Raw genomic sequence first — 56567 nt, forward strand, 5'->3', positions numbered from 1 at the left:
CGGCGGCTGTTCGCCGACCGCGGCTACGACTACGACAAGTACCGTCGGCTCCTCCGCGCTCGCGGCATCACGCCGAAGATCGCACGCAAGGGCGCCGCCCACGGATCCGGTCTGGGCAGAACCAGGTGGGTTGTCGAGCGCACCTTCGCCTGGCTCCACCAGTTCAAACGCCTGCGGATCCGCTACGAGATACGAGCCGACCTCCACCTCGGACTGCTCCAACTCGCCTGCAGCCTCATCTGCTTGCGAAGACTCCGAACCTCATTCTGAAATGATCAGTAAGTGCTCTGCGTGTCGGTGGGGCCGCTGGCCTGTGCTGGGCGCCTGCGGGCTCGTGGCACGCGCTTGACGACAGCTTCGGCGGCGCCGCGGCGAGGTCGTCGAGGACGGGCTGGCAGATGTTCTGGGTGATGCGGGTATCGCTGTGACCGAGTGTTGCGGAGACGACGTTGATGCCGACGCCAGCGGCGAGCACAAGGGCGGCCGCCTCGTGCCGCAGGTCGTGGAGGCGGACTGCGCGAGCGCGGAGTCGGCTTCACCTCACTGCATGAGAACCTCGACACCACCCCAGGTGGTCGGCTCGGCTTCCACGTCTTCGCTGTCCTCGCGGAGTTCGTCCGCGAACTCATCGTATGCGGCACCAACGAGGGCCTGGCCGCCGCTCGCGCCCGCGCCCGCGTCGGCGGGCGTCTCAGCGTCGCCACCGAGGAAGTCGTCCTCGCGGCCCGCGATCTCTGCCCGGCTTCGGCCGTTCGATCACCTCGATCGCCAAGCAGCTTCGCGTCGGGGCCATCCCCCACCAGCTCGAAGCGCGCGCGAAGCAGGCGGATCCGAGCAAGATCAATCTCACCGGGTTTCCCGTATCTCAACTACTCAGGCCCGGACCCGGTCGCAGGACCGGCCGCGGCTCTCGACCGGATCGGGAGCCGACGGCGCGCGGTCGACTCCGAGATGCGGAAGCGCGGCGGCGAGGTCCGCCAGGCGCAACCGCTGACCAGCATGGAAGTGATCGCCGCGAACAGCGTCTCATCAGGTGTGCCCGGCGTTCCGCCACCTTGCGGTTGCACCCCCGGCGGCGGGATCGACGGCGGAATCAACGACTTCGCGATCTCCTGCAGCCCGTTTGGGACGATTCAACTCCAGCACTCGGCAATCCGCGGAGTGATCCTTGCGACGTTCAGGCGCCTACGCGGGGTCTTCCGCGGTGCGGCGGAGGCGTTCGAGCCGGGAGTCGAGGGACTGGCCGAGCACCTTCCGCAGGTTCTCCGTGTCGGCATCGACCGGGTCGCCCGACCAGGACTCCTCGTTGTGCACCTGGGTTTCGTCGCCGTGGGCCTCGAAGCGCCACTCGTGGATGGCGGTGATGCCGTGGGCGGTGCCGCCCCACAGGATGCGCCCGGGGGCCTCGACGGCGTAGACGGTGGAGCCGATGGACAGATCGGCGGTGGTCCAGTGGAAGGTGCTGCCGGGGGCCACAGGACCGTCGGCCTGCGCCGATTCGATATCGGTCTGCCAGCGGGGCCAGGCGTCGATGTCGGTGTGCAGCTGCCATACCCGCTCGATGGGGGCGGCGATCCGGATGCTGTGCCGGGAGATCACCGGGGCGGTCTCGTCTATGCCGCTGGGGGTGTGCTCGGAATGGGTCATGACTACTCCTCGGTGGTTGAAGGTGGAACTTTGTATATGGCTTGACACTTTCGTTAGAATGTGTAACAGCATTGAAAGAGGGTGTCAAGAAATGCTTCGAACGAAGGATGTGGAAGGCCAATTGTCGGTCCCCGGCGGCCAAGGATCGGCTCTCCCGCCCTCGGAGTGGATCGCGGTTCGGCCGACGGCTGTTCGCCCAGCTCGTCAGCCGGATCGTCCGCATGGTCACCGACGACGTCGACCGCGCCCGGCAGGCGCTTCTCCGGCGCTTCGACCTGGAGCACACATTCCGGCTGTTCAAGCAGACCTTGGGCTGGATCCGGCCCGCCTGCGCGCACCGGACGCGGCCGGCCGGTGGACCTGGCTGATCATCGAGGTCTGTACCCAGCTCCGGCTCGCGCGTCGGGTCGTTCGCAACCTGCGGCACTCCTGGGAGGAGTCGGCCCCGCCGCACCGGCTCACACCCGCCCGGGTCCGGCGCACGTTCCGGAATCTCCGCCAGTACATGCCACGCCCCGCCAGAGCACCGAAACCCCACCGCCCAGGCCCCGGGCGCCCACCCGGCATCGCCGACAGACGCCGGGCACCCCACTTCGACGTGGGCAAAACCGTCGGACGCGAGACGGCCCTCATCACCATGAAAAGGTTGGAAGGTCGAAGAACATGGGCGTGACCCGGCAGGAGCTGCAACGGTGAGGGCGGCCAGCGACGGCAACGAGACCGCGTCGACCGTTCGTTGCGGGTCGGCCACACATCAATTCCTGTTCCTGATGGTGCGCGCACAGCTCTCCCCTTCCACGTGATCAGAAACCGTGCCCTATCGGAGAGACGCCCGCAGGCTCAAACGGACGGAGGCTGGAGAACAGGCTCAGGGGGCGTCCGGGAGGCCGGTGTACGCCGATCGCGAATGGCACGTTCTCCGAATATTCGGGAGTGGGTGTCATGCGGGGAATCCACGCCAGTTGGTCTGTTATAGCCCTGCAATGGGAACTGCGAGCGGTTGCAGCTCCACCCGTTCGCATGATCAACTGCTTAGTGCCCAAGAGGAGCTCGAAGCGCAACACAACGCTTTGCCACGGTCGGATACGACTCCGGCCGACCGCGGGCCCGGCCCGATCCAGCCGCGTTCCGCGAGCAGCGAGCTCCTGCGCCGCAGAGGCGCGCATGCACCACTGCACGTGAAGGAGAGAAAACATGCGCAAGTTCCAGCGCGCAGCCGTCGCCGCCGCCGGCATCCTGGCCTTTTCCGGCCTCGGCATCGGAGCCGCCCAGGCCGCCGACCTCCCCTCGTTCGAGACGCAGGGCGACGCCGCGACGGACTGCTTCACCAAGGAGACCCAGAAGCTGGCGGACGAGGGAGTAGGCCACCACGTCACGATCGTCCACTGCGAACGCGAGCCCCAGAACCCGGGCAGCATGATGGTCTTCTACCGGCCCTGAGTCCGAGGCGGATCCCCTCCGGCCCTCTCCTCCGAGGCCCCGGTCCTCTTGGCCGCGCGCACACCGGAGAACCGGACACCGCGCCCGCACCAGCCGTTCCGTCGACGTGACGGACGAAGGCGGCTCCTCCACCTCCTGCGCGAGGGCTGGAGGGGCCGCCTTTGTGCTGCTCGGTGACGGCGATGGCCGCACGGCGGGCGACGGCATGTACGTCGGGAACCTGGACACCGCGCTCCTGCACGTCACCGGGGCCGCGCCTCGACGGAGCTCCCGGTCAAACGGCGGTGCCACCGCCGATGCTGCAGCGAGGCTGCGGCCCTTCTCAGCCCGGCCCGAGTCCGCCGCGGGTTTCGGAACCCCCGCCCGCACCTGAGCTGTCCGGCCCGTGCACTGAAATTCTCACGTTTCGGCCCTGGTGGGCCACTTGGGCCGCATTCAACGGCAATTACATCGACACCTCCGACTGCTGTATGAATTCTCCTCGGCTCCGAGTCGGTTTCGCTCGATGATGCTCTCGGGCGTTTCACGGTCTTACCCATGGCGTAGCGGGTGGCGGGCGCCCATTCATCCTTCGACAGCAGCGTCGACTCCGAACTGGCTCGTCATGGGATACCAGTGCTGGGTCGGCTCTCCCAGTCGGGAATTTTCGCCACCCGGCGCACGGTGCTTGGACATGACCCGCAAGAGCAACGGGACTTCGTGATGCGCCAGAGCGCTCAGATCAGGGAGAGCCTCGGCCCAGCAAGAGCAGACGGAGAAGCGATCACGGTCGCGTTGCACCGGATGATGGCTCCACAGGCGCCGTAGCCGGTTCTGTTCGTGCTCATCGACGCTGTACTGGCCACCGCCAGAACCGTATGCAGTCGTTCACACACGTGGGTGCACGGTTCTGGCGTCGGCACCGGGCGACATCGGGTCGGCGGACTACCGCAACCGACATGACCATCGGCAACGAGGCCCGCAAGCCCCGTGGCCGTCCGTCTACGGTGCCGGTGGTTCAAGGCCCCGGCGCCGTAGGGACACGGCTGTCGCGACTGGCGCGCACTTCGCTGCTGCGCCTGCCGAAGTACCTGGGAGCTCGTACACCCCGCAGGATTGTGGCCGCGCGCTCGGGACCGCGCGAGGCCCTCACCTCCCGGGCGCATGCATCGAGGGGCCGAGTAGGACATCACACGCAACAACGCAGGACGAGGCCCAGGACACCTGGCCAGCGAGCCTGAGACCGAGGCCGGGGGAGCCGTACCTGCACCTGGACAGAAGTGGAACAACGGCCTCGACCCGCCCCGTCACGGCGCGCAGCAGTGGCAAGGTACCGATGGCAACGGAGCAGCGCCGGCGCTCCCCACTTCCCTTCGGACTCAATCGGGAGAACCCGTGTCTTTCACTCGCGCCAGCAACGACTGCCGGCCTTCCTCTGCTCCCGCTCGCCGGTTCTGGACCGGAGGCTGGAGGGACGCACGACTCGTCATCCTCGTGATGCTGCTGATCGCGGCCTTGGTGGCCTTGGGGCTCAGCGTCGACGAAGCCCTGCAAGTGCTGGTGTCCGGAGGGCTCCTGAGCGTGCATCTCGGCGACGCACGGCTCAGCGAGGCAGCGCCGTCTGCGGCGGTACGTTGACATGGGTCGCCCCGAACGGCCGCTGGACGGCGCCCGACCTGCTCTCCGTGCCTTGGCAGAACGGCTGCGCGTCCAGCGTGCCCAAGCAGAGCTGACTCTCGACGAGCTGGCTCGCCGTTGCCCGGCCTCGAAGGCGACGCTCTCCCGGGCTACCAACGGTCGGTCGCTCCCGACATTTCGGACGGTCGAATCATGGGGCAGCGCGTGCGCGGTTCACGAGAAGGAGGCGGCGATCGCTCGGCACCTGTGGTTGAAAGCCCGGCGCGTGCTCAAGGGCACCAACCACAGAGTCGATCTCGACCTGGTTCACGACTTCCACGACCTGCGGCAGGCGATGCTGACGCTCCGAGCGCGCGCCGGAACACCATCCCTTCGGGAAATCTCCCACTTGGCGGGAGAGCACGCGCGGCTGAGCAAGACCACCGTTGGAGACATCCTTCGGGGGGCGCGTAAACCCCGCCTGGGGCAGTTGTCCGCCTTCGTCGGCGCTTGCGGTGTCAGCGACGGGCAGGGGATCGCCTGGGAACACGCCTGGAAAAGAGCTGCGAGCACTTACTCAGGGCGATCCCCGCGGTATGGCTACGCGCTCTCGATCCCCGTAATCGCCGTCTCTCAACGACAGGGCCGGAGCATCGGGCAGCGGCGAGGACCTACGTGGGAGGACCTGGAGGAGGTTGCCCGAGAGGACTCGCCGAGGGGGCGGAAGACGAAGGCGACTCTGGAGCGCGCCTCAAGGGGAGCGTCTGTCCGACCTCACCATGGGGCGGGCGAACATCTGGACAGGTGACGGTGTATCTGTGAGCGAGTTGCTGTCCGCAGGCGGGGGAGCGCAAAGGGAGCGCGGATGCATTCGGACAGCCCGACACAGGGTACGAAGCGCGGGACCATGGCAGGTGCTCTGATCTGCAAAATGAGACGTGCTCGTCATGCATAGGCCAAGGGTTCGTTTCCTTCAGGGCGGCTCCTTCGAAGTCCGGGTCGCACACTGCGCGACCCGGACCCCCACGTACAGGGCAGGCGCTCCCCCGTGGGCAGTTGCTGCCAACACACCAGACAACCGGGTGCCGGTCACGTCCCGGACACCCGTCGCACGTGGTACGGCGCGGGTCGGGCTTTGGTAGGTCTTCCGAAGAGCGCGGTGCAGCTCGGATCGAATGACGTCGATCGCTGAAGCCGCACTCCCCCTCGCGACGTAGAGCCGAAAAAGCTCGCTGGTCTACCGGCGGTGATGTGGTCGGGTTCGCCGGGATGACCGTGGGGTGTCCCGGAGCCCGCTCACACGGATCCGGGACACCCCACGCCCCGCGGGAGACCGGCGAGTCGGACCGAGGGTTACTTCTCCGGCTTTCCTTCGCCGACGGCACCACCCTGGGGGAGGGGCTTGGTCGGCTTGGCGCCGTCCGAGTTCTCCAGTTCCTCCTTGGTGAGCTTCCGGACCTTCATCCCGTCCTTGGTGCGCTGCACGGCGATGCCCTCGGGCTTGTCGCCGTGCGTGGCGCCGGCCTTTCCTGCGGGAGCGGTGCTACCGGACTGCTTGGCCGGCTTCGCGTGGCCGGAGCCGTCCCCGCTGCCCGAGAACGCGCCCGCCGTGGTGGCCGCGCCGGCCGTCAGACCGAGAGCCATGATCGCCGCTGCCGCAAAGCCGATGACCCGGTTCTTGCGCATGGAATCCTCCTGAGAGAAATGAGTGGGCGGACGAGCGGTTCGTCGTCCGGTGGAAGAGCCGGCGTGGTCCCCTTGCCGTGCTCGGTGACCTCATTCCATCCCGCTGCGGTGTTCAGCGCGGTAAGCGAGCGCAGGGAATTGCTGGCCGAGTCCTTATCGCTTTGGCACACCCCGGGGTCTGGCCTGCCGGTTTCGTCAGGCGAAGCGGACCGAAATTCTGAGGCCGCCGTCGGGACCCGGTTCGGCGTGCGTATCGGCTCCGTGCGCGCGGGCGATGGACCGGACGAGGGACAGCCCGAGGCCGTGGCCCGAGGTGCCGGTGCGGTCCTGCCCAAGACGCCGGAACGGCTCGAAGAGCTCCTCGACGCACTCCGGGTCGAGCGGTCGTCCGGTGTTGGTGACGGTGAGCGTCCTGCCGTGCAGTGTCACCTCGACCCGGCCGCCGGGTCGGTTGTACCGGAGCGCGTTGCTCACCAGGTTGGCGACGAGATGGCGGAGCAGGACCGCCTCGCCGGTGACCCGCGCCGGAGCGTCGAACTCCGTGCGCAGCGTGAGTCCCTTCTCCTCGGCGAGGTGCCGCAGGTCGGCCGTGGCCGCGTCGGTCACTTCCGTCAGCTCCACCTCCTCCGTGCGATCCAGCCCGCGGTCGCTGCGCGCCAGGAGCAGCAGCGACGAGATGAGCTGCTCGGCCTCACGGTTGGTGGTGAGGAGGTCCTCACGGGTCTCCGCGAGATCGTCCGGAAGCGGACCGGCGAGCCCGACCTCGATACTGGCGCGTTGCACGGCGAGCGGGGTGCGCAGTTCGTGGGAGGCGTTGGCGACGAAGCGGCGCTGACTGTCGAAGGAGCGCTGCAAGCGGTCCATCATGGAGTCGAAGGCGTCGGCGAGTTGGTGCAGTTCGTCGTCCGGGCCGCTCAGGTCGAGCCGCCGGTCGAGGTTTTGCTCGCTCATCCGCAGCGCCGTCTCGGTGACCGCGGAGACGGGGCGGAGTGCCCGGCTCGCCAGCCATTTGCCGGTCAGCGCCGCGACGAGGGTCATGAGGGCCAGGCCGATGACCGACCAGAGGAGCATTTGCTGCAGCGCCGTGGTCTGCACGGTGTGCACGGTCTCCCTGACCATGGCGAATGCCTCGCTCCCCGTGCCGTCCGCCGTACCTGGCCGGGTATGTCCCTGGTAGGGCTCCGTCGGTGACGCCGTTCCCCCCGGATGCGCCGATTCCCACTGCGCGGGCGGCGACGCCGTGTCGTCCGGAGCCACAGGGGCCTTGCGCACAGAGATGTCGGCCGTCTTCTCCGCCGTCCCGTAGCGCGCCAGGAGGACGACGAACGCCAGCAGCGAGGTGCCCGCCAGCAGAAAGAGACCGCCGAAGGCGAGGGCCAGCCGGGAGCGGAAGGGGATACGGGAGAGCGAGATCCGGCGGCGGAGGAGGCGGAGAGCGGAACGGGGGGCGTGTCGGGTGGCGTTCACGGGGTGAGCCGGTAGCCCTGTCCGGTGTCGACGGTGATGGTGCCGGGACCGCCGAGCTTTCTCCGTAGCCTGCTGACGATGGCGCGGACGCGGCTGGTGTGAGGGTCGATGTTCGCGTCCCAGACCGTCCGCAGGAGCTCCGGGTGGGAGACGGCCTCGCCACGGAACGTCAGCAGCACGTCGAGGACGTCGAACTCCTTGGGCGTGAGGTCGACGGGACGACCATGGGCGAACGCCTCGCGGCGCGCACGGTTCAGTTGGATACCGCCGTACCGCAGCACCGCGACCGGCGAATCGGTCGCGCGGCGGTACAGGGTCCTGATCCGGGCGACCAGTTCGGCGAAGTCGAAGGGTTTCGCCAGGTAGTCGTCGGCGCCGAGTTCGGTCAGCCCGTAGACCTTGTCCTCGGTTCCGCCGGCCGCCGTCAGCATGAGTATCCGGGGGCGCTCCGTCAGGCCGGTCAGGCGTCGGCACACCTCGTCTCCTGTCAGCACCGGCAGATCGCGGTCGAGCACGAGCACGTCGTAGTCGGTCAGCAGACACATCCGCTCGGCCTCGGCGCCGCCGCCCGCGACGTCGACAGCAATCGACTCGCGGCGCAGCCCCTTCGCGATCGTGCGGGCCAGTACGCGGTGGTCTTCGGCTACCAGAACCCTCATGGGGCTCATGAAAGCAGCCGCACGATTACAGGCACATAAGAGTCTTAGCGAGGGGAAAGGCAAAGGCGCTGATGCGCGGGACCCGCGGTGAAGCCTTGTCCTGGCCCCTGGCCCCTGGCTGCGCGACTGACCTGTACTTCCGCGTGACATACCTGTCGTTCCCTCAGCGAAGAGCTCGACGTCGAGGCCGGGGCGTGAGAAGAGCGCGCGAGTCCAGGGAGGTCGACTCCCCTGCGACCCCCGTGTGCGTAGCTTCCTGACCGACCCGGGCGGGAACTGCACCCTGGGCCGCCTTCACCCGCTCCTTCCGGCCATATGTCCTTCGCATGCGGCCCGTTGCGGGCAGGATCTCCGGGATCGTGGGCATGTCCGTCTCGGATGCGGGAGCACTTACGTCCAGCGCAGCGCCAGGCGCTCTTCTCCGCCCGTGTGCGGCCCGCCCGCCATCGGTGATCGCTGTGATCGGACACCGAACGCGTCGAGGCGACCTGCGATGCCGACGTGCAGTGGCTGCGCCTCGCGTCTGCCGAACGCGCCGAGCCACCTGGCGAAGTCGCCATCGGCAGCGGGGACTTGCACAAGCAGATCACCGGCTGACCCCCGTGCCGCAACCGCACAAGAAGCCGGGCCCGGCGCCACCGCTGCGCTCTGCGCCCCACGGCCGCGGCTCCGGGAGTTGACGACGCATGCGCTGAAAGGTCCTTCCGCCCGTCCTCCGGGGGCGCGGCGAATGCCCCGCCCGGGTAAGACGGAGCTCGTTCCGCATGGTGCGCTCGCCCTGCCGGGCTCCCACTTCGTCGGCCGGGTACGGGCCGTCCTCCGCGGGGGCGCCGACACCCTCGCTGACGCGCCGGATCCTGCTTCAGCTGACTTCGGGCCACCGGCCTGTTCCCCGGCCGACCACGGCCGGGCCCGGCCGTGCCACCTGTCCTCGCGGGCAGGTACCCCACCGGCCCGGCCGGTGGTCGGCGCTGTGGCGCCGGCCATTGCGACTTGATTTTCTGTAACCGCCCGCCCCGGTAAATCTCTTTGCGCCGCTGCAGAAACGCGAATAATGCCCGAGGAGAAGTGTTGCCTCGGCGCATCCGAAATCAGGAGCCATCGCAATGGCCCGGGTGGCTGTGCTACGGTTTCAACCAGTTGCAGTTGTGGTTCCCCCAAAACTTCGAGCGCTCCTCCAGGCCCCTGGAACGAGTCTTGTGTTGTGCCGTTCGCGCAGGGTGATCATTGCGGCAGCCCCGGATCCCGCGCAGTGTGGGCCCGGGTACCGCCTTGAAGGAGATGTATTTTGGTTACTGGCACCGTGAAGTGGTTCAACTCGGAAAAGGGTTTCGGCTTCATCGAGCAGGAGGACGGCGGCGCCGACGTGTTCGCCCACTTCTCGAACATCAACGCCACCGGATTCCGTGAGCTGCTCGAAGGCCAGAAAGTGAACTTCGACGTCACGCAGGGCCAGAAGGGCCTGCAGGCGGAGAACATCGTTCCCGCCTGACACTGACGCGTACGACGAGCTGGGGCACGCACTTCGTGCGGCCCCGGCTCGTCGCATTGTTCCTACTCGCCCAGGCGGCAACGGAGATCCGTCCCCGCGGTGAGTGAACGAGCGACAGGATCTTCTGTCGCACCTCTGGGCCGTGAGGCAACGTGCCCGGCGACCCGGCACCCATTGATCGGCCGACTTCTCCATCGACGGCCGGGTGCTTTTTCGTGACGAACCCGCAGCCTTTCACGGCTCCGGATTGTTTCGTCTTTTTCTCCGGCTCGATCCGTGAATCATCATGCGGCTGCGCAATGCTGCGGTGAATTCCTCGAATCGTGCCGCTTCGAGGAAGGTTCTGCATGAACCGCACCGCTCGCACCACCGCAGGCCCTGCACACCGCGCCTCTGCCGGCTCCAGCCGGCGCCGGCACCGGACCGACCGACGAGGCGGGCCGTCCCGCTCGTCCCAGGGCGCTCGCGCCGGGAAGGGCCGCACGGCCGGCCCGCCGAAGGAGTTCGCGCTGCCGGTCAGCCATACGGCGCCGCTCCCGGCCGTCGAAACCTTCGCCGACCTGGAGATGCCCGAGCGTCTGAAGACGACGCTCAGCGCACAGGGCATGAGCGTCCCCTTCCCGATCCAGGCGGCGACGCTGCCCAACGCCCTGGCCGGCCGGGACGTGCTCGGCCGCGGCCGGACCGGCTCCGGCAAGACCCTGGCCTTCGGACTCGCGGTGCTGGCCCGCACCGCCGGGCAGCGCGCCGAACCCCGGCAGCCGCTGTCACTGGTCCTCGTGCCCACCCGGGAGCTGGCACAGCAGGTGACGGCCGCACTCACCCCCTACGCCCGCGCGCTGCGCCTGCGGCTTGCCACCGTCGTCGGCGGCATGTCTCTCGGCCGTCAGGCACGGGCTCTGCAATCGGGCAGCGAGGTCGTGGTCGCCACACCGGGCCGGCTGAGGGATCTGGTCGAACGCGGCGACTGCCGGCTGGACCAGGTGGACATCACGGTCCTGGACGAAGCCGACCAGATGGCCGACATGGGCTTCATGCCCCAGGTGACCCACCTGCTCGACCAGGTGCGTCCCGGCGGTCAACGGCTCCTGTTCTCGGCCACCTTGGACCGCAATGTCGACCTGTTGGTCCGCCGCTACCTGACCGACCCGGTGGTGCACTCCGTCGATCCCTCCGCCGGTGCGGTCACCGCCATGGAACACCACCTCCTGCACGTCCACGGGAACGACAAGCACGCGACGACCACCGAGATCGCCGCCCGCGACGGCCGGGTGATCATGTTCCTGGACACCAAGCACGCCGTGGACCGTCTGACCAGGGATCTGCTGGCCGTCGGGGTGCGTGCCTCGGCCCTGCACGGCGGCAAGTCGCAGTCCCAGCGCACGCGGACCCTCGCCGGGTTCAAGTCCGGCCACACGAATGTGCTGGTTGCGACCAACGTCGCCGCCCGCGGCATCCACGTCGACAACCTCGACCTCGTCGTCAACGTCGACCCGCCGAGCGACCACAAGGACTACCTGCACCGTGGCGGACGCACCGCCCGCGCCGGTGAGTCCGGCACCGTCGTCACCCTCGTCCTGCCCGGACAGCGCCACGGCATGAACCGCATGATGTCGGACGCCTCCATCACGGCCGAGCAGACCCGGGTCCGCCCCGGCGACGCCGACTTGGGGCGTATCACTGGTGCACGGACGCCTTCGGGGATCCCGCTCACCGCTGCGGACACCGAGCCGCCCAAGCGCACGGTCCCTGCACAGCGTTCGCGTCGCAGCCGCCCTGCCCGCCGGGGACGCCGCTCCTCCTTCAACACAGCTGCCTAGCGCGACTGCGGCCGTACGGCGGCCAGCAGGTCATCCTTGCAGTCGACAGAAGGGCCCCCGTGACACAGATCGACAACCAGACCCGCCCGAAGTCCGGCACTGCACTCACCGTTGCCGAGGCGATGGGCGTGCCCGGTCTGCAGGCGGACGAGCAGATGATGGCCGACGTGGCCCTCTCCGTCGCCGCCAGCGCCCGCGTCCAGCACCTGGTGCTCCACGACGAGGACGGCCGCTGCTCCGGCCTGGTCACCCGGGCGGAACTTGCCGCCCACCGAGGCGGCACCTGGTACACGGACCACACCCGGCTGCGCGACCTTTCCTGCAACCGGGGACCGTTCCCCTCCACCGCGGAGCACCTCAGCGACGTGGAGGCCGGAATGCGGCATCGCGCCCTGCGCCTGTCCCCTGTGGTCGATGAGGACGGATACGTTCTCGGCGTTCTCGGGCCCATCTCCTGACACCGAAGTTCGGGACCCGGCCTCGGCCGGGTCCCGAACTGGTTCGTGGAGCGGCCTGCGTGCAAAGAGCAGGCCGCTGTGCGTAAGAGTGCGTCGGCATCAGGCCGGGGAGATGTTCTCGGCCGCGGGGCCCTTCTCGCACAGCACGATCTCGAAGGTGACTTTCTGGCCTTCAAGCAGTGCGAAACAGTCCTGGGTGGCGATTTCCGAGAAGTGGGCGAACACGTCGCTGCCGCCGCCCTCCTGCTCGATGAAGCCGAAACCCCTTGCCGCGTTGAACCACTTCACAGTGCCGGACGCCATGTCGTGTCTCCTTCGGGTCAGCGCGCCGGTATCCGCAATCACGGGTACCGGGGTTGCCGGGACGGCATCCCGCCCGGGCGTCGTGACTGGAGACAGAGCTCACCTTCCGGCTGCTGAAACGCAGGCGGTGGCCTGGGAGTTCGGGAACCATTACCGCAACTGGAAGCGACGCTAGCATGCGGTAGCGGCATTCGTGCAATTGATCGTTGCCAGTCGGATTCCCGAGGAAAACCCTCTCCGGGCGGGCTGTTGAAATCTGACCTCGCGGTGATAAATGTCAGCCCCCGAAGCGCGGAAATTGCTTGAACCCGCCGCAGGTACTCGGCTCCGGCGGAGCTGTCCGTCGCCGGTTTCCCGGCTGCGGCCCTTCGGTGTGAGTGGCCCCCGTCGGGACGGGACACGGGAGTCGGCGCTGTGCCTGGGGGAGTGGTGGGCGAGGTGTACAGGGAGGGCCGGTGGGCCGCTGTCCCCCGTGGGAGCTACGTGCAGGTGTCCACCGTGAGGTGACGATTCCGGAGGACGGGATCCGTAACGTTCGGCGCGGCCGGCGGCGCTCGCACCTCATCGCGTCTGCCGCGGCCTTCACCTCGTGCCCGCGTCAACGTTGTTTTCGGAGGACCTTCATGAACCGTCGCCGCAGGGCATCCGCCCTGATCGCACTGTGCTGCGCCGTGGCCGGTGCGGGACTCGCCGGTTGCGAGGACGACACGGGCAGTTCCAAGGCGGACGCCACCTCGTCGGCGGACGCGGGCTCGGACAGCTCCGCGAAGGGCGCCGAGGCGGCGCTGTTCAGCGGGACGAAGAAGCTGAAGCTCGACGGCCACTCGGTGAACGTCTCCTGCTCGGGCAAGGCGGCGAAGGGCGGCCCCGTCGTCCTGCTGCTGCACGGGGGAGGTGACTCGCTGAAGAAGATGGCGCCGTTCCAGAAGACGCTGAGCGCGAAGAACCGGGTCTGTTCCTACGACCGGCTCGGCGCGGGTGCCAGCGACAAGCCCGAGGGGAAGCAGTCCCTGGAGGACGGCGGCAAGGTGATCACCTCGGTGCTCGACCGTGTCGCGGGGGACCGGCCGGTCGTGCTGGCCGGGCACTCGCTGGGCGGGCTGATCGCCGCCCGGTACGCGCCCGACCACCGGGACAGGGTCAAGGGGCTGGTCCTGATGGACGCCACCTCACCGACCCAGAAGGCAAACCTCACCGAGGAGATCCCCGAGTCCGCCACCGGCCCGGCGGCCGACCTGCGGGAACAGACCCTGGCGATGCTTTCGGGGAAGAGCCCGGAGAAGCTCGTCGTCCCGGACGGGGAGGTCCGCTCCGCGGGCAGCATCCCCGTGGAGGTCGTCAAGCACGGGAAGCCGTACCTCGAAGCTGTTCCCCGGTACGGCAAGGGCCTGGAGCGGGCGTGGACCCGGGGCCAGCGCAAGTGGCTCGGCGTCTCCAGCGACAGCAGGCTGCGCGTCGCGAAGAAGAGCGAGCACTACATCTACGCCGACCAGCCCGACATCGCCGTCGCCGCGGTCCAGCGCGTCGCCTCGCGGGCCGGCAGCGGCGCGTAGCGCGCTCACCGTTGCGCAGAGTCGGGGCAGCAGGCGAGTCGGGGGCGCCTGGGCGGTGCGTCAGGTGACCAGTCCGTGGCGGTAGGCGTAGACGACCGCCTGGACGCGGTCGCGGAGTCCCAGCTTCGTGAGGATGCGCGAGACGAAGGTCTTGACGGTCTCCTGGCTGATCAGGAGGGTCGCGGCGATCTCGCCGTTGGAGAGGCCCTCGGCGAGGAGGCGGAGGACCTCCAGCTCGCGCGGGGTCACCGGGATGTCGTCCGGGCTCCCCCCGGTGGGTCTGATGCGGGCGGCGTAGACGCCGACGAGTTGGCGTGTCACCTCGGGGTCGAGCAGGGCGGCGCCCGTCGCCACGGTCCGTATGCCGTCCAGCAGTTGGGCGGGCGGCGCATCCTTGAGCAGGAACCCGCTCGCCCCGGCGCGCAGCGCCTCGTACACGTACTCGTCCAGGTTGAACGTGGTCACCACGAGCACCTTGACGGGTCGCCGGACTCCGGCTCCGGCCAGCAGGCGGGTGGCGTCGATGCCGTCGAGCACGGGCATCCGGACGTCCATCACCACCACGTCCGGGCGCAGTTGCGTGGCGAGCTCGACGGCGGCCTGCCCGTCCCCGCACTCGCCCGCCACCTGAAGGTCGGGCTGCGCGTCGATGATCGTCACCAGCCCGGTGCGGACGAGTACCTGGTCGTCGCAGACGAGGACCCTGGTCGGCGCGCTCACGACGCGCTCCCCGCCGGAACGCGGGCCCGCACACCGAAGCCGCCGTCCGGGCGCGCGCCCGCGTGGAAGTCACCGCCCAGGACGTCGACCAGCTGACGAAGACCGGTGAGGCCGCGTCCGCCGCCTCCGGGGGACGCCGCCCGCGAGCCGGTGCCGTCCGTGGCGACCTCCACCCTGATCTCCCGTTCTGCGTGCTGCACCGTGACCGAGGTGCGGCTTCCGTGGTCGTACTTGAGCGCGTTCGTGAGGGCTTCCTGTACGACGCGGTAGGCCACGAGGTCGGAGCTTCCCGTCGCCTCCGCGGGCGTGCCCTTCTCCTCGAACTCCACCGGCTGCCCGGCCCGCCGGGTCTGCTCCACGAGCGCGCGGAGCCTGCCGACGGGCAGCGTGCGCTCCCCCGTGCCGTGGTCGGGATTGAGCAGATCGAGAAGGTGCCGCAGGTCGGTGAGGGCGCGGCGGCCGGTGTCGGTGACGGCGGTGAGGGACTGGTCCAGGCGTTCGGGCGAGGCGGTCAGGCAGCGTGCGGCCTCGGCCTGGACGACCATTGCCGTCACATGGTGGGTCACCACGTCGTGGAGTTCCCCGGCGATACGGGTGCGTTCGGCGACGAGCGCCGCATCGGCGACGCGGCGGCGGCGTTCGGCCTCCGCGGCCCGGTGGGACCGCAGCCACGCGCCGATGCCCCAGGCGAGCACCAGCGCGAGGTAGAACACCACGAACTCCTCGGGGCCCTCCGTCCCGAGCTGGTGGAGCGCGACGGCCAGTGCGAGGTACGCGACGGAGAAGAGCAGCACAGTCGTGCGCCGGTTCCGCTCCAGCCAGCACCCCAGGGCGACCAGCGCGAGGGGCAGCGCGGTACCGGCGAACGCGTGGTAGCCGCGCAGTTGGTCGACGGCGAAACCGACCGCGACCAGGGAGAGGCCGAGGGCCGGCCGGCGTCGGCACAGGACGAGCGGGAGGCACTGGAGGGCGACGGCCACGAGGGCGAGCGCGTCGTAGGGGCGGGACGGCACACCGCCGAGCTGCGTGCCCTGGCTGTGGAGCGCCGGTACGAGCGATCCGGTGAACAGCACCAGCCCGAACACGAGATACAGGGCTGTGGCATTCAGCCGACGCCACAGCTCCGGAACCCGTCGAGGTGTGATCACCGGGGCAGTGTAGTGGCGGCGGCCTGCCCGGCCCCCCGGGCGACGGTGCCCGCGGGACGGGAGGGGGCAGTCACGGGGCGCACGGCCTGGCGGGTCCGGGCTGAGCGCAACTGCGGGTGTCCGGTTGGCAGTTCGGGCACGCTTTCCCGATGGGTGAGTGCTGCCCGCACGCCCTTGGTGAGTTCGGCGCCCGCGCCCTGGCTGCCCAGTGCGGCCCCGCACCCTGGCTGCCCAGTTCGGCCCCGCACCGTGGCCCGGCAGCTCGACCTCGCGCCCTGCTTGTGCTTTGGGGGCATGCCTCTTCCGTGACGGGGCGTCATACGTCGGGCGACTCTCCGGCGTACGCAGCGAGCACGCGTGGCTGCACGTCTGCGGGCACCGCACGCACGTGACGGTGAGACGGGGCCGGAAGAAGTGCCGGTCAGGCGCCGACTGTGCCGGTCCCTTCCGCGGGCGGAAGAGCTTTCCGGGGTCTCCGTGAACTTTTCCCTCGGCCCGGTCATCGGATTCGTCGGTACCGAAGATCGGTCCCGTCGTGTCGGGAGGCGCTCTCAGGGACGGGGACGCCTCCCGCCGCACCCCCACGCGCCGGGCCGCCACTCGAGCGGGACCGTAGCCGACCGGGAACGGGGTCCGTTGCGGAAACCCGGAACCGGGGCGGCGCCGGGGAGCGGGGGCCGGGGCAGTGGTGCAGGCACTGCGCACGCCCCGGAACGCGGGCTGGCACGCCGTCGGGCGTGCACGCGACGCAAGCGAACAGAAGGAGCATCACATGCGCGGATTGAAGCGCGCCGCCGTTGTCGGCGCCGGGCTCATCGCCTTCACCGGCGTCGCCGCCGGAGCCGCCCAGGCCCTGCCCGACCCGCACGCATACATGGTGGGCGACACCTACACCGAGCCCAGCAAGGCCGCCTGCGAGAAGGACGGCAACACGTGGTGGGGCGTCAACGAGTTCTCCTGCCTGGGCCCCCACCCCGACGGCACCTGGACGTTCCGGATCGACTCGCTCAGCCAGTGCCCCGGTCCGCCCCGTACCGCGGCGGCTTCCGAAGGCGGCTACTCCGTGAAGGGTTGCTGAGAGCTTCCCTGAGCAGACGGGCCCGGAACCTTCACGACCGTCCGGGCGACGGGACGGGACCCAACCGGTCCTCCCGCCATCTCCGGCCTCGCCGCCGGAGCCGCCGGAGCCGCCGGAGCCGCGAAGATTCTGCCCGAACGCGGCGGAGTCATGGTGGGTGACACGTGCATGGAGCCCGCCGGGGCCGGCTGCGCGGAGGACGGCAACTCGTGGAGGTGCGTAGGGGACTTCTCCCGCCTCGGCCCCGGGTCCGGCAGCACGTGGACACTCCGGATCGACTCGGTCGACGCCGGGGGCGAGGGCCGAGGCGCTGACCGTCTCCGCCTTTCCCGGCCGAGCGCACATGCCGGACGGGAAAGGCGGAGGCGAGGCCACCGGCGTCGGCGGGCGGCCCGAGTGCATGTATCGAGCGGGACACGCCCTGCGCCGCGTCGCCCTCGACGGCACCGACCGTGCCGGTCACGAGGGACCGCGAGGGACCACGAGGGACAAGGCAGCATGCTCCGCCGCTGCCTCATCCGACGGAACGAGCAAGTCGTCTGCGCACGCCTGCGCGAGGTCGCAACAGGGCGAACGGGCTGCTCCGTTCCCGGGGGCGGGGACCGGCAGTCAGGCCGGGCTCAGTCGATCGTCTTGAGCGTCCGGGCGGGCACGCCTGCGGCCACGGTGCCGGCAGGGACATCGTGAGTGACCACCGCACCGGCAGCGACCACCGCACCGGCACCGATGGTCACCCCTTGTGTGATCACGGCGGCCGTTCCGATCCAGGCGTCGTCCTCGATGACGATCGGGGCGAAGGAGAGGTACTCGCGGCGCTCGGCCAGGGGCAGTGGATGGCCTCCGGAGATGAGACTGGCCTTCGGAGCGATCATGACGCCGTTCCCGATACGGATGCCTCCCTTGTCCATGAAGGTGCATCCCTGGTTGACGAAGACGTTCTCCCCGAACGTCGTGTTCAGCCCGTACTCGGTGAAGAACGGCGGGTAGATCACCACCGAGTCCGACAGCGGGCCACCGAACACAACAGAGAGGAGTTCCGCGCGACCTTCGGTGTCGCTGAACGGGAGCGCGTTCAGTCGAGACGTCGCGTCGGTGACCTCCACAATCCGCTCCGCGTGCCGCGCGAACTCCGGTGTCCTGACATGCATGACCTGCTCGGTGCGGGTAGACATGCGCTGATCCCACCACCGCGCGGAACACTCGTTCAAACAACCGTGCACCACACCGGAAACAACCTTCGGTTGTGGAAATAAGGTGGAGGCGTGGATGTCGAAGCGCTGCGGACGTTCGTGGCCGTCGCCGAGACCGGCCAGTTCCAGGCCGCGGCCGACGAGCTGGGGGTCAGCCAGCAGGCGGTCTCCAAGCGGATCGCGGCCCTGGAGAGGCACATCGAGGTCACGCTCCTGGTGCGGACCTCCCGGGGCTCCCGGCTGAACCTCGACGGGCAGGTCTTCCTCCCGCACGCCAAGAAGGTCCTGGCGGCCCTCGCGCAGGCCGAGCAGGCCGTCCGCCCCGACAGCCGTCCCTTGCGCGTCGACGTCCTCAACCGGCGCATCTCCCCGGCCCAGGCCGTCTACCGGTTCTACCGCTCCCACCCCGGGACGGACCTGGACGCGGTGACGCTGAGCAAGGAGAACGCCGCTCAGGCCGCCCAGGCGGTGCTCGAAGGGACCGTCGACGCGTCCTTCCGCGCCCTGCCGGCGGACCAGGTCCCGGCCGGGATCAGCGCCGAACGACTCCTGGACGCGCCCCTGGAGCTCCTGGTCGGCCCCGGCCACCCGCTGGCCGACACGCCCCGGGTCGGTCCCGCGGACCTGGCAGGCCATCGCATCTGGATCCCCGGGATCAGGCCGGGCACGGAGTGGGCGGCGTTCTACCAGGCACTGTCCGAGGCCTTCGGCCTGAACATCGACGCGCTCGGCCCCAACTTCGGGGACGAGGTGCTGATGGACGCGCTGGCCGACTCGGCCTCGCTGGCCACCCTCGTCGGCAGCGGGGACCGGTACCTGTGGCCCCAGGCCCACGACCTGCGGCGCATTCCGTTGCACGGCCCCACCCCGGTCTACCCGCACGTGCTGCTGTTCCGCAGCGGAGACCAGCACCCCGTGCTGACCGCGCTGCGCGACCACCTGCGTACCGCACGCCCGCGAACCCCGCGCGACGTGTGGACGCCGGACTGGATGCACCGCTGACCGGACGGCCGGACCCTGCCTGACGTGGCAGGCCCCCCAGGCGGAGCTGGACGAATGGCGTGCCCTGCCGCAGGAACCCGACGAGAACGAGCCCGCGGGGACCTCCACCATGCACCGCCCGCAGACGGCGGATGGCGTCAGTGGATTGCCGACCGGCGGCCGGCCGCACTCGGCACCAGGTGTTCCGTGCTCACCGAGCTGCGCATGCGGCGTTGTGCGGAGGAGGACTCGATAGGGTGGTCGGGCTCAACCCCCGGGCCGGGGTGGTGCCAGGTGCACCCCCGTTCAGCGGGTTGGTGCCATCGAGCGGGCGGCCCTTCCACGACATGCTCAGGGAGTCGCGAAGGAAGCCCTGTTGGAAGGAAACCCCGTGTCCGTTCGTCCTCGCTCCTCCGCCCGGAACAAGCTGAAGAAGCAGCGCGGCCGCCGTGTGGTGTCGCTGGCCGCCGCGCTCGCGGTCCTGGGCGGCCTCGCTGTGAGCGGTTCCCTGGCCTACGGTGACGAGCACCGTGCCGGTCACCGCGACGCCGTGAGCGAGGGCGCGGAGAACCTGGTGCACAAGGACGGTTTCCCCGGCGCGCTGGCCGCCGTCGAGGACTCCCACGGACGCGTCCGCGACTACACAGCCGGCACGAGCGACCGGGAGACCGGGGCGGCCGTACCGGTGAACGGCCAGGTCCGGGCCGGCAGCAACACCAAGTCGTTCACTGCGGCGGTCGTGCTCCAACTGGTCGGTGAGGGCAGGGTGAAGCTGGACGAACCGATCGACACCTACCTGCCGGGTCTGGTGCACGGCGACGGCATCGACGGGAAGCGGATCACCGTACGCAACCTGCTCCAGCACACCAGCGGCCTGCCCGACTACACCCGGTCGCTTGACCCGAACCCGTTCGAGATCCGCGACACGTACTACAATCCGCGCGAGATGCTCGACCTCGCCCTGAGCCAGAAGGCCGCGTTCGAGCCCGGTGCGGAGTGGCAGTACAGCAACACCAACTACATCCTGGCGGGCCTGCTCGTCGAAAAGGTCACGGGCCGCCCCTTCGGCGAGGAGATCACGCACCGCATCATCCGCCCCCTCGGTCTGAAGGACACCTACTGGCCGACCGCGGGCGAGCGCGGTATCCGGGGCACCCACCCCAGGGGCTACGGCTCCACGACTCCCGGCGGCCCGCTGAAGGACATCACCCGCCTCGACCCGTCGCAGGCCTGGGCCGCAGGGCAGCTCGTCACCACCCCGCGCGACCTCAACCGCTTCTTCTCCGCCCTGCTCGGCGGCGAGGTGCTGGACGCAGCCGAGCTGAAGGAGATGACCACCACGGTCCCGGCCGCCGAAGGCTCCGTCGCTCCGGACACCGAGTACGGCCTGGGTCTCTTCCGCACCCCCCTCTCCTGTGGTGGCCGGCTGTGGGGCCATGGCGGCTCCATCCACGGCTACGAGACCTTCAGCGGCGTCACGGACGACGGCCGCGCGGCCACAGTGGCGGTCACGGCGCTGTCGAGTGCGGTGGCTGCCGAGCCGGAGGCGATTCAGAAGGTTCATCAGCACGTACAGGAGCTGGTGGACACTGCCGTCTGCACGTAGCCGCTCGTCGCCGCCACGCACCGCGTCGCTGCCCGAACGCCACGGGGCAGCGACGTGGTCGCCGTTTTCCGGGAGCCAGGGTGCCCCGGTGTCCGAGTGCGCGGGCCGTTGGGACGGCGAGCCCGCTTTCGGCCGGGCGAACCGTGGCAGGCCGTGGCCGTAGGACCCCGCGGAGGCGCCGGGGGCGGCTGTTCATGGAACTCACGGCCGGATCCGGGCTCTTCGCGCAGGCATTCCGCTGGTCCAGAAGACGCGATGACGAGCAGGGGGTCGCCAGCCCGACATCGCGCGTACGCCCGTGCGGCGCGCGGCCACGTGGAGGAGAGCGCTCCCGCCATGGTGCTTCTGGCGAGGGCGGACGCCTCTTTCCTCACCGGGGCCGACTGGGCGACCGGAAAGACCGGAATGTGGCTTTTGCGCTATCGTCACACCTATGAAGCCCGTACGGCGGGTCTTCCGCCTCGCACCGCTGCTCGGCGCCGTGGTGACCGTCATCGTGCTGACCCTCGCAGCAGCGACGTCGCCGGTATCGGCGTCCGCACCGCGGCCGACGGGGGCGACGACGGCGGCGGGGCCGTCGTCACGGGCGGCGCCGGGTGGGGTGGACGACGCCGCCGACGCACTGCGCGACGGGCCCGTCTACGTGGATCCGCGCGCCCGTGACGTGCTCCCGCGCGCTGACGCCGACGCCTTGGCGGACCGCATCGAGCGGGCTGACAAGCCGGTCCTCGTCGCCGTACTGCCCGGCACCGGCGCATTCGACCGGGCCACCCTGTTGCGGGACCTGCGGACCCGGACCGGCGTCACCGGCGTGTACGCGGTCGCACTCGGTGACCGGTTCGATGCCGCGGCGGACAGCCAGGTCATGCCCCGCGACGCGGTACGGAACGTGACCGGCTCCGTCGAGCGGGCGCACCCCGGCGACCCGCGGGCCACCGTGACCGACTTCGTCGACCAGGCCCTCGACCAGGCCGACGGGACCGCCCCGTCCTCCTGGAGCGGCGACGGTGCGGCTCCGGACGGTGGCCGGAGCGGGGGCGTCGGTGCCGTGGTCACCCTGGGTGTGCTCGTCCTGCTGGCCGCGGCCGGCGCGGTGCTGCTGAGCCGGCGGAGCCGCAAGCGGCGGGAGCGGCAGGAGCGGGCCGGTCTGGAGGAACTGCGCCCGGTGGTGGACGAGGACATCACCGCGTTCGGCGAGGAGCTGAGCCGTATCGGGTTCGACCCGACGGGCCCGGACGCGAGCGAACCCGCCCGCGACGACTACGCCCGAGCGCTCGACGCCTACGAGGAGGCCAAGCGCGCCATGGCGAAGGCCCGGCGGGCGCGGGATGTACGCGGGCTGAGCGCGTCCCTGGAGCGGGGCCGGTTCGCCCTCGCCACGCTGGAGGCGCGCCTCGACGGGGACCCGCTGCCCGAGCGCAGGCCGCCCTGCTTCTTCGACCCCCGGCACGGTCCCTCGGTCGAGGACGCCACCTGGGCGCCGCCCGACGGGGGAGAGGAGCGCACGGTGCCGGTCTGCGCCGCCGACGCCACCCGGCTGGCGGACGGGCTGGAGCCCATGACACGCGAGGTCGGCACGGCGCGCGGCCCGCGTCCCTACTGGAATGCCGGGCCGGTGTACGCACCCTGGGCCGCGGGCTACTTCGGCGGCGGGCTGCTCCCCGGGATGCTGATGGGGACCCTGCTGGGCAGCAGCCTCTTCGGCCCGTACGCCTACGGTGCCGACGCCTACGACGGCGACGGCGGCGCGGGCGGTGACTTCTCCGGGGGTGACTTCTCCGGTGGCGACTTCGACTCGCGCGACTTCGGTGGCGGGGAATTCGGGGACGGCGGGGGATTCGGCGGCAGCGGCGGTGACTTCGGCGGGGGCGGAGGCTTCTGAGGCGTCCGCCCGGCCCCCTGGGACTGTTTGACCGAACCCTGCACTGGTTACCTGCCCGAGTGCGCGGGAGAGAGCTCGCCCCGTGTAGGCACCGGAGGGTTGAGGACACAGCCCCCGGTGCCGTCTGTGGGCGCGGGGTGATGTGTCGGTAACACGTGGAGGGTGCGGGGTTGCCGCGGCAGCGGTCGCGGGTCCACTCTCGAAGTACTCGGCGGAATGCCCCAGTCGGCCCGTACCTGCGCGCCGAGGCTCGATCCGCCCCGACCCGTCTCGTCCCCAGGGGGACCGATGAGTGCCGCATCCGGTCGCGCGAGGACGTCTGTGGCCTGCGCGCGGCGCAGAGCCGCGGCCTCGTTCGCCGCTACGGCGCCGTGGCCTGCGGCCGACCGGTCCGCCGAGGCGGCGGACAACGGTGGGTGGGGCACCCGTGACGCCGAGCCCCGGGCCGCCGAGCCCCACGACAACGAGCGGGAGCTGCGCGACCAGGTCGAGGAACTGCGGACCGAGGTCGGACAGCTGCGTCAGGCCCTGGACTCCCGCCCGGTGATCGACCAGGCCCGCGGCATGGTGATGGCCCTGGCCCCGTGCGACGCGCGGACCGCGTGGTGGGTGCTGGTGCAGGTTTCGCAGCACTCCAACGTCAAGCTGCGCAGGGTCGCCGCCGCGCTGGTCGACGGAGCCGAGGGGGAGCCCGTGCCCCGGCCCGTGCGGCAGGCCCTGGCTGCCGCCATGCGCCAGGTCCGTACCGACGCTTCCGGGTGACTCCCGCTTCTCGCGGCGCCTTTCGGCGTCTCGCTGCGCGGGGGACCCCGGTCGGCGGAGTCCGTCAGTCCTGCCGCTGACCGTCGTCGGGGGTCGGCTGCGGAGCGGGTGTCGCCGGCCGGCCGAACCGGTCCGGGTAACCGGCTTGCTCCGCGCCGCCGAACTGCTCTCCGCCGCCGTACTGCTCGGTTCCGTCGAACTGCTCCGGGCCTGCATGCCGTACGGGCTGCGGCGCCGGCGCGGGCTGTGCCTGAGCCTGTGTGGGCCGCGGGGCCTGTGCGGGGCGCCGCGCCTGTGCGGGGCGCCGCGGTTGTCCGGACTGCGGGGCAGGTGCGGGCCCAGGTGCCGGCCCGGTTCGTTCGCCCTGGCCGCCGTCGGGCCCCTGGGCGGGAGCGGCCTGCGGTCTGCCGGTATCGGGGTGGCGGTTGTGCACCGGCGAGAAGTCCAGCGCCTGTTCGGCTTCCTGCGCAAGAGCCTGAGCGGCCTCGCGGACGTCCGCGGGCACGTCCCCGTGCTCCTCGACCAGGCTGTTGTAGATCGGCGAAGCGTGACCGTTGTCGGTCGGCATGAGGCGGCTCTCCTCTCGGGCAGGGACACAGAACCGGCCACCCGCGTGCGAGCGCACGGGCGGCCAGACGCAGACCATACGCCCCCGGACCGGGACACCTGGGCCTCAGAGCGCTTCTTGTGGCATACCTCGCAGTTGGCCGGTTCCGTACGATCCGACCGGCCCCACCTCGTACGATCCGGCGGCCCGCGTCCAGCGGTGGAGGGCAGGGGAGGAAGGGGCGGGCGGTGCAGTGCTCAACGGGCCGGGGCGGCATGAAGGAGGGCGAGCACCTCCTCGTCGGAGGTCTGCGGGAAGTCGTCGTACCAGAGGCCGACCGCCTCGAACGCGGCGGGCTGGTGCAGACAGACCACCACATCGGCCTCGGTGCTGAGCGCGGTGACGGCCTGCGGCGCTCCGACCGGTGCCGCCAGCACCAGCCGGGACGGGCCCTGCCCGCGTACGTGGCGGAGCGCGGCGCGGGCGGTGACGCCCGTGGCCAGCCCGTCGTCCACGACGAGCACGGTGCGGCCCGCGACGCGCGGTGCCGGGCGGTCACCGCGGTAGAGGGCCTCACGACGGTGGAGTTCCATACGCTCCTGCGCCACCGACGAGGAGAGCCGGTCCTCCGTCATGCCCAGCATCTCCAGCGCCGTCCCGTCGAAGACGGGCGGGTCCTCACCGGCGAGGGCCCCGACCCCGTACTCGGGCCGGCCCGGCAGCGCGACCTTGCGGGCGACGAGCACGTCGAGCGGGGCCTCCAGCGCGCGGGCCACCTCCGCGGCGACGGGTACGCCGCCGCGGGGGAGCGCCAGCACCAAGGGGTCGGGCAGGCCCTCGTGGCGCCGCATCTCCTGGAGCGAAGCGGCGAGTTCGCGGCCCGCCTGGGTGCGGTCTGCGAAACGCATCGGAGTCCCTCCTGTCACAGGTCGTCGGTCGTCGTCCGTCGTCACACGTCGTCGTCACTCGCCGTCCGTGGTGGGCGGGAGAGCGAACCAGGCGGCTGCTTCCCGGGCGACCTCTTCCAGCGCGCCGGGTTCCTCGAACAGGTGCGTGGCCCCGGGGACGACGTGCAGCCGGTGCGGGGCCCGCAGCCGGTCGGCGGCCGCCTCGTTGAGCCGCAGCACCTCCGCGTCGTGCCCGCCGACCACCAGCAGCACCGGCGCCAGAACCTCCGGCAGCGCGTCTCCCGCGAGGTCGGGGCGGCCGCCCCGCGAGACCACCGCGTACACCGGCCCTCCCCGTTCTGCCGCCGCCGTCAGCGCGGCCGCCGCGCCGGTGCTCGCCCCGAAGAGTCCCACCGGCAGCCCGGCCGTCCGCTCGGTGCGGCCCAGGGCGTCGATCGCCGCCACCAGCCGACGTCCCAGCAGCGGGATGTCGAAGCGGTGCTCCGCGGTGGCCGCGTCCACGTGCTCCTCCTCGCCGGTCAACAGGTCGAGCAGCAGCGTGGCCAGGCCCTCCTCGCGCAGCGCTGCTGCGACCGCCCGGTTGCGGGGACTGAACCGCGAGCTGCCGCTGCCGTGGGCGAACAGTACGGTCGCGTTCGCCGCGTCCGGCACCGCCAGGTCGCCTGTCAGAAGGGCGCCGTCATCCGTTTCGATCTGCACGGTTTCCGTGGTCTCCGCAGCCATGCCTGATCACTTCCGCGCCTCGGCGTTTCCCGTCCGGCCGCTCTCCGGGTGCCCGTGGGCGGCGCGGCCCAACCACGCGGCGGCGCTCCGTACGGCTCACCGGGCGCCGACCAGCAACCCCGCCGTGAGCTGGGGTTTCGCGCATATTGCTCGCGGATGACGCCCTTGTGACGGGCGTGTGGCGCTGCTTACGGTCGGGCGACCGCAGGGCATCGGGGCCCGCTCTTGCCAGGGCCGCCGCATGCCTTGCCGCCTTCGTCGCCGGGCACCGGGGCTGCTGTCTCAGGCCCCGTGCGGGCCCCCGCCGTGTCGCGGCGGGCGAGAGATTGGGTTTTCCATGCTGACGATCCTCGGATTCGTCATGATTGCCGCCTTCCTGGTGCTGATCATGACGAAGAAGATGTCCCCCATAGCCGCGCTCGTCCTCATCCCCGCGCTGTTCTGCGTGCTGGTCGGACAGGGCGCCCACCTGGGAAAGTACGTACTCGACGGGATCGGCGACCTCGCGCCCACGGCCGCGATGCTGATGTTCGCGATCGTCTTCTTCGGCGTCATGATCGACGTGGGCCTCTTCGACCCGGTCGTCCGCGGCATCCTGCGGTTCTGCAAGGCGGACCCGATGCGGATCGTCGTGGGCACTGCCGTGCTGGCCGCGATCGTCTCGCTGGACGGTGACGGGTCGACGACATTCATGATCACCGTCTCCGCCATGCTGCCGCTGTACCGGCGGCTGGGGATGAGCGTCGTCGTGATGACGGGCGTCGCCGCCACCGCCAACGGCGTCATGAACACCTTGCCCTGGGGCGGTCCCACGGCGCGGGCCGCGACCGCCCTCAAGCTCGACGCGGGCGACATCTTCGTCCCCATGATCCCGGCCCTCGCCGTCGGCATGCTGTGCGTGCTGGCGCTGGCGTACCTCCTCGGCCTGCGGGAACGGCGCCGCCTGGGCACCCTCTCCCTGGACGGGCCGGCCGCCGACCGCGGGGCCGCGCGCGCGGAGACGGACACGGAGCCGGTGGCCAAGGCTGCCGTACTCGTGGGTGCTGGTGCGCATGCCGGTACCCGTACGGGTGGTGTCGGCGCGGCTGGCCGAGGCGGTGTCCGGCGGGTGTCCCTCCGCAAGGATGGCGGCACCGCAGCAGCGGACGGCCCCGCGGCGACGGGGGGCTCCCCGGACACCGCACATTCCGCACATTCCGCGGGCTCCGCGGGCACCGGGGCGGGGGCGGCGGACACCGACGTGCTGGACCCGGACCGGGCCTGCCTGCGGCCCAGGCTGTACTGGTTCAACGCGGCCCTCACCGTCGCGCTCCTCGTCCTCCTGATCGCCCAGTTGCTGCCGATCCCGGTGCTCTTCCTGCTCGGCGCGGCGCTCGCGCTGACCGTCAACTTCCGCAACATGGCCGACCAGAAGGCGAGGATCGCCGCCCACGCGGAGAACGTGCTGAACGTCTCCGGCATGGTCTTCGCGGCAGCGGTCTTCACCGGCGTCCTCACCGGTACGGGCATGGTGGAGGAGATGGCCCGCACCGTGGTCGGGGCGGTCCCCGACGCGCTCGGGCCGCACATGGCGCTGGTCACGGGCATCCTCAGCATCCCGTTCACGTACCTGATGTCGAACGACGGCTTCTACTTCGGCATCGTCCCGATCCTCTCCGAGGCCGGGGCCGCGCACGGCGTCAGCTCGCTGGAGATCGCCCGTGCCTCGCTGGTCGGGCAGCCGCTGCACATGTCGAGCCCGCTCGTCCCGGCGGTCTACGTGCTGGTCGGGATGGCGAAGGTCGAGTTCGGCGAGCACACCAGGTTCACCCTCAAGTGGGCGGTGCTCACGGCGCTGGCGGTACTGGCGGCGGGGCTGCTGTTCGGGGTCCTGTAACGGCCGCCGCCGGGCCCCGCGAGGTCCCTTACTCTTCCAGGCAGAGTTCAACCGGAAGGCGCTCCTCCGGTCGACAGTACGGAACGGACGGAACGCCAGGCACCCTACGGAGAGGAGACGGCCGTGCGCATACGGCCCCCGCGGCGCGTCTTCTCCCACGTGCTGACCGCCCAGCTCGCACTCGTCGTCGGGGTGACCGCCCTGGTCAGCGGACTGTTCCTGGCACCGCTCGGGGACCAGCTCGACCGCCAGGCCATGCGCCGCGCCCTCGCCGTCGCGCAGAGCACGGCGGCCCGGCCCGACCTGGCGGCCGACCTCGCCGCGGCCCGCCGGGAGGGGCGCGTCCCCTCCCCGCGCGGCCCTCTCCAGAGCGAGGCGGAGCGGGTGCGGCGGGCCACGGGCGCCGAGTACGTCGTCGTCCTGGACCGGCGCGGCATCCGCTGGTCGCACCCGTCCCCCTCAGCGGTCGGGCGGCACGTCTCCACCGAGCCGGGCCGCGTACTGGAGGGGCGCGAGGTCACCGCCATCGACGAGGGCACCCTCGGCCGCTCCGCGCGCGGCAAGGCACCGCTGCGCGACGCCGAAGGGAACGTCGTGGGGGCCGTCTCCGTCGGCATCGACTACGCCAACGTCCGCGACGGACTGCTGGCCGCCGTCCCCGGGCTGCTGACGTACGCGGGAGGTGCCCTCGCCGCCGGGGCGCTGGCCGCCTACCTGCTCGCCCGCAGGCTGCGCCGCCGTACGCACGCGCTCGCGTTCTCCGACATCTCCGCGCTGCTGGCGGAGCGCGAGGCGATGCTGCACGGGCTCGCCGAGGGGGTGGTCGCCCTCGACGCGGCCGGACGCATCCGGCTCGTCAACGACGAGGCCCAGCGGCTCCTCGGCCTCGGCCCCGACGCCCTCGGCCTCCCGGTGACGGAGGCCCTCTCCGGTGCGGGCGCCACCGGCGGCACCCGCGGCCCTGACGGCCTCCGTGGCTCCGGCGGCACCGAGGGTCCCGGTGGCACCGAGAGCGCTGCCGCCCCCGGCGGCCTGGAACCCGCCGGGGGCGCGGAGCCGACCGGGAGCCCGGCCCCCGCCGGGGATGTCGGCCAGGGGGGTGCGGGCGGTGCGCGGGAGAGCCGTGGTGGCCGTACGGCGGACGTGCTGGCCGGGCGGGTGACCGGCCGCGACCTGGTGACCGTCAGCGGCAGCCGGGTGCTGGTCGCCAACCGGATGCCCACCGCGGACGGCGGAGCCGTCGTCACCCTGCGCGACCGCACCGAGCTGGAGCGGCTCGGCCGCGAGCTGGAGGGCACCCGCGGGCTCCTCGACGCGCTCCGCGCCCAGGACCACGAGCACGCCAACCGGCTGCACACCCTGCTCGGCCTGCTGGAGCTGGAGCTGTACGACGAGGCGGCCCGGTTCGTCACCGACGCGCTCGGCGTGCACCGGGCCACCGCGGAAGAGGTCACCGAACGGGTGCGGGACCCGCTGCTGTCCGCGCTGCTGGTCGGGAAGGCGGCGGTGGCCGCCGAACGCGGGGTCGCACTGCAACTGGCGGCCCGCTCCCGGCTGCCGGACCGCCTCGTCGACCCGAGCGGACTGGTCACCGTCGTCGGCAACCTGGTCGACAACGCGCTCGACGCGGCGGCCCGGAGCGCCGAGCCGACCGTCGAGGTCGAGCTGGGTGCGGAGGGCACCACGGTGGTGCTGACCGTCCGCGACTCGGGGCCTGGGGTGCCGGCCGCGCGACGCGAGCTGGTCTTCGAAGAGGGCTGGTCCACCAAGACGCCCGACCCGGACCCCGGGCCTTCCCCGCACGGGGCACACCGCGGCCTCGGCCTGGCCCTCGTGCGGCGGTTCGCCGAGCGGGCGGGCGGCACCGTACGCGTCGGCGCCGCACCCGGTGGCGGCGCCGAGTTCCGCGTCGTCCTCCCGGAGGCGCTGAGGCAGCCGCTGAACGACGGAGTACCCGCAGCACTCCGCGCGCCCGAGGAGTCCGGGGGGCCCACAGGAACCGAAGAGCCCGATGGAACCGAAGCGCCCGCCGGGCGAGGGAAGCGGCCATGACGGAGGAGCGGGACCGCGCTGCGGACGGGGGGAACGAGAGGGACGAGGAGGACGAGACGGAGGAGAGGAAGGAGACGGGCGGGGCCGGTTCGGCGGACGAGGTGGACGAGGTGGGTGAGGCGCCCCGGACGGACGAGGCCGTGGGCTCGTCGGGCGAGGCAGGTCCGACGGCGATCGACGTCCTCGTCGTGGACGACGACCCGAACGTCGCCCGCATCAACGCGGCGTACGTCGACAAGATCCCCGGCTTCCGGGCCGCCGGGGCGGTGCACAGCGCGGCCGACGCGCTGCTCTTCGTGCGCCGCCACCCCGTGGACCTCGTCCTGCTGGACCACTACCTGCCGGACGAGTCAGGGCTGGCCCTCCTCGACCGCCTGCACGGCACCGGCGTCGAGGCCGAGGTCATCATGGTCACGGCGGCCCGCGACACCGGGACCGTCCGCGCCGCCCAGCGGCGCGGTGCGCTCCAGTACGTGGTGAAGCCGTTCACCTTCGCCCACCTGCGGAGCAAGCTCGACAGCTACGCCGCCCTCCGCCACGAGCTGGCCACGGCACCGGTGGCCGGGGCCAGCCAGGAGACGGTCGACCGTGTCTTCGGCGCCGCCACGGTGCCCGGCGGCAGCGCCGAGACCCTCCCCAAGGGGCACTCGGTCCTCACGGCGGACCTCGTACGCGGTGTCCTGCACACGGCTCAGCAGCCCCTCTCGGCGCAGGAGGTGGCCGACCGCGCGGGCCTCAGCCGGCAGACCGCGCAGCGGTACCTGAAGCTGCTGGAGGGGGCCGGACTGGTACGGCGCCGCCTCAAGCACGGTGAGACGGGCCGCCCCCAGCACCTCTACCGCTGGAACGGTCCGGTGGCGTGAGGGCCCGGGCTCGTGGGCGGGCGGCGACGCGGATCGTCGACGTCCACGGCGAGGGCGACACCGGACGTGGAACGGAACGCCGCCACGCCGCCGTCCCGCTCGATCGCGTCGAACGGATTCGAGTCGTCCAAGTGCACCGCCCACCGCAGGGAGCGATCGGCGCCCAGCCGGGCGAAGAACCCCTCCGAACCGTGGGAGCCCTCACCGGCCCACAGCGCCCCGCCGTCCTCCAACGCCACCGCCGCCAGGACGCAGTCCGCATACGTGCACCACTCCGGGTCCCTCGCCGCCGCCTCCACGTCGAACGGCTCCCCGATCGCCAGCGGGCTCGGCGCGCCGGCGCCGCACAGGTTGCTGCCGGACACCTCGTACGCGGCGACGACACCCTCGTCCCCGCACAGGTACAGGGCGTCACCGAGCGGCAGTCGGAAGTCGTCCCACAGGTGGTGCAGGGCGGTCGGTGGCGGACCCGTCGGGCGGACGGCCACGCCTGCCGAGCGGAGGACACGCAGGACGTCGGCGCCCGCCCGGGGGACGTGGGCACGGGCTGTCCCGGCGTGCCGCCAGGTGAGAGTGAACGGTGCCGCCGGGCCGAAGCCCCCGCGCAGACAGTCCCTGAGCGCGTCCGTACAGGCGCCGTAGTAGCCGCCCGGACCGTTCAGCGCCTCACCCAGCGCGCAGAAGAGGCCCGCGTGGTCGGTGGTGTGACGGCCGTCGAGCACGAAGGTGGCGGCGTGCGGCGGCTGTGCCGGTGCCGTTGCCGTCGGCGGGCGGGGGTGGCGCCATACGGCGCGCAGCCGTGCCGCGTCCAGCCACGCCTCCCTGCCGTCCTCCCGGAGCCCCGCCCAGGCGTTGCGGCGCCCCTGGCCGCTTCGACGGCGCCACAGCGACCAGATCTCGCCGGTTCCCCGGCGGGGCGGGTCCAGCAGGTATCCGGTGACACGGACGTCGAGCGAACCGTCCGCCCGCTGCTCCTCCGCCAGGTGTGCGTCGCCCACCGTGTACGCGGCGACGGGCCGCCCGAACGGCCCGAGGACCCGGACCTCCAACTCCTCGTGCCCGGCCGCCACCGGCGGCTCCGCCACCCGCCCGGCCCCCACCGCGCGGAAGGCGGCGGCCTCTCCCTCGCTGCCGAAGAAACCCACCAGATCCCGGACCGTGTAGAGGTCGCTCTCCGCGCGGGTGCAGTGCAGCACGTAGCCGCCCTCCCCGAGGGCCAAGTCCCCTCTCCCCTCGTGTGGACGCCGCGACGCGGGGCACACCCTGTGCGCGTCACTCAACTCGCTCTCCTGGGAGCAGCCGCCGTCCCCGGGCAGCACTTCGTCGAGAAGTCGCCATGCGGGCTGCTGAAGCTGTGGTGCTCCTCGTCCGAGGCGCACCTGCGTGCCCCCGGAGGGAGGGAGCCGAGAAGCCGGGGCAGCTCCTCCGTGTACGCGGCCGCACACTGAAACCGCGGAACTCGGGGTGCTGTTCGACGGTGGTGCATCGCATAGGAGGTCAGGGCAACGGGGAGATCTGGATATCGAAGTCGCCCAGGACCGATACCACTTCGTCGAAGTCCTGGCTGCCGAGGCGGTCGCGAGACGCCTCGAAGTCATGCCACCCGAGACTGAAGGGGGCTGTCTTGCGGGCACCGCTGTTGATGAGACAGTCCGCAAGGGCGTTGATGTTGGATCCGAAGTACCCTCCTGGCCCGTTCACAGCCTCACCGAGTGCGCAGTAGAAGCTGTCGATGTTGGCCAGGTCGGCACCCTCGATCTCGCAGACGCTCCCCGCTCCTTGCTTCTCGGCCTTGTGCCCAGTGCGGAACCACGCCTGCTGGGCCACGTGCAACCAGCTCCGGTGGGCCTCTGCGGGCAAGGACTTCCACTGTCCTGTTTCGCGCGGAGTTTCCTGGACCCACTGCGCCCAAATGGCTCTGGCGTACGGGTAGGACTTTCCGTATCCGAAGAAGGTCGCTTCCAGATCGGTTTGGCCATGTGTCGTCTGGCGGCTGTTGATGCCAGTGATCTCGACTCTGCCGATGTAGTACGAGCCGATCTCCCTGCTGTGGACGTCCCAGATCTGCAACTCCACGTCTTCGAACAGCACCGGCACGGTGGAGGGACTGGAGGAGGTGCCGATGAGGGTGATGACTGTGGAGTCGGCTGAGGAGGAGACGAAGAAACCGTCGACATCGACTGCGGTGAGAAGCTCCCGTTGCGTTTCGTCTTCCACGAGTCTGTACATCGCTGTGGCTCACTTCCAGCCGTCATCAGGGAAATGAGGCGCTTTGAAGGGGTGGATGGTCGCGTAGTGGTCGTCGGACCATCCCATCACTTTACGGCCGTCCGGCAGCGTCTTGACGAGGATCCGGGAGTTCTCCGGGTCCTTTGCGCCCGGTACGCGGTATTCCTCGGCGCCGGCCCACGGCCGCTCGTGCGGCTTGTGAGTCCCCTGGAAAGTCTTCGGTTGCCCTGTATGGGGATCGGTCTGCCTTTCGCCTCCTCCGGCACGGATGTCCTCGTAGGCCTTGACGAAAGTCTTCCGCAGTCCCTGGGGCCATGGATCGGACAAGCGGGGCGGCGTCTTCTTGTCCTTCGGGCATTCCTTGAGACCCAGCGGATCGGACCAGGAGTACGGGTTGATCACGTACGTGAAGTCGTGCGGGCTGGGACTGAGGCCGAGGGGGTCCGGGGTCAGGTAACGGGCGGTCGCCGGATCGTAGTATCGATGGAAGTTGTAGTGCAGTCCCGTCTCCGCGTCGGCGTACTGGCCGGGAAAGCGGAGGGGGCAGGTTTCCGGGGTGGTGGGGGCTGGGAGGGGGGTGCCCCAGAGGGTGGTGCGGTGGTGCCAGGTCGGGTGGCCGTCCGGGGTGAACAGTTCGGTCGGGGTGCCGGTGGCGTCGGTGACCACCGCGCGGTAGTGCGTCACACCCAGTTCGCTGGTCACCTGGGTGAGGGGGCGGTGGGTCGCCGGGGCGTACTCCCAGGTGCGTGCGGCCCCGTCCTCGGTGACCTCTTCCGCGAGGCGGGTCATGTCCCAGGCGAAGGTGAGGGGGCGCCCTTCGGGGCCGGTTCTGATGAGGCGGCGGCCCAGCGGGTCGTAGGTGTAGGTCCAGGTCTCGCCGTCGGGGGTCACCGCCTCGGTGAGGCGGTCGTGGGCGTCCCAGGTGTAGGACCAGGTGCGGGTTCTGCCGCTGAGGAGCCGGCGGGTCCTGCTCACGAGGCGCCCCGCGGCGTCGTGTTCGTAGGTGGTGCGGCCGGCGCTGCGGACGAGGGTGCCCTCGTGGACGCGTGCGCCGGCGTCGGGGTGGCCGGGGGCTTCGGCGCGGGTCTGGTTGCCGGCCGCGTCGTAGGCGTACCGCTCCGTCCAGCCGTGCGCCTGCACCCCGGTGACCCGGCCGGCCGGGTCGAGGTCGAAGTGGCGGGTGCCGGAGGTGAGTTCGCGGATCTCGGTGACGTATCCGTCGGGCCGGTAGGCGTAGGAGCGGTGCTGGAGGAGCTCGTCGCCCGGGGAGGTGACGGTCTGGCCGGTGAGCCGGTCGGTCTCATCCCAGCGCTGGGTGAGGGTGACACCGCCGACGGCGCGCTGTGTCTCGCGCCCGGCGGCGTCGTGCGTGAAGGTGAGGGTCTGGCCCCCGGTGGTGAGGGTGCGGGGCCGGTCGGCGGCGTCGTACGTCCACGACGAGGTGAGCCCTGACGGTGTGGTGCGGGTGAGCCGGTTGCCCACCGCGTCGTAGGTGTAGGAGGTCCGGCGGCCGTCGACGGTCTCGGACACGAGGCGTCCCGCCGGGTCCCGTTCGAGGGTGAGGACGGTGTCGCCGTGGCGGGCGCGGGCCAGGGCGCCGCCCGCGTCGTAGGCGAAGGTCGTCGTCTCGCCGGCTGTCTCGTCGTGCTCGGTGAGGACCCGCCCGAGGGCGTCGTGCGTGGAGCGCAGGGTCTGCCCGAGCGCGTTGGTCCGGGCGGTGAGGCGGCCCGCCGCATCGTGCTCGTAGGTCAGTGCCGCGCCGTTGAAGTCGGTCTCCGCGGCGAGGCGGCCGGCCGCGTCGTACGTGTAACGCCACTCGCGGCCCTGCGGGTTGGTGACGGCGACCAGGCGCAGCTCCGTGTCGTACGCGAAGGCGTACCGGGTGCCGTCCGGGTCGGTGCGGGTGGTCGGCAGGTCGAAGTGGGTGCGGGTCCAGGTGGTGGTGTGGCCGGCCTGGTCGGTGTGCTTGGCGAGGTTGCCCTCGCAGTCCCACTTCCACTCCTCGCGGGTTCCGTCCGGGTGCTCCCGCCAGGCGGGCCTGCCCTCGATGGTCCAGCCGAGGCGGGTGGTGTGGCCCAGCGGGTCGGTGAGGGCGGTGACGCGGCCGTGCGGGCCGCGGCGGACGTGGGTGGTGTGCCCGAGCGGGTCGGTGACGGCCACCGGGAGGCCGGCCGCGTTCGTGGCCACCGTCGTGGTGCGGTCGAGCGCGTCCGTGACGGAGGCGAGATGGCCCGCCGCGTCGTAGGTCCAGTGGGTGGTCGCGCCCGTCGGGTCGGTGGTGGAGGTGCGGGCGCCGCGGTCGTCGTAGGTGTGGCGCCACACCGCCCCGCCGGGTTCGCGGATCTGAAGGGGGAGGCTGTCGTCGTCGTACACGGCCTCGGCGTGCGTGCCGTCGGGGCGCTCGATGCGGGTGAGGCAGCCCGCCTCGTCGTAGTCGTAGCGGACCGTGCGGCCCAGCGGGTCGGTGACGGCGACGGGGTGGCGGCCGGTCTCGTCCCACTCGGTGCGGGTGGTGTGGCCGAGCGCGTCGGTGACCTCGACGACCTTGTACGCCTCGTCGAGCACGTAGGTCGTCTCGTGGCCCTGCGAGTCGGTGTAGCGGGTGGTGCGCGTGGTGTCGTCGTAGCGGAAGCGGCCGGAGAGGATGCCGGTCGGCCCGACGGTGCGCAGGACGCGGCCCCGGTGGTCGTAGACGTAGGCGAACGCGGTGCCGTTGCGGTCCTTCCAGGACGTGATGCGGTGCTCGTCGTCGTAGCGGAAGAGCAGCGGCTTGCCGGTGGAGTTGACGACGCCTTCCAGGTCGCCGCCCTCGGTGTAGGTGAAGGCGACCAGCCGGGTGCGGTGCTGGTACGCGTCGCCGTGCAGCAGGTGCAGGGCGGTGACGCGGTGCAGGGCGCGGTCGGTCTCCACGGCGATCCGGTAGCCGCCGGAGTGGGCGATGTGCGTGGGCAGGCCGTGCTCGTCGTAGGCGAAGGTGATGCGGTCGCCCTCGCCGCTGCGGTCGGTGACCGCGTGCAGCGCCAGTTCCGGGCCGCCCACCGGGAGGCGGGAGAAGTGCAGGCGCCGGTTCTCCTCCGGGACGGTGAGGGTGAAGGTGCCGTCCGGCTTGCCGTCCCAGCGCAGCGGCCAGCGGGGCCCGGACACGGGCAGGGTGGGGGTCTCCGGGTCGGGCACCGGGTAGCGCAGCACCATGCCGTCGTCCGCGACGTAGACGACACCCTTGTCGTCGAGTTCGAGACGCTGGTCGAGCGTCGCCGCCCAACTGGGGCCGAACCAGCCGCCGCACGGGTGCCCGGAGACGTAGTGGCGCTCCAGAACGAGCGGCAGGGCGCCGGGCAGGTCCACGTCCGTGGCGGACATGAACATCTCACCCGTCGCGACGTCGACGGGCTCGCCCTCACCGCACCTCTCACTGTTGCACTTGTCGTGCTTGTTCGGCTCGCCGTCGGCGCGCCTGGCGGCGCTGCCGTCGCGGCGCAGGGCGCGTTCGCGGCGCGCCAGCCGCTGGGCGGCGCTCTTGGCGGCGGAGGCGCCCTTGCGTGCGGCGCCACCGCCGCCGGTGGCGAGGGCGAGCAGCACGTCGGGGGTGAGCTGGCCCGCGGCCCGGGAGGGGTTGCGCTGCCACTCGTCCCAGTTGCTGACGGCCTTGGCGAACTCCTTGGGGTGGTCGATGGCGTAGGCGGCGCCGTCGACCATGCCGGCGAGCTGGAGACTGGCGCCGCCCGGCCCGTCCTCGACCATGTACTCGAACTGCTTCCACATGCCCTTGGCGCTGTCGCCCATCCCGCCGAGGAAGTCGCCGGCCCCCTTCTTGAAGCGGTTCCAGCCCTTGGGCGGGTCGGGTGCCTTCTCGGCGGCCTTGTCGAGCTTGCTCTTGGAGGTGTCGACGACGCCCTGGAGTTCGCTCTCCAGCTTGTCGAGCCTGCGGTAGCAGCCGTCGAGGCCGCTGATCGGGTCGTCCTCCGGCGGTTTGTCGGGCAGTGGCTCGTCACCGCGGTCCTTCGCCGCCTGGTAGTCCTTCCAGTCCTTCCAGTGCTTCGTGGAGGCGGCCCGGATCTCGTCCGCGTCCTTGATGATCGGCTTGACCCGCTTCTGCACGGACCGCAGCTTGTCCGCGTACGCGTCCAGGGCGCCCGCCGCCGAGGTGAAGTACTTGCGGGCCGACTCCAGTTCCCTGGGCAGGTACTTGCTGGCGTCCTCGAAGCTGTCCGAGGCGGCGCCGGTCCACGGCAGGAGGGACAGGTCGGTCAGCTTCTCGTTGCCGTCCTTGAAGGCACCCGCGTAGGCCTTGAGCCTGACGACGAGATCGTCGATCTTGTCGGGGTCGCCGGGGATGACGTCGTCGGGCTCGGCGTGCAGGGGTATCCGCTCGGGGGTCCCGCCCTCCATCGCGTCCTTCTGCGTCATGCGATGTTGCCCTTCCCGCCGCCGTCGGTCACCCATCCCTCGCCGCCGGGACCGGCGACCTGGTAACGGGGGTTGGTGGGCAACTCGCCCGTGACGTGCGTGCCGTCACCGCCGCCGTGCCCCGAGCCCCCGTCGCCGCCACCGCCGCCGTCGAGCCACGGTTCCTGGTAGATCTCGGGCGGCGGGTCGAAGTGGGGGCGGTCCCCGTCCTTCCAGGCCCGCAGGCCGTGTTCGCCGAACGGGAGCTTGGCGATGTTGTCCTCGGTCGGCGAGAAGTCCTTGATCCGCAGCAGGTCGGCCATCATGTACGCCGCGATGACCTGCCGCAGGGTCTCGACGATCGTGTCGGTGTGCTCGGCGACCCGGCCCATGCCGAAGCCCCACTTCTCCAGCACGTCCTTGGCGGGCTTCTCGATGTCGTAGGTGGCCGCGTTCTGGATGCCGCTCGCCATCGGCTTCCAGTCGTCCTTGACCTTGCGCGCGGCGACGACGGACTCCTCCAGGGGCGTCAGGATCTTGCGCACCTTCGCGATCTCGATGGCATAGCCGTCCCCCGGCTTGGGGCCGTGCTCCCCGTCCCCCGACATCGCTACTCCTCCTCGGCTTCCAGCGTCGCCGCCTCCAGCAGGAACGGCCGTGGTCCCAGCGGATCCACCAGCGCCCGCACCCCCTCGGGAAGCAGCTCCACCAGGTCTTCCGCCGTGGTGGACGCCCAGTCGCACACCCCGGCGAACAGCGCGAGCGCCTCCCAGGAGGTGAAGACCGGTACCACGGGCCCTTCGGCCGTCTCGGACACGAAGAAGCCCGGGCGTTCCGGGCGCTGGAAGTACAACCGGGTGGCGCGCAGTTGAGCCAGCCGCTGGGACGGAGTCATCCGTGCGGCTGACTCCTTGTGCACCAGGTCGCGCAGCGACATCCCTACCCCCTCCTCCGACCGTCCCGCCCGAGGCCATTTTGGACGCCTGTGTGCGCTGATGATGGCACGCCTGTCCGACAGTTCAGTATTTCGGCGACGGTCTGAGGCTCCGTTGCGACGGAGTTGTGACGCACCGGACCGCACCTCCTCCGACGCGACCGCTGCTCCCTGACGCGCTCGTTGCGCCGCCCCGCTGTCGTCCCTCACTCCCTGCCGAGCCCCCGGCGGATCGCCGTCTCCACGGAGGAGTGGCCTCCCGCGGGCCGCTCCGACGCGCAGGGCACCGCCGGGTACAGCGGCGGCTGCGCCAGGAAGCGGGGCCGCGTGCCGTGGTGCGGCTGCACGGCGTGCACCAGGACCGGATGGCACAGGTACACGTCCCCCGGGCTCCCCGTCGCCTGGGCGAGGCGGCACGGTGACCGCTCGGGTACGGTGACGTTTCGGGCGCGCCGGCCCAAAGCCCGACGTCCGCGCCGCACGATGAGGAATGGTGCTGAACCGCGTAGCCGTTCTCTCCGGCACCCGTGGAGTTCTGCCCGCCCTGGAGGTGGAGGCGGTGCTTGCCGAGCCGGACGTGCGAGATGCCGACCGCGTGGTGCTCGCCGGCGACCGTACCGTGTGGATCAGCGGGAACGCCGACCGGGAACGTGCGGACGCCCCCGCGGCCTTCGTGCCGCGGGGGCGTCCGCAGCCGCGAGCCTTGAGGCCCGCGGCCCTGCACCGGTTACTGCATCGCCTGCTCGATGGTGGTGTTCCAGTAGGAGACGGTGGAGCTGTCGCCGAGGGCGAGGCCGGCGCCTTCGGGAGCGTCGAGGTTGGCGGGGCTGCCGGTGCCGTGCAGGGTGCGGTCGGCCAACTCGACCGTCAGCCGCTTCTCGCGGTGCACGTCGGCGCCGTCACCCTCCGCCAGACCGAGCGCGGCGTAGGCGGACTTGCCCGGTTCCAGGGAGACCACGGCCTGCGGCTTGCCGCCGCCCTCCGCGATCGGAGCCTGGGCGTTCGGGTACCCCACCAGCGGGTAGCCGTACAGGTCGCAGCGGGTGCTGCCGTTGTTGGTGGCTTTGAGCAGGATGACCGGCGCGGTGCCGCCGGTCTGCTGGAGACCGACGGTGGTGGTGCCGAGGGCGCACGTGGTGCCCTGGGAGTCGGAGCCCGAACCCGCAGTGCTTCCGGCGCTTCCGGCGCTTCCGCCCTTGCCGGCGTTTCCGCCCTTGCCGGCGTTTCCGCCGCGGGCGCTCGTGCCGCCGCTGCCCCCGTCGCCGCCCCCGGTGCCGTTCTGCGCACCGCTGTTGCCGCCGTTCCCGCCGGTGTCCGAGCCGGTGGCGCCCGAGTCCTTCGACGCCGCGGCGGGCGACGAGGAGTTGGCAGCACCGTCGTTGCTGTCGTCGCCCTGGCAGGCGGTCAGCGAGAACGCGGCGGCGGCAGTCAGGCCCACCAGGCCGGCGGTGCGGGCGGTGCGGCGAGTGCGGCGGATGGTCTTCACGAGGTCCCCCCATGGGTGTCGGTGCGGCAAGGCCGCCCCTCTCCCCTGGGGCGTCCCGGCCGGTCGCTGGTCGGTATGTGCACTGAGATGGCGACCGGGCGGGGCTTGTTCATGAGCGCGCGTGTGAAGCAGGTCACACCTTTCGGGGTCTGGGCTTCCCGTCGCGCCGCCGCGTCACGGCTCCTCCCCGACGGGCGGCTCGCCAAAGACCGACACCGCGCAGCGGAACCCGCCGTGCCCTGTCGAACTGTCGGGCGCGTTCGCGGTGCGGGCGGCGACGCGGTAGCGGTTGCAGTACGAGTGGTGGCACAGGTACGAGCCGCCGCGCAGCACGCGGTTGGCGCCGCCCGGGGGTCCGAGGGGATCGTTCCGCGTCGCGGGGCGGTCGGCGGCGTGCCAGTCGGCGGAGAAGCGGTCGGCGCACCACTCCCACACGTTGCCGGACACGTTGTGCAGGCCGTACCCGTTCGGCGCGAACGCCTTGGCGGAAGCCGTACCGAGGGGGCCGGCCTCGCCGGTGTGATGGTCGGGGAAGCGGCCCTGCCAGATGTTGCAGCGGTGCCGGCCACGGGGCGTCAGCTCGTCACCCCAGGGGAAGCGGGCCCCGACGAGACCGCCGCGCGCGGCCTTCTCCCACTCGGCCTCCGTGGGCAGCCGCTTGCCCGCCCAGCGCGCGTAGGCGCACGCGTCGTTCCAGGAGACGTGGACGACGGGGTGCTGGGCGCGGTCCCCGACCGCGGAGCCGGGGCCCTCCGGCGCCCGCCAGTAGGCGCCCTCCACCGCCCGCCACCAGGGCGCGCCCGGCACGGTGCCGGGGAGGACGGCGCCGTGGGCGGCGCGGGGGACGAGCGGGGCGAAGACGTAGCTCCAGCCGAAGCGTTCGGCCTCCGTCCGGTGCCCCGTGGCGTTGACGAAGACGGCGAACTGCGCGTTCGTCACACAGGTCGCGTCGATGTGGAAGGACGAGACGGTGACCTGTCGCACAGGCCCTTCCCCGTCGCCGGGCACGGCGTCCTCGTCCTCCCCGCCCATCAGGAACGGCCCGCCGGGGATGCGCACCATGCCGCGCAGCAGGTCGGCCCGGGAGCGGGAGGCCACCGGTACGTCCTGCGGACCATCGGGTGACTCGGGGGCGGCGGGCGTGGTGGCAGGGGGGACCGCGGCGGTTTCACGGGCGGGTCCGCAGCAGGCGCCGCTCACCGGTCCTGCTCCGGTGTCCGGCGGGGTGCTGGAGGGCGGACGTGCGGCGAGGTCATGGCCGCATCGTGGTCGCTGCGCGCGCGTCGCGTCAACGTCTGACCTGCCCGGTCCCGGCGGGCTGCCGGGTGGACCACGCCGCGCGGTAGGCGCTGGGCGAGGTGTGCAGGTGGCGGGCGAACGCGGCGCGCAGTCCCGCGGCGGTCCGGAAGCCGCAGTCCTCCGCGATCCGGTCGACGGTGCGGGCCGTCGCCTCCAGCAGCTCCTGCGCCCGGCGGAGCCGCTCGCGGACGAGCCACTCGCCGGGTGTGCGCCCGTAGGTGGTGAGGAACCGGCGGGTGAGCTGCCGCTCGCTCAGGTGGGCCCGCTCGGCCAGGTCGCACAGGCGGAGCGGGGCGGAGAGGTTGTCCAGGGCCCAGGCGGTGACGTCGGCCAGCGCCGAGGCGGGGGACGCGGGCTGCACGGGGGCGGTCATGTACTGGGCCTGGTCGGCGGTGCGGTGGGGCGGTGTCACCAGGCGGCGCGCCAGGGCGTTGGCGACGGCGGTGCCGCGGTCCTGCCGGACGAGTTCGAGGCACAGGTCGAGCGCGGCTGCCGTACCGGCCGAGGTGTGCACGTCCCCGTCCTGGGTGTAGAGGACGGTGGCGTCCACCCGGACGCGGGGGTAGCGGCGGGCGAGGGACTCGGCGTGCATCCAGTGGGTGGTGGCCCGGCGGCCGTCGAGCAGGCCGGCCTCGGCCAGCACGAAGGCGCCGGAGCAGACCGACGCCACCCGCGCACCGCGGCGGTGTGCTTCGCGTACGGCCGCGACCAGCGCCGGGGGCTGGCGTTCGTGGACGTTCGCGCAGGCCGGGACGACGACCGTGTCCGCCTCGACCAGGTCGTCGAGGGAGCCGGCTGCGGTGGTGCGGAAGCCGCCCGCGACGGCGGTGTCGGGTGCTTCGGCACACAGCCGCAGGTCGTACCAGGGGTCGGACAGGTCCGGCCGTGCGGTGCCGAACACCTCGCAGGGGACCGCCAGCTCGAAGACCGGCGCCCCCGCCGTCACCGCGAGCGCGACCCGGTGCGCCCGGCGCGCCCGCTGCTCCCGGTGTGTGCGGAGCTCCCCGCGTGCGTCGGTTCGTGTGTCGTTTTTCTTGCGCATGGCGGCCACCATGCCACTCGTGGGGGCGGCCGGCACTCGCTGTGATGGGAACCGTGACCCGTGATTCCGCTGCCGCGCCGGCCCCCCGCGAGACCGTTCCGACCGAGACCGCCCCAGCAGGCCGGGACCCGGGCCCGAGTATCGGGCTCGCCCAGGGCGTGGCGCTGTACGTGTGCGCCATCCTCGGCGCCGGGGTGCTCGTCTTCCCGGGGCAGGCCGCCTCCCTCGCCGGTCCTGCCTCGATGGTGGCCTGGGGGTTCAGCGCGCTGATGGGCCTGCCGCTGGCGTTCACGTTCGCGGCGCTCGCCTCCCGCCACCCCGACGCCGGGGGCGTGGCCACCTACACGTCCCGCGCTTTCGGGCCGTCGCTGGGCGGCGTCACCGGATGGTGGTACTTCATCGCAGGTTCGGTGGGCCAGACCATCGTGCCGCTGACCGCCGGGTACTACGTCGCCTCGGCCCTCGACCTCGACCAGCGGTGGGCGCCCGCGGTGGCCGCCGCGGTCCTCGCGGTCGCGGTGGGCGCCAACCTGGCCGGGCTCAAGGTCGGCGCCCGCGTGCAGATCGTCCTCGCGCTCGGCGTCGCCGTCATCCTCCTCGCCGTGATCGTCGTCGCGCTCCCGCAGGTGCGGTGGGACGAGATGACCCCGTTCGCCCCGCGCGGGCTGCCCGGGATCGGTGAGGCCGTGGTCGTGCTGTTCTTCGCCTTCGCCGGGTGGGAGGCGATCGCGCACCTGTCGGGCGAGTTCCGCGACGTACGGCGCACCCTGCCGCGCGCGACCCTGCTGACCGTCCTCGTCGTCACGGTGCTCTACCTGGGCGTCGCGTTCGCCGTCGTGGGCACCGGCTCCTACGGGTCCCGCGCCCTCGACCGGATCTCCCTCGGCGTCATCATCGAGGACGGCGTCGGACTCTCGGCGGGCGGTGTCGTCGCGGTGGCCGCCGTCGTCATCTGCCTGGGCACCACCAACGCGTTCGTCTCCTCCGTCTCCCGGCTCGGCTACGCCCTGGCCCGGGACGGCTGGGCGCCGCGCCTGCTGACCCGGCGCAACCGCCGCGACGTCCCCGGGAACGCGGTGCTCGCCGTCGGGGCGGTCGGCGCGGCCGGTCTGCTGGGAGCCGCACTCTTCGGATGGGGTACGGACGACCTGGTCTTCGTCCCCTCCGTCCTCGTGCTGGCCACCTACCTGCTGGGCGCGGCCGCGGCCGTCAAGCTCTTCAGCGGCCGGGAGCGCGGCGTCGCCGTCCTCGCCCTCGTCCTGCTGCTGGCGACGGTCCCCTTCGCCGGGTGGCATCTGGCGGTCCCGCCGCTGATCGCCGCGGCGGTCGTCCTCGTCCACCGCTCCCGACGCCCACGCCGCTCCCCCTCCGAGGGCGGGGCCGCCACCGGCGCCCGCTGAACCACCGGGAGTGAGGTCACGTGGTTGTCGTCACCCGCTGTCCGAAGCGGGGAATTCCTTCCGGAAGAGAGAGGTCGGAATGGACGACTACAGCAGGTCTTCGCGGTCGAGCGGTGCGCCGCGAGGGCACCGCGAGTTCCGGGACGGTGTCGAGATCGTCACCGTCGAGCCGCGCGGCTCGTATGCGCGGTCCAGCACGTATGCGCCATCCAACGCGTATGCGGAATCCATCGCCACGCCGCCCCCCAGCTACCACACCGACCCCCCGTCGGTGGCCGACTACCGCTCGCACCCGAGCGGCCCGAGCGCGCCCCCCAGCTACCGCACCGCGCCGTCGGTCGCCAGCTACCAGTCGGGGATGAGCGGTTCGACGGTCAGGCCCGGCGACGGTTCGCAGTCGTACAGGTCGGGCAGCCAGTCGTACGGCGACGGGTCGAGGGCCGACTTCGACCCGGGGGTGTCCGAGGGGAACGCACGTGTTGCGGCGTGGGCCGCGGAAACGTCTGCGGCACAGTCGGACAGGAGCCACCGCGGGACGCACGGAAAGCGACCGGTCACGACTCTGCCCGTGGACCGGAACTTGGAGGTGGCGCGCTACGCGAACGGCAGCATGGCGGCGGTCAGCAGGGAAGCGAAGAACGGCGGCAGGAAGAAGAGCATGCCGACCGGCGACATGAACGTTGTGCGTCATAAGGACGGATCCTTGACCGTGGCGAAGAAGCACTCCGCCAAGCGCCGCTAGTCCGGTGACGTGGTGCTGCCGGTGAGGGGGTCGGTCACACCGACGTGGCTCCCTCCCGGCGGGTTGCCGGACTTCCGGTGACCGGGCTCCTGGTGGCCGGGACGGACACGGTGTCCCGGCCCCGGGAGCTCCCCGCACGGTGCAGGTCCTCCAGGGCGTCGAGGACGACGGTGCGTTGGTACCAGTCCAGCCAGCGGCCCGCCTGGAGTCCGATCCCGTCCAGGGTCCGGGCCTGCGCGGCCGTCAGCGCGGCCACCGGCGTGGGGTGGTGGGTGGAGACCATGCCCTGCACCCGTCCGGGCCCCGCGAGCAGCGGGGTGCTGTGGCAGCCGCGGATGCCCGCCGCCAGGACGACACGGCGGGCGGGTCCGGCGAAGGCATCGGCGGTCGCCACGTCGGTGACGGTGACGCGGGAGCTTTGGCGCGCACCCAGGGAGCAGGGGGTCTCGGCGCCGCCTTCGGTGAGGCTCACCCGGTCGAAGAACTCCAGGAAACCGTCGTCGATTCCCTTGTGCTTCTCCAACCGCAGGTCACCGCTGACCGGATCGACGAGATGCACGGTGCCCGCCGTTGCCCCGGTGATCTCCAGGCTGCGGCGCAGGACCGCGCCGAGCACCTCGGCGGTGTTCGCGGTGGCGGGGCGCAGGTCGCGCTGGAACGGCAGCGGGGGCGGCACACGCCGCTGCCGGCCGGGGAACCACTCGCGGTGCGGGCCGCGCGGCCGGGGCATGGTGACGACTCCGGCGGCCAGGGCGCGCAGCCGGACGTTGAACCGCTGCGAACTGGCCTCCAGGAGAGCGAAGGCCGCCCGGTCGTCGGGAAGCTGGTAGCGCTCCTCCAGGATGCCCTGGGCGCGGGAGACGAGCGGGTGGGTGCGCGCCCTGGCCCGCAGATTCCGTATCTCCTGGCGCAGCCGCGCCAGTTCGCGTTCGGTCGCCGACTCCGCGGGGGACTCCGCCGCGGGGGTCTGCTTGGTGGCGGTCGTCCCCGCGGCGTCCTGCTCCGTGTCGTCCTGCTCCGTGAGGGCCTGCGCCGCGGTGGCCGCCTGCCCCGTGGGGACCGGGTCCGGGGTGGTGCGCCGGACCGCGTGGGCGGCCGCCTCGGCGACACCGGGGAAGACGGGGAGCGCGCCGTCCGCGGACAGTACCCGGGCGACCGCCTCGTCCGCGGTGGCCACCAGCAGGCCGACCCCGTGGTCGGCCAGCTCGCGGGCGCGGGCGACGAGGGCGCGCACCCCGGCGGCGGAGACGAGCGGCACCAGCGTCAGATCGATCACCACGGCCGCGTACGCGTACTCCGCCTCCGGGGGCTCGGCGGCAGCCGGCGCCGGGTGCGCGGCATCCCGCAGGCCCCCCTCGGCGCGGACCACCCACAGCCCCGCCCCGCCCGGAAGCCGTACCACCTCTGTGCGTACCGTGCCGCGGGCGTCACCCGTGGTCGACATGCTCCGCCCTTTCTTCCTCCCCCGCGATACTTGCTGCCCGACAACATTACTCGGCGCGGGGAGGGGGTACGACCACGGTGGCGGTCTCCGCCTTCCCCCTCACGTTCTCCGCGTGCGAGCGGTGCCCGGCACACCTGACCCGGACCTCGCCCCGACCTCCCTCCCGGACCTCCCCGGGGACCCGCTGTCCGCCGGGCCCGGCGCGACGTGGGACAGGCGCCTGCCCGGCAGCTCGTCGAGCCGCTGGGTGGCGCATGCGGGCGCTCTCGCCCCGGGCCGGGTCGACAGCGGGTCCGCACGGCCGGAACCGGACCGCCTCGCTGCCGAGATGACACACGGGGCCACTGCGAAGGTGAGCGCCACCGCTCTGGAAGCACACGGGGTCACCGCGAAGGCGAATGCCACCGCTCTGGAGGCACACGGGGCCGCCGCGAAGGTGAGCGTCACCGCCCCGGAGGCACACGGGGCCGCCGTGAAGGTGAGCGTCACCGCTCTGGAGGCACACGGGGCCACCGCGAAGGTGAGCGCCACCGCCCCGGAGGCACACGGGGTCGCCGCGAAGGCGAATGCCACCGCTCTGGAGGCACACGGGGCCGCCGCGAAGGTGAGCGCCACCGCCCCGGAGGCACACGGGGTCGCCGCGAAGGCGAATGCCACCGCTCGGGAGGCACACGGGGCCGCCGTGAAGGTGAGCGTCACCGCCCCGGAGGCACACGGGGCCGCCGCTGATCGGCTCGAACCCGAGGGAGCCACACGTGCGAGCGATGTCGGACCGGCCCTCAGCCCGCATGTCATCCGCTGAGACTTCTTCCGTGTGACGTGCCCCGCCCAGCTCGGGCCTGCTCCTGGCCGGACCGGGCGCAGGGGCGGTGGACGTGGCCGTGCACCCCGCTCCACGGTCGGCGTGCCCCTCGACGGCAGAATGAGCGGCGAACGGGAGACAACAGCTCGGGCGAGAGGGGCAGCGCGTGCCGGAGGACGCCGCACCTGGTGGCAGAGCCGCAGTGAACGGAGGGCAGGCGTCCGGCGGGGACGTCGTCGCGCGGGTCCTGGCCCAGTGGCGGCAGGTGCTTCCCGACCTCGACACCGAGCCCATCGGGGTCATCGGCCGTCTCACCCGGTGCGCGGCCCTGCTGCGGCAGGCCTCCGACGCGCCGCTGGCGCACGAGGGCTTCTCGCGTCCCGAGTTCGACATCCTCAGCGCCCTGCGCCGCGAGGACCGTGAGCTGAGCTTCGGCCGCCTCGCCCGGGAGACCTATGCCTCCGGCACCGCCGTCACCAAACGGGTGCGCACGCTGGAGGAGAAAGGGCTGGTCACCCGGCGCCCGGACGCGCGGGACCGGCGCGTGGCGCACCTGTCGCTCACCGCGAGCGGCCGGGACCTGGTGGACCGGATCATGCCCGCGCAGGTCGCCTACGAGCGCTCCCTGCTGGCCGGCCTCGACCACGGGGACCGCGAGCAGCTCAACGAGGTACTGGGCGAGCTGCTGCGGCTGCTGGAGAGCCGCGAGGGCGGGGGCGACGCGCACTGAGGGCCGCCGGGGGCGTACGACTGGCCACGCCCGGTCAGCGCGGGGCTGCGCCCTTCACCCGCAGGTCGTCCAGCAACTGCCGGGTCGCGGCGGTCACCTGCTCGACGGCCAGGTCGAAGGCCTCCTGGTTGTGCGCGGCGGGAGCCCGGAAACCGGACACCTTGCGCACGTACTGGAGCGCGGCCGCCCGCATGTCCTCCTCGGAGACGTCCTCGGCGTACGGGGGGCGCAGTGTCCTGATGTTCCTGCACATGAGGCCGACGGTACGCCGTGACGGGCGTGGCTGCGGTTACTCGCCCATTCGAGTGAGGAGAGGTACGCTGAAACTGCCGTGACGTGGGAATACGTCGCTCATTTCCCGGAAGGGAGGGCGGGCCATGCAGACCACGACGGGACTGCTCGCCGAGCTGACCCCGGAGCAGCGCGAGAGGGTGCGCTCCCTCGGACACGAGGTGCACTTCGAAGCCGGTGACCGCATCTTCGAAGAGGGCACGCGGGCCGACCGCTTCTGGATCCTGCACACCGGTTCGGCCACGCTGGCGATGCACATACCCGGCCACCGGGACGTGGCCATCGACCACGTCCGCCACGGGGAGCTGCTGGGCTGGTCCTGGATGTTCCAGCCGTATGTGTGGTCCCTGGGCGCACAGGCGGACAGCCCGGTGAGGGCGCTCGAATTCGACGCCCGCTCGGTACGGGTGATGTGCGAGGAGGACAAGGAGCTGGGCCTGGCGATGACGCGCTCCATCGCGGCCGTGATGGGCGACCGGCTCCAGCGTTCCCGCTCCCGCCTGGTGGACCTCTTCGGGCCGTACGCCCCCAGGGACCGCGCCGCCGGCGCCATCTGACCCACGGCAGGGCCCCGGGCAGGTCAGCCCGCGTCCTGGCCCGGCACGGGCACCGCCTCAGCGGTCGCGCCACCCTCGGGTGCGCCGATGACCTCGCGATCCCCCGCCGCAGCACGCCGGCGTGCGCGGCCCTTGCGGCCGGCGCGCCCGGCATCGGCGGGCGCTGCGGCCGTATCGGCGGCGTCCGGTGTCAAAAGCGGGGTGAGCTGCCCCGTCATCATCGCGGCCAGACCGTTCACGGCGCTGCGCTCCGGCTCCTCCGCCAACTGGACGGCCATGCCGGTGTGCTCCCGCAACTGGTCGGCCAGTCCGGGCAGTACCGCGCTGCCGCCCGCGAGCACCATGCCGCGCTCGGCGAGGTCGGCGACCAGGTCGGGCGGGCAGCGGTGCAGGACGACGCGGATGGTGTCCAGCAGCCCCGTCAGCGGGGTCTGGATGGCGCCGCGCACCTCCTCCGGGTCGATGGTGACGGTACGGGCCAGCCCCGTCACCACGTCGCGTCCCTGGACCTCGACCGTCCCCGTGTAGACGCCGTTGCCGACGCCCCCGCTGCCCAGCAGCGCCAGGTGGAGCGGGCGCACCTCCTGGCTCGGCAGCAGCAGTTCGTGCCGGTTGCGCAGGTACTGCACCACGGCGTGGTGGATGGTGTCCCCGCCCAGGCTCACCGTCCCCGCCGCCACGATCGACCCGAGGGAGACCACCGCGACCTGCGTGGTCGTCGTCCCGCAGACCAGGACCATCGCCGCCTCCGGGCGGGCGACCGGCAGCCCGGCTCCGATGGCCGCCGCGATCGGCGCCTCCACCAGCTCCACCTTGCGCGCCCCCACGCCGGTCAGCGTCTCCACGGCTGCCCGGCAGGCCAGCGGGTCGGCGTCGTGCGGGACGGTGACCAGGGCGTGGGTCATGACCCGGCGCCGTTTGACGCGGCGCAGCTTCTCGTCGATGAGGGAGCGCACCATGCGTTGCGCCATGTCGATGTCCCGCACCGTGCCGCCGGCGACGGGCCGCACGACGCGGATGTGCTGCGGGGTGCGCCCGTCCATCCGCTCCGCCGCCTCGCCGACCGCGATCAGTGTGCCGGAGCAGGTGTTGACGGCGACGACGGACGGCTGGTCGACGACGAGGCCCGCCCCCTTGGCGTAGATACGGGTCCTGGCGGCGCCCAGGTCGACGGCGACGGAGCAGCGGGTCAGGGACTCCAGGCTGGAGCAGCTCATGGCGCTCGTGTCCTTCCGGGAATCGTGCGGCGGTGCGGTCGGTCGGCGACGACCGGTGGCCGTCCCGCAGGACGTCCGCTCTCCAGCCTGTGCCGGTAGGTGACCGCACGCCTGCCGAGCGCATCCGCCCGGGTGAGCCCTCACCGGCCGCGGACGCCCGCACCCCCTCCCGGCCCCGCGTCCCACCGTGGGTCACGGGGCCAGGGCGCCCACCGAGGTGCTGTCGCTCTCCCCGGCGGGGTCCTCGCTGAACTGGGTGCGGTGGAGCTGCTCGTACCGCCCGCCCGCGGCCAGCAGTTCCTCGTGGGTGCCCCGCTCGACGACCCGGCCGGCCTCCAGGACGAGGATCTGGTCGGCGGCCCGCACGGTGGACAGCCGGTGGGCGATCACCAGTGAGGTGCGACCCGCCAGTGCCTCGCCGAGCGCCTCCTGGACGGCCGCCTCGGAGGTGGAGTCCAGGTGCGCGGTCGCCTCGTCGAGCACCACCACGCGGGGCCGGGCCAGCAGCAGGCGGGCGATCGTCAGGCGCTGCCGCTCGCCGCCGGAGAGCCGGTAGCCGCGCTCGCCGACCAGCGTGTCCAGGCCGTCGGGCAGGGAGGCGACCAGCTCGTCGAGGCGGGCCCGGCGCAGCGCGGACCACAGCTCCTTCTCGGTGGCCTCGGGGCGGGGGAGCAGCAGGTTGGCGCGGATGGTGTCGTGGAAGAGGTGGCCGTCCTGGGTGACCATGCCGAGCGTGCCGCGCAGCGTGGCGGCGCTCAGGTCGCGGACGTCCGTGCCGCCGATGCGGACGGCACCGCCGTCCACGTCGTAGAGGCGGGGCGCCAGCGAGACGAGGGTGGACTTGCCCGCCCCGGACGAGCCCACCAGGGCGATCATCTGGCCGGGCTCGGCACGGAAGGAGATGCCGTGCAGGACCTCCTCGCCGCCCCGGGTGTCGAGTGTGGCGACCTCCTCCAGCGAGGCGAGCGAGACCTTGTCGGGGGAGGGGTAGCCGAAGTGGACCTCGTCGAACTCGACGGACAGCGGGCCCTCGGGCGCCTCCTCGGGGTGCTCCTTCTCCTCGATCAGCGGCTTGAGGTCCAGCACCTCGAACACCCGCTGGAAGCTGACCAGGGCGCTCATCACCTCCACGCGGGCCCCGGCCAGCGCGGTCAGCGGCGCGTACAGGCGGGTCAGCAGCAGCGCGAGGGAGACCACGGAGCCCGCGTCGAGGCTGCCCCGCAGCGCGTAGTAGCCGCCGAGCCCGTAGACGAGGGCGAGCGCGAGCGCCGCCGCCAGGGTCAGCGCGGTGAGGAAGACCTCCTGCACCATCGCCGTACGCACCCCCAGGTCGCGCACGCGGTCCGCGCGGCGGGCGAACTCGGCCGACTCCTCCGCCGGGCGGCCGAAGAGTTTGACGAGGGTGGCGCCCGGGGCGGAGAAGCGCGAGGTCATCTGTGTGCTCATCACCGCGTTGTGATCGGCCCGTTCCCGCTCCAGACGGGCCAGCCGCGCCCCCATCCGCCGTGCGGGCAGCACGAACAGGGGCAGGAGCACGAGGGTGATCAGGGTCACCTGCCAGGAGAGGTTGAGCATCACCACCAGGGTCAGCAGCAGGGTGACGAGGTTGCTGAAGACCCCCGAGAGGGTGGTGGAGAAGGCCCGTTGGGCGCCGATGACGTCATTGTTCAGACGGCTCACCAGGGCACCCGTACGAGTGCGGGTGAAGAAGGCCACCGGCATGCGCTGCACGTGGTCGTAGACGGCGGTACGCAGATCGAGGATGAGGCCCTCACCGATACGGGCGGACAGCCAGCGGGTCAGAATGCCGATGCCGGCCTCCGCCAGGGCGATGGCCGCGATCAGCCCGGCGAGGGAGAGCACGGTCGAGGCGGACCCGTGCCGGTCGATGGCGTTCATCACGCGCCCGGCGAGCAGCGGCGTGGCCACGGTCAGCACGGCCAGCACGCTGCTGAGCAGCAGGAACGCGACGAGCTTGCGATGATGCCGGTGGGCGAAGCGGACGATGCGGCCGAGCGTGGCCGCGGAGAACGGGTGCTGGTCCTGGTGGGCGTGGCGCGAGGTGTAGAGCGCGTTCCACGCGGTCATCTCCATGCTCATGGGGGAGAAGCTAGAAATTGAAGTGAACTTCAAGTCAAGGGTCTGACCCGCTGTGATGATCTCGCAACGGCGGGTCGTGCACGTGCATCGGCACATGCATCGGTACGTGAACGAAGTTATGATCCGGGGAAGTTGGCAGTGACCTGCGGCAGCGGCCGCTCGCGTCCCGGCCCGACCCGTCCGGACGAGTCCAGGAGACCCCAGTGCCCCACGTGTACAACGGCATGGCCGCCAAGGACCTCCAGGAGGTCGAGTGGCGCAAGAGCCGGTACAGCAACTCCCAGGGAACGTGCGTGGAGTTCGCGAAGCTGCCCGACGGTGACATCGCCGTGCGCAACTCGCGCTTCCCGGAAGGGCCCGCGCTGGTCTACACGCCGGCGGAGGTCGAGGCGATGATCCTCGGCGTCAAGGAAGGGGAGTTCGACGATCTGCTGCGTCCGTGACCCGACGGGCGTCCGTGACCGGACGGGCCGCCGCGCCCGCGACCGCAGGGGCGCCCGTGGCCTGGCCGGTGTACCGGCCCACCCGGAAGAGGGCCCAGACGACCTTCCCGGCGCGCGGCCCGGACAGCGGGTGCCAGCCCCAGGCGTCGCTGAAGGAGTCGACCAGGCGCAGCCCCCGGCCCGATTCCGCCGTGATGCCGAGCGCCTCGGCCTCTCCCAGGCAGTCCCCAGGAAAGGCCCAGGCGCTCGACGCGTCCCACGCGTCAACGGCATCCACGACGCCCCCGTTTCCCCCGTGTCCCCCGCTTCCCCCGTGTCCCCCGTTTTCTCGGGGCCCGTGCTCGTGGCCTCCGAGGCCGGACGTCCCGCGCCCGGACGTGCCCTGGTCCGGCGTCCCGTGACCGGGCCTTCCGTGGCCGGGAGCTCCGTCGTCGGGAAACCCGGCCGGGCCGTCGAAGGCCCCGAGAGCCGCCCGGTGCGCGCGCCGTACGGCTGACACGTCGGGCGGTCGGTCGCTGGGATCGCGTACGGCACAGACCAACCGGGCGGACCAGCGCGTCAGGTGCAGGCGCACCGGCGGGTCGCCCTCGTCCCCCGACGCCGCCCCGTGATCGGCGCCGGGGGTCAGGCCGTGCCGCATGGCATTGGTCACCAGCTCGGTGACCACCAGCGCCACGTCGTCGAACTCTGCGGTCAGGCCCCAGTTCTGGAGCGTTCTTCGGGTGAAGTCCCGCGCACCGGGGACGGACCGGCGGTGCGAGGGGAGTGCGCAGGAGGCGGAACCCGAGACCGAGGAGGCGTCCGGCGTCGGGAGCCCGTCCAGCAAGGGCTCCAGCACCGTCGATCCTTCGGTCCCTGGCAAGGGCCTCTCCTGGCGTCAGCGGCAGTGATGATCCTGTGCGGATCCTGTCGGCCGTGCTCCCGCGGGTGCGGGCGCCACAGTGCTCCCGGAGGTCAACTTCGCAGCCGCCGGGTCCACTTGCGCACTGCCCATGGTTTCCGATGCTCACGGCAGATGCAAGGGCAGATGCACGTGCACGCGAAACTTCTCTTTGTGTGCCATCCTCCTGGCGCGTCGTGTGTCATCGGGTCGGCACGCAACGGAGCGCGGAGATGGCACACTTCCCCTCGAGCAGGGGTGGAGGGCTGATCGGAATGGCAACACAACCGGTGCAGGGCAGCGCTGCGGGGCCCAAAGGGGCGGGCGGCGCCAGTGGTTCCATGGTCCGTCGCATCCTGCTCGGCTCCCAGCTGCGCCGGCTGCGCGAGTCCCGCGGCATCACCCGTGAGGCGGCCGGATACTCGATCCGGGCCTCCGAGTCGAAGATCAGCCGCATGGAGCTGGGCCGCGTCAGCTTCAAGGCCCGTGACGTGGAAGACCTGCTCACGATGTACGAGGTCACCGACGAGACCGAGCGCGAGCCCCTCCTCGCCCTCGCCCGCGACTCCAGCGTCGCCGGTTGGTGGCACAACTACAGCGACGTCCTGCCCGGCTGGTTCCAGACCTACGTGGGTCTCGAAGGCGCCGCCTCCCAGATCGGAACCTACGAGGTCCAGTTCGTGCACGGCCTGCTCCAGACCGACGAGTACGCGCACGCCGTCGTCTCCGCCGGGCACCGCACCCCGCTCGCCGAGGAGGAGGTCGCCCGCCGCGTCGCGCTCCGCCTGGAACGCCAGAAACTGCTGCTGGGGGAGAACGCGCCGGAACTGATCTGCGTCCTCGACGAGGCCGCGCTGCGCCGCCCCTTCGGCGGCAAGGCCGTCATGGACGCCCAGCTCCGGCACCTGGTGGACGTCTCGGAGCAGCCCAACGTGACCCTCCAGGTCGTCCCGTTCGAGCTGGGCGGACACGCTGCCGAGAGCGGCGCCTTCACGCTGCTGCGCTTCCCGGAGTCGGACCTCAACGACATCGTGTACCTGGAACAGCTCACCAGCGCGCTGTACCTGGACAAGCGGGACGAGGTGACACAGTACGACCAGGTGCTGCGGCGACTGATGGATCTCAGCCTTTCTCCGGAACACACCCGGGATCACCTTCACAGAATCCGCCAACTGCCGTGATCGGCCGGTACGATGACCAGCCAGCAGCACCTCCTTCAACCCCACGAAGGAATGGCATGTCCTACTTCACGGAACTGGCACTCCAGCACATAGACGGCCAGTGGCGTCCCGGCTCGGGTTCCTGGGACATCATCGACTTCAACCCGTACAACGGGGAGAAGCTCGCCTCCATCACCGTCGCCACCCGCGACGAGGTGGACGAGGCCTACCGCGCCGCCGAACGCGCACAGCGTGAGTGGGCAGCCACCAACCCGTACGAGCGCAGACGCGTCTTCGAACGGGCGATCCGTGTGATCGAGGAGCAGGAGACCGCGATCACGGAGGCCATCGTCGCGGAGCTGGGCGGTACCCGGCTCAAGGCGGCCTTCGAGATCCAGATGGTCAAGGAGTTCTTCCGGGAGGCGCTGCAGCTTGCGCTGACCCCGAGCGCCCAGATCCTGCCGTCCGCCGTGCAGGGCAAGGAGAACCGCGTCCACCGCGACCCGGTCGGTGTCGTCGGGATCATCTCGCCGTTCAACTACCCGTTCCTGCTGGCGGTCAAGTCGGCCGCGCCCGCCCTCGCGCTGGGCAACGCCGTCGTCCTCAAGCCGCACCAGTGCACACCCGTCTGCGGCGGCACGCTGGTCGCCAAGGTGCTGCAGGACGCCGGGCTGCCGCCGGGGCTGCTGAACGTCGTCATCACCGACAGCGCCGAGATCGGCGACAGCCTCATCGACCACCCGGTGCCCAAGGTCATCTCCTTCACCGGCTCCGACCGCGTCGGCCGGCACGTGTCCACCGTCGCGGGCCGCACCTTCAAGCGCGTCATCCTGCAACTGGGCTCCAACAGCGCCCTGATCGTGCTGGACGACGCCGATGTCGACTACGCCGTCGACGCCGCGGTCTACAGCCGCTTCGTCAACCAGGGCCAGCTGTGCATGGCGGCCAACCGGATCATCGTCGACCGCCGGCTGGAGCCGGAGTTCACGCCGAAGTTCGTCGAGCGCGTGAGCCGGCTCGTCGTCGGCGATCCCGAGGACCCCGCCACCCACATCGGCCCGCTCATCAACTCCCGCCAGGCCGAGCGGGTGACCGCGCTGGTCGAACAGGGCCTCGCGGAGGGCGCCACGGCGCTGCTGCACGGCAGGGCCGAGGGCAACCTCGTCGCCCCCAGCGTGCTCACCGACCTGCCCGAGGGCTCCCCGCTGCTGCACGAGGAGATCTTCGGTCCGGTGGCCCTGGTGCTGCCCGTCGACGGTGACGAGGAAGCCGTCCACGTCGCCAACGACACCCCCTACGGACTCGCCGGCGCCGTGCACAGCGCCGACATCGAACGGGGCATCGCGGTCGCCCGCCGCATCGACGCCGGAATGGTCCACGTCAACGACTCCACCGTCGCCGACGAGCCGACCGTCCCCTACGGCGGCGAGAAGCTCTCCGGACTCGGCCGCCTCAACGGCCCCCAGGTCGTCGAAGCGTTCACCACCACGCGCTGGCTCTCCGTCCAGCGGGAGCGCAGCCGGTTCCCCTTCTGACCCGTCCGCCCCGCCCCTCCCGTAAGCTGCCCGGCCCCCGCCTCCCGCGGGGGCCGGCTCGTTGTGCGCCGCTTCGCGCTGCCTCGCCGCGCCGCGTCCTTCGCGGACAGAAGCTGACCGCAAGCCGCCCTAGCGTCGTCCTCACCAGCCGGGGGAACCCGGTCGGCGTCGATGCTCGCAAGAGCTGACATGAGAGGCGGCGAACAACATGCCGGTAGCGGTCCGGGCCGAGTCCCCCGGAGACGAGCGCGGAGCTCTTCTTGCCTATCTGGAGGCCCAGCGCGGCGGCGTCCGCCGTGCCCTGCACGGACTGACCGGGGAACAGGCCCGCAGCACCCCCGCAGCCAGCCAACTGTCGCTGCTGGGCATCCTCAAGCACGTGGTGGTGGCAGAGGAGAGCTGGCTGCGCCGCTTCCAGGGCATCGACATCGGCAGGAACGAGCAGCGCAAGGAGTGGCAGGGCAGCTTCACCCCGGGCGCCGACGAGACGGCCGAGAAACTGTTCGCCCGCTGGGCGCGGGTGGCCGCCGAGACGGAAGCGGCCGTGCGAGGTCTCCCCTCGCTGGACGACACGTTCGTGGTACCGCCCGCGCCCTGGACCGAGGGCGGTGACCACTCCTGGCGGTGGGGCCTGCTGCACCTGATCGAGGAGTACGCCCGGCACGCGGGGCACGCCGACATCATCCGGGAGACCATCGACGGCAAGGGCGCCTTCGACCTGGTCTTCGAGACCGGTGCCATGCCGGAGCCCGACTGGTCCGGCTGGGAGGACGGCGAGTAACCTCCGTAACCGCCCCATTGGTCAAACTTGACCAGCATGGGGGCGGAGACGAGGAAGCAACCCGCGGAAGAGGCGAGCGATGTCGGCGATCCGACTGCTGGTGCTGGGGGACGTGCGCCTGCGCGGGCGGGCGCACGGCTACCAGGTCCGCAGCGACCTGGAGTTCTGGGGCGCGCACGAGTGGTCCACGGCCAAGCCCGGCTCGATCTACCACGCGCTCAAGCAGTTGGCCAGGCAGGACCTGCTGCTCGCCCACGAGACGGCCCCCAGCACCGCGGGCGGGCCGCCCCGCACCGAGTACGAGATCACCGAGGCGGGCGAGGCGGAGTTCTTCCGCCTGCTGCGGCACGCGTTCACCGCGACCGAGGAGAAGAAGGAGCTGCTGACCTCCGCCGTCGGCTTCCTCGTCGACCTGCCGCGCGCGGAGGCCGTGGATCTGCTCCGGCAGCGGGTGGCCGCACTGGAGGCGTGGCACGACGAGGTGGCGTCCACCTGGTCTCCGGACAGCGGTACCCCCGAGGAGTGGGGACACATCGGGGAGATCATGAAGCTGTGGGTGCACACGGCGGACAGCGACGCCGCCTGGGCCCGTGAGCTGATCGAGCGCCTGGAGAAGGGTGCGTTCGTCATGGCGGGCGAGGGCCGGCGCGAC

49 protein-coding genes and 7 pseudogenes (1 of these 56 running past the window's edge) are annotated in these 56567 nt (G+C 71.7%); 29 read left to right on the top strand and 27 right to left on the bottom strand.

Going from position 1 to position 56567, the window contains the following annotated elements; all coding sequences use genetic code 11:
- Both H297_RS0121585 and H297_RS44465 read left to right on the top strand, forming a co-directional pair.
- Window positions 1-270 (top strand): IS5 family transposase (locus tag H297_RS0121585; RefSeq protein WP_027737646.1); only part of this gene is annotated, 270 nt, incomplete at its 5' end.
- A gap of 273 nt (window positions 271-543) precedes the next feature.
- Window positions 544-618: pseudogene (locus H297_RS44465) on the top strand (recombinase family protein); the annotation flags it as partial.
- A gap of 287 nt (window positions 619-905) precedes the next feature.
- On the opposite strand, the pseudogene H297_RS43785 reads toward H297_RS44465, so the two are convergent.
- A pseudogene (locus H297_RS43785) lies at window positions 906-1133 on the bottom strand (IS5/IS1182 family transposase); the annotation flags it as partial.
- Between the two features lie 52 nt (window positions 1134-1185).
- Window positions 1186-1647 carry an SRPBCC family protein gene (locus tag H297_RS0121590; RefSeq protein WP_051352063.1) on the bottom strand — a complete coding sequence of 154 codons (462 nt, stop codon included), beginning with the start codon at window positions 1645-1647 and terminating at the stop codon, window positions 1186-1188.
- 233 nt (window positions 1648-1880) lie between these two features.
- On the opposite strand from H297_RS0121590, the pseudogene H297_RS41925 reads away from it, so the two are divergent.
- From H297_RS41925 to H297_RS41930, 4 genes and pseudogenes are all read left to right on the top strand, one after another.
- Window positions 1881-2320: pseudogene (locus tag H297_RS41925) on the top strand (NF041680 family putative transposase); the annotation flags it as partial.
- Between the two features lie 521 nt (window positions 2321-2841).
- Window positions 2842-3087 carry a hypothetical protein gene (locus H297_RS0121600; RefSeq protein ID WP_027738756.1) on the top strand — a complete coding sequence of 82 codons (246 nt, stop codon included), beginning with the start codon at window positions 2842-2844 and terminating at the stop codon, window positions 3085-3087.
- Window positions 3088-4563: 1476 nt separating this feature from the next.
- Window positions 4564-4704, top strand: coding sequence for a hypothetical protein (locus H297_RS43330; protein ID WP_486589609.1), 141 nt, complete (start codon window positions 4564-4566; stop codon window positions 4702-4704).
- Window position 4705: 1 nt separating this feature from the next.
- Window positions 4706-5491 carry a helix-turn-helix domain-containing protein gene (locus H297_RS41930; protein WP_078514426.1) on the top strand — a complete coding sequence of 262 codons (786 nt, stop codon included), beginning with the start codon at window positions 4706-4708 and terminating at the stop codon, window positions 5489-5491.
- A gap of 545 nt (window positions 5492-6036) precedes the next feature.
- Here H297_RS41930 and H297_RS0121615 read toward each other — a convergent pair.
- From H297_RS0121615 to H297_RS0121625, 3 genes are all read right to left on the bottom strand, one after another.
- Window positions 6037-6369 carry a hypothetical protein gene (locus H297_RS0121615; protein WP_027738758.1) on the bottom strand — a complete coding sequence of 111 codons (333 nt, stop codon included), beginning with the start codon at window positions 6367-6369 and terminating at the stop codon, window positions 6037-6039.
- A 195-nt stretch (window positions 6370-6564) separates the two neighbouring features.
- Entirely contained in the window at window positions 6565-7836 is a 1272-nt protein-coding gene (locus H297_RS0121620; protein ID WP_486589610.1) for a sensor histidine kinase, read from the bottom strand.
- Complete coding sequence (locus tag H297_RS0121625) at window positions 7833-8495, bottom strand: response regulator transcription factor (protein ID WP_027738760.1); 663 nt, start codon at window positions 8493-8495, stop codon at window positions 7833-7835. The genes H297_RS0121620 and H297_RS0121625 overlap by 4 nt, the downstream gene beginning before the upstream one ends.
- 1288 nt (window positions 8496-9783) lie before the next feature.
- On the opposite strand from H297_RS0121625, the gene H297_RS0121630 reads away from it, so the two are divergent.
- The 3 genes from H297_RS0121630 (at window position 9784) to H297_RS0121640 (ending at window position 12265) form a co-directional block, all read left to right on the top strand.
- Complete coding sequence (locus tag H297_RS0121630) at window positions 9784-9987, top strand: cold-shock protein (protein WP_027738761.1); 204 nt, start codon at window positions 9784-9786, stop codon at window positions 9985-9987.
- 347 nt (window positions 9988-10334) lie between these two features.
- Complete coding sequence (locus H297_RS0121635) at window positions 10335-11807, top strand: DEAD/DEAH box helicase (RefSeq protein WP_027738762.1); 1473 nt, start codon at window positions 10335-10337, stop codon at window positions 11805-11807.
- Between the two features lie 59 nt (window positions 11808-11866).
- Entirely contained in the window at window positions 11867-12265 is a 399-nt protein-coding gene (locus H297_RS0121640; RefSeq protein ID WP_027738763.1) for a CBS domain-containing protein, read from the top strand.
- Window positions 12266-12364: 99 nt separating this feature from the next.
- On the opposite strand, the gene H297_RS0121645 is transcribed toward H297_RS0121640, so the two are convergent.
- Window positions 12365-12568: a cold-shock protein gene (locus H297_RS0121645; RefSeq protein WP_027738764.1), complete on the bottom strand. Its 204-nt coding sequence runs from the start codon at window positions 12566-12568 to the stop codon at window positions 12365-12367.
- Between the two features lie 623 nt (window positions 12569-13191).
- On the opposite strand from H297_RS0121645, the gene H297_RS0121650 reads away from it, so the two are divergent.
- Entirely contained in the window at window positions 13192-14121 is a 930-nt protein-coding gene (locus H297_RS0121650; RefSeq protein WP_027738765.1) for an alpha/beta fold hydrolase, read from the top strand.
- Between the two features lie 60 nt (window positions 14122-14181).
- Here H297_RS0121650 and H297_RS0121655 read toward each other — a convergent pair whose 3' ends face one another.
- Entirely contained in the window at window positions 14182-14841 is a 660-nt protein-coding gene (locus H297_RS0121655) for a response regulator transcription factor (RefSeq protein ID WP_027738766.1), read from the bottom strand.
- Window positions 14838-15989 (bottom strand): histidine kinase, encoded by a 1152-nt coding sequence (locus tag H297_RS0121660; RefSeq protein WP_027738767.1) that lies wholly within the window; start codon window positions 15987-15989, stop codon window positions 14838-14840. Before H297_RS0121660 ends, H297_RS0121655 begins: the two co-directional genes overlap by 4 nt.
- Window positions 15990-16761: 772 nt before the next feature.
- Here H297_RS0121660 and H297_RS37695 point away from each other — a divergent pair.
- Window positions 16762-17067, top strand: a complete 306-nt coding sequence (locus H297_RS37695) for a hypothetical protein (RefSeq protein WP_078514448.1) — start codon at window positions 16762-16764, stop codon at window positions 17065-17067.
- Window positions 17068-17687: 620 nt separating this feature from the next.
- On the opposite strand, the gene H297_RS0121670 is transcribed toward H297_RS37695, so the two are convergent.
- A complete protein-coding gene (locus tag H297_RS0121670; RefSeq protein WP_027738768.1) occupies window positions 17688-18215 on the bottom strand; it encodes a DapH/DapD/GlmU-related protein in 528 nt (175 codons plus the stop codon).
- Window positions 18216-18329: 114 nt separating this feature from the next.
- Between H297_RS0121670 and H297_RS0121675 the strand changes: the two genes are divergently transcribed.
- The 4 genes from H297_RS0121675 to H297_RS0121690 all read left to right on the top strand — a co-directional run bounded on the left by H297_RS0121675 (window position 18330) and on the right by H297_RS0121690 (window position 23488).
- The gene (locus tag H297_RS0121675) at window positions 18330-19259 is read left to right on the top strand and encodes a LysR family transcriptional regulator (RefSeq protein WP_027738769.1); all 930 of its coding nucleotides are present in this window, start codon (window positions 18330-18332) and stop codon (window positions 19257-19259) included.
- A 370-nt stretch (window positions 19260-19629) separates the two neighbouring features.
- Window positions 19630-20844 carry a serine hydrolase domain-containing protein gene (locus tag H297_RS0121680; protein ID WP_027738770.1) on the top strand — a complete coding sequence of 405 codons (1215 nt, stop codon included), beginning with the start codon at window positions 19630-19632 and terminating at the stop codon, window positions 20842-20844.
- Between the two features lie 433 nt (window positions 20845-21277).
- Window positions 21278-22726 carry a hypothetical protein gene (locus H297_RS0121685; RefSeq protein ID WP_027738771.1) on the top strand — a complete coding sequence of 483 codons (1449 nt, stop codon included), beginning with the start codon at window positions 21278-21280 and terminating at the stop codon, window positions 22724-22726.
- Between the two features lie 288 nt (window positions 22727-23014).
- Window positions 23015-23488 (top strand): ANTAR domain-containing protein, encoded by a 474-nt coding sequence (locus H297_RS0121690; protein ID WP_027738772.1) that lies wholly within the window; start codon window positions 23015-23017, stop codon window positions 23486-23488.
- A gap of 64 nt (window positions 23489-23552) precedes the next feature.
- On the opposite strand, the gene H297_RS40410 is transcribed toward H297_RS0121690, so the two are convergent.
- The 3 genes from H297_RS40410 to H297_RS0121705 form a co-directional block, all read right to left on the bottom strand.
- Window positions 23553-24056: a hypothetical protein gene (locus tag H297_RS40410; protein ID WP_027738773.1), complete on the bottom strand. Its 504-nt coding sequence runs from the start codon at window positions 24054-24056 to the stop codon at window positions 23553-23555.
- A gap of 236 nt (window positions 24057-24292) precedes the next feature.
- On the bottom strand, window positions 24293-24943 hold the full coding sequence (locus H297_RS0121700; RefSeq protein ID WP_027738774.1) for a phosphoribosyltransferase family protein: 651 nt from the start codon (window positions 24941-24943) through the stop codon (window positions 24293-24295).
- A gap of 54 nt (window positions 24944-24997) precedes the next feature.
- Window positions 24998-25666 (bottom strand): alpha/beta family hydrolase, encoded by a 669-nt coding sequence (locus H297_RS0121705; RefSeq protein ID WP_027738775.1) that lies wholly within the window; start codon window positions 25664-25666, stop codon window positions 24998-25000.
- Between the two features lie 337 nt (window positions 25667-26003).
- Between H297_RS0121705 and H297_RS0121710 the strand changes: the two genes are divergently transcribed.
- The 3 genes from H297_RS0121710 (at window position 26004) to H297_RS0121720 (ending at window position 30457) form a co-directional block, all read left to right on the top strand.
- A complete protein-coding gene (locus H297_RS0121710) occupies window positions 26004-27542 on the top strand; it encodes a citrate:proton symporter (protein WP_027738776.1) in 1539 nt (512 codons plus the stop codon).
- A gap of 123 nt (window positions 27543-27665) precedes the next feature.
- Window positions 27666-29594, top strand: a complete 1929-nt coding sequence (locus tag H297_RS40790) for an ATP-binding protein (protein ID WP_051352064.1) — start codon at window positions 27666-27668, stop codon at window positions 29592-29594.
- 140 nt (window positions 29595-29734) lie between these two features.
- A complete protein-coding gene (locus H297_RS0121720; protein ID WP_027738777.1) occupies window positions 29735-30457 on the top strand; it encodes a DUF7342 family protein in 723 nt (240 codons plus the stop codon).
- On the opposite strand, the gene H297_RS44470 is transcribed toward H297_RS0121720, so the two are convergent.
- The 6 genes and pseudogenes from H297_RS44470 to H297_RS41940 form a co-directional block, all read right to left on the bottom strand.
- The gene (locus H297_RS44470; RefSeq protein WP_486589611.1) at window positions 30430-31677 is read right to left on the bottom strand and encodes a barstar family protein; all 1248 of its coding nucleotides are present in this window, start codon (window positions 31675-31677) and stop codon (window positions 30430-30432) included. The genes H297_RS0121720 and H297_RS44470 overlap by 28 nt on opposite strands.
- Before the next feature lie 277 nt (window positions 31678-31954).
- Window positions 31955-32686, bottom strand: a complete 732-nt coding sequence (locus H297_RS40415; RefSeq protein ID WP_051352065.1) for a barstar family protein — start codon at window positions 32684-32686, stop codon at window positions 31955-31957.
- 9 nt (window positions 32687-32695) lie between these two features.
- Complete coding sequence (locus tag H297_RS37725) at window positions 32696-37093, bottom strand: RHS repeat domain-containing protein (protein ID WP_078514430.1); 4398 nt, start codon at window positions 37091-37093, stop codon at window positions 32696-32698.
- Window positions 37090-37680, bottom strand: coding sequence for a hypothetical protein (locus tag H297_RS0121745; protein WP_027738778.1), 591 nt, complete (start codon window positions 37678-37680; stop codon window positions 37090-37092). Before H297_RS0121745 ends, H297_RS37725 begins: the two co-directional genes overlap by 4 nt.
- A 2-nt stretch (window positions 37681-37682) precedes the next feature.
- Complete coding sequence (locus H297_RS0121750; RefSeq protein ID WP_027738779.1) at window positions 37683-38009, bottom strand: SseB family protein; 327 nt, start codon at window positions 38007-38009, stop codon at window positions 37683-37685.
- 203 nt (window positions 38010-38212) lie between these two features.
- A pseudogene (locus H297_RS41940) lies at window positions 38213-38416 on the bottom strand (phytanoyl-CoA dioxygenase); the annotation flags it as partial.
- Window positions 38417-38496: 80 nt separating this feature from the next.
- Here H297_RS41940 and H297_RS44475 point away from each other — a divergent pair.
- A pseudogene (locus H297_RS44475) lies at window positions 38497-38655 on the top strand (metallophosphoesterase family protein); the annotation flags it as partial.
- Between the two features lie 78 nt (window positions 38656-38733).
- Here H297_RS44475 and H297_RS0121760 read toward each other — a convergent pair.
- The 3 genes from H297_RS0121760 to H297_RS0121770 all read right to left on the bottom strand — a co-directional run bounded on the left by H297_RS0121760 (window position 38734) and on the right by H297_RS0121770 (window position 41833).
- The gene (locus H297_RS0121760) at window positions 38734-39492 is read right to left on the bottom strand and encodes a DUF4232 domain-containing protein (protein ID WP_051352066.1); all 759 of its coding nucleotides are present in this window, start codon (window positions 39490-39492) and stop codon (window positions 38734-38736) included.
- A gap of 174 nt (window positions 39493-39666) precedes the next feature.
- Window positions 39667-40590: a formylglycine-generating enzyme family protein gene (locus H297_RS0121765; protein ID WP_486589612.1), complete on the bottom strand. Its 924-nt coding sequence runs from the start codon at window positions 40588-40590 to the stop codon at window positions 39667-39669.
- Window positions 40591-40780: 190 nt separating this feature from the next.
- Window positions 40781-41833: a GlxA family transcriptional regulator gene (locus tag H297_RS0121770; RefSeq protein WP_486589613.1), complete on the bottom strand. Its 1053-nt coding sequence runs from the start codon at window positions 41831-41833 to the stop codon at window positions 40781-40783.
- Between the two features lie 53 nt (window positions 41834-41886).
- Between H297_RS0121770 and H297_RS37730 the strand changes: the two genes are divergently transcribed.
- Entirely contained in the window at window positions 41887-43233 is a 1347-nt protein-coding gene (locus H297_RS37730) for an APC family permease (RefSeq protein WP_486589614.1), read from the top strand.
- 79 nt (window positions 43234-43312) lie between these two features.
- Window positions 43313-43975 carry a hypothetical protein gene (locus tag H297_RS0121780; RefSeq protein ID WP_027738783.1) on the top strand — a complete coding sequence of 221 codons (663 nt, stop codon included), beginning with the start codon at window positions 43313-43315 and terminating at the stop codon, window positions 43973-43975.
- A gap of 34 nt (window positions 43976-44009) precedes the next feature.
- Here H297_RS0121780 and H297_RS40420 read toward each other — a convergent pair whose 3' ends face one another.
- On the bottom strand, window positions 44010-45419 hold the full coding sequence (locus tag H297_RS40420; protein ID WP_064744857.1) for an ANTAR domain-containing protein: 1410 nt from the start codon (window positions 45417-45419) through the stop codon (window positions 44010-44012).
- Between the two features lie 352 nt (window positions 45420-45771).
- On the opposite strand from H297_RS40420, the gene H297_RS0121790 reads away from it, so the two are divergent.
- Together H297_RS0121790 and H297_RS0121795 are read left to right on the top strand one after the other, a co-directional pair.
- Window positions 45772-46221: a hypothetical protein gene (locus tag H297_RS0121790; protein WP_158693716.1), complete on the top strand. Its 450-nt coding sequence runs from the start codon at window positions 45772-45774 to the stop codon at window positions 46219-46221.
- A gap of 202 nt (window positions 46222-46423) precedes the next feature.
- Window positions 46424-46951, top strand: a complete 528-nt coding sequence (locus H297_RS0121795; RefSeq protein ID WP_027738785.1) for a MarR family transcriptional regulator — start codon at window positions 46424-46426, stop codon at window positions 46949-46951.
- Between the two features lie 34 nt (window positions 46952-46985).
- Here the strand turns inward: H297_RS0121795 and H297_RS0121800 are convergent, their stop codons facing one another.
- Window positions 46986-47204: a DUF2277 domain-containing protein gene (locus H297_RS0121800; RefSeq protein WP_027738786.1), complete on the bottom strand. Its 219-nt coding sequence runs from the start codon at window positions 47202-47204 to the stop codon at window positions 46986-46988.
- Between the two features lie 124 nt (window positions 47205-47328).
- Between H297_RS0121800 and H297_RS0121805 the strand changes: the two genes are divergently transcribed.
- Entirely contained in the window at window positions 47329-47799 is a 471-nt protein-coding gene (locus H297_RS0121805; protein ID WP_027738787.1) for a cyclic nucleotide-binding domain-containing protein, read from the top strand.
- A gap of 23 nt (window positions 47800-47822) precedes the next feature.
- Here H297_RS0121805 and H297_RS0121810 read toward each other — a convergent pair whose 3' ends face one another.
- Both H297_RS0121810 and H297_RS0121815 read right to left on the bottom strand, forming a co-directional pair.
- Window positions 47823-49016, bottom strand: coding sequence for a rod shape-determining protein (locus tag H297_RS0121810; RefSeq protein WP_027738788.1), 1194 nt, complete (start codon window positions 49014-49016; stop codon window positions 47823-47825).
- A 192-nt stretch (window positions 49017-49208) separates the two neighbouring features.
- Window positions 49209-51116: an ABC transporter ATP-binding protein gene (locus H297_RS0121815; RefSeq protein ID WP_027738789.1), complete on the bottom strand. Its 1908-nt coding sequence runs from the start codon at window positions 51114-51116 to the stop codon at window positions 49209-49211.
- A gap of 203 nt (window positions 51117-51319) precedes the next feature.
- Between H297_RS0121815 and H297_RS0121820 the strand changes: the two genes are divergently transcribed.
- Window positions 51320-51559 (top strand): DUF397 domain-containing protein, encoded by a 240-nt coding sequence (locus H297_RS0121820; RefSeq protein WP_027738790.1) that lies wholly within the window; start codon window positions 51320-51322, stop codon window positions 51557-51559.
- Here the strand turns inward: H297_RS0121820 and H297_RS44480 are convergent.
- Both H297_RS44480 and H297_RS44485 read right to left on the bottom strand, forming a co-directional pair.
- Window positions 51522-51752: pseudogene (locus H297_RS44480) on the bottom strand (ATP-binding protein); the annotation flags it as partial. The gene H297_RS0121820 and the pseudogene H297_RS44480 sit on opposite strands and share 38 nt — an antisense overlap.
- Window positions 51753-52046: 294 nt before the next feature.
- Window positions 52047-52397 (bottom strand): annotated as a pseudogene (locus tag H297_RS44485) (ATP-binding protein); the annotation flags it as partial.
- A 317-nt stretch (window positions 52398-52714) separates the two neighbouring features.
- On the opposite strand from H297_RS44485, the gene H297_RS0121830 reads away from it, so the two are divergent.
- From H297_RS0121830 to H297_RS0121845, 4 genes are all read left to right on the top strand, one after another.
- Complete coding sequence (locus H297_RS0121830; RefSeq protein WP_051352068.1) at window positions 52715-53620, top strand: Scr1 family TA system antitoxin-like transcriptional regulator; 906 nt, start codon at window positions 52715-52717, stop codon at window positions 53618-53620.
- Between the two features lie 56 nt (window positions 53621-53676).
- Complete coding sequence (locus tag H297_RS0121835; RefSeq protein WP_027738792.1) at window positions 53677-55134, top strand: aldehyde dehydrogenase family protein; 1458 nt, start codon at window positions 53677-53679, stop codon at window positions 55132-55134.
- A 208-nt stretch (window positions 55135-55342) separates the two neighbouring features.
- Window positions 55343-55915 carry a DinB family protein gene (locus H297_RS0121840; RefSeq protein WP_027738793.1) on the top strand — a complete coding sequence of 191 codons (573 nt, stop codon included), beginning with the start codon at window positions 55343-55345 and terminating at the stop codon, window positions 55913-55915.
- Between the two features lie 79 nt (window positions 55916-55994).
- Window positions 55995-56567 carry the 5' portion of a PadR family transcriptional regulator gene (locus H297_RS0121845; RefSeq protein ID WP_027738794.1) on the top strand. 27 nt of this gene lie beyond the right edge of the window, so only the first 573 of its 600 coding nucleotides appear in the window; its start codon is at window positions 55995-55997; its stop codon lies beyond the right edge, outside the window.

The organism is Streptomyces sp. CNT360, from assembly GCF_000424785.1.

What these genes read in the sequence shown, in the direction of transcription:
- H297_RS0121810 (WP_027738788.1), bottom strand. Translation starts at nt 49,016, where the DNA reads ATGAGCTGCTCCAGCCTGGAGTCCCTGACCCGCTGCTCCGTCGCCGTC.
- H297_RS0121685 (WP_027738771.1), top strand. Translation starts at nt 21,278, where the DNA reads ATGAAGCCCGTACGGCGGGTCTTCCGCCTCGCACCGCTGCTCGGCGCC.
- H297_RS0121700 (WP_027738774.1), bottom strand. Translation starts at nt 24,943, where the DNA reads ATGCGTTTCGCAGACCGCACCCAGGCGGGCCGCGAACTCGCCGCTTCG.
- H297_RS0121615 (WP_027738758.1), bottom strand. Translation starts at nt 6,369, where the DNA reads ATGCGCAAGAACCGGGTCATCGGCTTTGCGGCAGCGGCGATCATGGCT.
- H297_RS40420 (WP_064744857.1), bottom strand. Translation starts at nt 45,419, where the DNA reads ATGTCGACCACGGGTGACGCCCGCGGCACGGTACGCACAGAGGTGGTA.
- H297_RS0121830 (WP_051352068.1), top strand. Translation starts at nt 52,715, where the DNA reads ATGGCAACACAACCGGTGCAGGGCAGCGCTGCGGGGCCCAAAGGGGCG.
- H297_RS0121770 (WP_486589613.1), bottom strand. Translation starts at nt 41,833, where the DNA reads ATGCGCAAGAAAAACGACACACGAACCGACGCACGCGGGGAGCTCCGC.
- H297_RS0121750 (WP_027738779.1), bottom strand. Translation starts at nt 38,009, where the DNA reads ATGTCGCTGCGCGACCTGGTGCACAAGGAGTCAGCCGCACGGATGACT.
- H297_RS0121600 (WP_027738756.1), top strand. Translation starts at nt 2,842, where the DNA reads ATGCGCAAGTTCCAGCGCGCAGCCGTCGCCGCCGCCGGCATCCTGGCC.
- H297_RS0121805 (WP_027738787.1), top strand. Translation starts at nt 47,329, where the DNA reads ATGCAGACCACGACGGGACTGCTCGCCGAGCTGACCCCGGAGCAGCGC.
- H297_RS0121635 (WP_027738762.1), top strand. Translation starts at nt 10,335, where the DNA reads ATGAACCGCACCGCTCGCACCACCGCAGGCCCTGCACACCGCGCCTCT.
- H297_RS0121650 (WP_027738765.1), top strand. Translation starts at nt 13,192, where the DNA reads ATGAACCGTCGCCGCAGGGCATCCGCCCTGATCGCACTGTGCTGCGCC.
- H297_RS0121815 (WP_027738789.1), bottom strand. Translation starts at nt 51,116, where the DNA reads ATGAGCATGGAGATGACCGCGTGGAACGCGCTCTACACCTCGCGCCAC.
- H297_RS0121710 (WP_027738776.1), top strand. Translation starts at nt 26,004, where the DNA reads ATGCTGACGATCCTCGGATTCGTCATGATTGCCGCCTTCCTGGTGCTG.
- H297_RS37695 (WP_078514448.1), top strand. Translation starts at nt 16,762, where the DNA reads ATGCGCGGATTGAAGCGCGCCGCCGTTGTCGGCGCCGGGCTCATCGCC.
- H297_RS41930 (WP_078514426.1), top strand. Translation starts at nt 4,706, where the DNA reads ATGGGTCGCCCCGAACGGCCGCTGGACGGCGCCCGACCTGCTCTCCGT.
- H297_RS40410 (WP_027738773.1), bottom strand. Translation starts at nt 24,056, where the DNA reads ATGCCGACCGACAACGGTCACGCTTCGCCGATCTACAACAGCCTGGTC.
- H297_RS0121780 (WP_027738783.1), top strand. Translation starts at nt 43,313, where the DNA reads ATGGACGACTACAGCAGGTCTTCGCGGTCGAGCGGTGCGCCGCGAGGG.
- H297_RS0121670 (WP_027738768.1), bottom strand. Translation starts at nt 18,215, where the DNA reads ATGCATGTCAGGACACCGGAGTTCGCGCGGCACGCGGAGCGGATTGTG.
- H297_RS0121745 (WP_027738778.1), bottom strand. Translation starts at nt 37,680, where the DNA reads ATGTCGGGGGACGGGGAGCACGGCCCCAAGCCGGGGGACGGCTATGCC.
- H297_RS0121705 (WP_027738775.1), bottom strand. Translation starts at nt 25,666, where the DNA reads ATGGCTGCGGAGACCACGGAAACCGTGCAGATCGAAACGGATGACGGC.
- H297_RS43330 (WP_486589609.1), top strand. Translation starts at nt 4,564, where the DNA reads ATGCTGCTGATCGCGGCCTTGGTGGCCTTGGGGCTCAGCGTCGACGAA.
- H297_RS0121800 (WP_027738786.1), bottom strand. Translation starts at nt 47,204, where the DNA reads ATGTGCAGGAACATCAGGACACTGCGCCCCCCGTACGCCGAGGACGTC.
- H297_RS0121835 (WP_027738792.1), top strand. Translation starts at nt 53,677, where the DNA reads ATGTCCTACTTCACGGAACTGGCACTCCAGCACATAGACGGCCAGTGG.
- H297_RS37725 (WP_078514430.1), bottom strand. Translation starts at nt 37,093, where the DNA reads ATGACGCAGAAGGACGCGATGGAGGGCGGGACCCCCGAGCGGATACCC.
- H297_RS40415 (WP_051352065.1), bottom strand. Translation starts at nt 32,686, where the DNA reads ATGTACAGACTCGTGGAAGACGAAACGCAACGGGAGCTTCTCACCGCA.
- H297_RS0121840 (WP_027738793.1), top strand. Translation starts at nt 55,343, where the DNA reads ATGCCGGTAGCGGTCCGGGCCGAGTCCCCCGGAGACGAGCGCGGAGCT.
- H297_RS0121645 (WP_027738764.1), bottom strand. Translation starts at nt 12,568, where the DNA reads ATGGCGTCCGGCACTGTGAAGTGGTTCAACGCGGCAAGGGGTTTCGGC.
- H297_RS0121625 (WP_027738760.1), bottom strand. Translation starts at nt 8,495, where the DNA reads ATGAGGGTTCTGGTAGCCGAAGACCACCGCGTACTGGCCCGCACGATC.
- H297_RS0121690 (WP_027738772.1), top strand. Translation starts at nt 23,015, where the DNA reads ATGAGTGCCGCATCCGGTCGCGCGAGGACGTCTGTGGCCTGCGCGCGG.
- H297_RS0121590 (WP_051352063.1), bottom strand. Translation starts at nt 1,647, where the DNA reads ATGACCCATTCCGAGCACACCCCCAGCGGCATAGACGAGACCGCCCCG.